This window comes from Nocardioides panacis (assembly GCF_019039255.1).
GTDB classification, from domain to species: Bacteria; Actinomycetota; Actinomycetes; order Propionibacteriales; family Nocardioidaceae; genus Nocardioides_B; species Nocardioides_B panacis.
Map to the genome: position 1 here is coordinate 1,976,683 of NZ_CP077062.1, position 57,671 is coordinate 2,034,353.

At 72.9% G+C, this 57,671-nt stretch carries 52 protein-coding genes and 1 pseudogene (2 of these 53 only partly in view); 22 read left to right on the top strand and 31 right to left on the bottom strand.

What is annotated here, in order from left to right; all coding sequences use genetic code 11:
- Positions 1-384: the start of a magnesium transporter CorA family protein gene (locus KRR39_RS09635; RefSeq protein WP_216941804.1), read on the bottom strand. The gene continues 588 nt to the left of window position 1, outside the view; the window shows 384 of its 972 coding nt (coding positions 1-384); its start codon is at positions 382-384; its stop codon lies off the left edge, out of view.
- 200 nt (positions 385-584) lie between these two features.
- Between KRR39_RS09635 and KRR39_RS09640 the strand changes: the two genes are divergently transcribed.
- Entirely contained in the window at positions 585-1,340 is a 756-nt protein-coding gene (locus KRR39_RS09640; RefSeq protein WP_216941805.1) for an SGNH/GDSL hydrolase family protein, read from the top strand.
- Positions 1,341-1,345: 5 nt separating this feature from the next.
- Here KRR39_RS09640 and KRR39_RS09645 read toward each other — a convergent pair whose 3' ends face one another.
- From KRR39_RS09645 to KRR39_RS09660, 4 genes are all read right to left on the bottom strand, one after another.
- A complete protein-coding gene (locus KRR39_RS09645) occupies positions 1,346-1,489 on the bottom strand; it encodes a hypothetical protein (protein WP_216941806.1) in 144 nt (47 codons plus the stop codon).
- The gene (locus KRR39_RS09650) at positions 1,467-2,291 is read right to left on the bottom strand and encodes an alpha/beta hydrolase (RefSeq protein WP_216941807.1); all 825 of its coding nucleotides are present in this window, start codon (positions 2,289-2,291) and stop codon (positions 1,467-1,469) included. Before KRR39_RS09650 ends, KRR39_RS09645 begins: the two co-directional genes overlap by 23 nt.
- Positions 2,292-2,595: 304 nt before the next feature.
- The gene (locus KRR39_RS09655) at positions 2,596-3,099 is read right to left on the bottom strand and encodes an alpha/beta hydrolase-fold protein (RefSeq protein ID WP_216941808.1); all 504 of its coding nucleotides are present in this window, start codon (positions 3,097-3,099) and stop codon (positions 2,596-2,598) included.
- Positions 3,100-3,984: 885 nt separating this feature from the next.
- Positions 3,985-4,734, bottom strand: a complete 750-nt coding sequence (locus KRR39_RS09660) for a hypothetical protein (protein ID WP_216941809.1) — start codon at positions 4,732-4,734, stop codon at positions 3,985-3,987.
- A 129-nt stretch (positions 4,735-4,863) separates the two neighbouring features.
- Here KRR39_RS09660 and KRR39_RS09665 point away from each other — a divergent pair, with 129 nt between their 5' ends.
- Positions 4,864-5,613 (top strand): phosphatidylglycerol lysyltransferase domain-containing protein, encoded by a 750-nt coding sequence (locus KRR39_RS09665; protein WP_216941810.1) that lies wholly within the window; start codon positions 4,864-4,866, stop codon positions 5,611-5,613.
- Positions 5,614-5,629: 16 nt separating this feature from the next.
- Positions 5,630-6,352, top strand: coding sequence for a rhomboid-like protein (locus KRR39_RS09670; RefSeq protein WP_216941811.1), 723 nt, complete (start codon positions 5,630-5,632; stop codon positions 6,350-6,352).
- Here KRR39_RS09670 and KRR39_RS09675 read toward each other — a convergent pair.
- Positions 6,260-7,564 (bottom strand): HAMP domain-containing sensor histidine kinase, encoded by a 1,305-nt coding sequence (locus KRR39_RS09675; protein ID WP_216941812.1) that lies wholly within the window; start codon positions 7,562-7,564, stop codon positions 6,260-6,262. The two genes, KRR39_RS09670 and KRR39_RS09675, sit on opposite strands and share 93 nt — an antisense overlap.
- Positions 7,565-7,630: 66 nt before the next feature.
- Positions 7,631-8,293, bottom strand: a complete 663-nt coding sequence (locus KRR39_RS09680) for a response regulator transcription factor (protein WP_216941813.1) — start codon at positions 8,291-8,293, stop codon at positions 7,631-7,633.
- Between the two features lie 205 nt (positions 8,294-8,498).
- Here KRR39_RS09680 and KRR39_RS09685 point away from each other — a divergent pair, with 205 nt between their 5' ends.
- From KRR39_RS09685 to KRR39_RS09700, 4 genes are all read left to right on the top strand, one after another.
- Entirely contained in the window at positions 8,499-8,951 is a 453-nt protein-coding gene (locus KRR39_RS09685; RefSeq protein WP_216941814.1) for a response regulator, read from the top strand.
- A 195-nt stretch (positions 8,952-9,146) separates the two neighbouring features.
- Positions 9,147-10,376: a glycosyltransferase gene (locus tag KRR39_RS09690; protein WP_216941815.1), complete on the top strand. Its 1,230-nt coding sequence runs from the start codon at positions 9,147-9,149 to the stop codon at positions 10,374-10,376.
- Positions 10,363-11,919, top strand: a complete 1,557-nt coding sequence (locus tag KRR39_RS09695) for a right-handed parallel beta-helix repeat-containing protein (protein ID WP_216941816.1) — start codon at positions 10,363-10,365, stop codon at positions 11,917-11,919. Before KRR39_RS09690 ends, KRR39_RS09695 begins: the two co-directional genes overlap by 14 nt.
- Positions 11,916-12,959, top strand: a complete 1,044-nt coding sequence (locus KRR39_RS09700; protein ID WP_216941817.1) for a right-handed parallel beta-helix repeat-containing protein — start codon at positions 11,916-11,918, stop codon at positions 12,957-12,959. Before KRR39_RS09695 ends, KRR39_RS09700 begins: the two co-directional genes overlap by 4 nt.
- Before the next feature lie 32 nt (positions 12,960-12,991).
- Here KRR39_RS09700 and KRR39_RS09705 read toward each other — a convergent pair whose 3' ends face one another.
- The 5 genes from KRR39_RS09705 to KRR39_RS09725 form a co-directional block, all read right to left on the bottom strand.
- Positions 12,992-14,392, bottom strand: a complete 1,401-nt coding sequence (locus tag KRR39_RS09705; protein WP_216941818.1) for a sensor histidine kinase — start codon at positions 14,390-14,392, stop codon at positions 12,992-12,994.
- Positions 14,393-14,453: 61 nt separating this feature from the next.
- Positions 14,454-15,128, bottom strand: coding sequence for a response regulator transcription factor (locus tag KRR39_RS09710; RefSeq protein WP_216941819.1), 675 nt, complete (start codon positions 15,126-15,128; stop codon positions 14,454-14,456).
- A 43-nt stretch (positions 15,129-15,171) separates the two neighbouring features.
- Positions 15,172-15,723, bottom strand: coding sequence for a GtrA family protein (locus KRR39_RS09715; protein WP_216941820.1), 552 nt, complete (start codon positions 15,721-15,723; stop codon positions 15,172-15,174).
- On the bottom strand, positions 15,710-16,552 hold the full coding sequence (locus tag KRR39_RS09720) for a polyprenol monophosphomannose synthase (RefSeq protein ID WP_216941821.1): 843 nt from the start codon (positions 16,550-16,552) through the stop codon (positions 15,710-15,712). Before KRR39_RS09720 ends, KRR39_RS09715 begins: the two co-directional genes overlap by 14 nt.
- An 80-nt stretch (positions 16,553-16,632) precedes the next feature.
- Positions 16,633-18,297, bottom strand: a complete 1,665-nt coding sequence (locus KRR39_RS09725) for a glycosyltransferase family protein (RefSeq protein ID WP_216941822.1) — start codon at positions 18,295-18,297, stop codon at positions 16,633-16,635.
- Positions 18,298-18,457: 160 nt separating this feature from the next.
- Between KRR39_RS09725 and KRR39_RS09730 the strand changes: the two genes are divergently transcribed.
- Positions 18,458-19,150 carry an MFS transporter gene (locus KRR39_RS09730; RefSeq protein WP_216941823.1) on the top strand — a complete coding sequence of 231 codons (693 nt, stop codon included), beginning with the start codon at positions 18,458-18,460 and terminating at the stop codon, positions 19,148-19,150.
- A 92-nt stretch (positions 19,151-19,242) separates the two neighbouring features.
- On the opposite strand, the gene KRR39_RS09735 is transcribed toward KRR39_RS09730, so the two are convergent.
- Positions 19,243-19,446 carry a cold-shock protein gene (locus KRR39_RS09735; protein WP_216941824.1) on the bottom strand — a complete coding sequence of 68 codons (204 nt, stop codon included), beginning with the start codon at positions 19,444-19,446 and terminating at the stop codon, positions 19,243-19,245.
- Positions 19,447-19,678: 232 nt separating this feature from the next.
- Entirely contained in the window at positions 19,679-22,471 is a 2,793-nt protein-coding gene (locus KRR39_RS09740) for a helix-turn-helix transcriptional regulator (protein WP_216941825.1), read from the bottom strand.
- A 152-nt stretch (positions 22,472-22,623) separates the two neighbouring features.
- Between KRR39_RS09740 and KRR39_RS09745 the strand changes: the two genes are divergently transcribed.
- Positions 22,624-24,087, top strand: coding sequence for a DJ-1/PfpI family protein (locus KRR39_RS09745; protein WP_216941826.1), 1,464 nt, complete (start codon positions 22,624-22,626; stop codon positions 24,085-24,087).
- A gap of 4 nt (positions 24,088-24,091) precedes the next feature.
- Here KRR39_RS09745 and KRR39_RS09750 read toward each other — a convergent pair whose 3' ends face one another.
- Positions 24,092-24,877 (bottom strand): LLM class flavin-dependent oxidoreductase, encoded by a 786-nt coding sequence (locus KRR39_RS09750; RefSeq protein WP_216941827.1) that lies wholly within the window; start codon positions 24,875-24,877, stop codon positions 24,092-24,094.
- 450 nt (positions 24,878-25,327) lie between these two features.
- Here KRR39_RS09750 and KRR39_RS09755 point away from each other — a divergent pair, with 450 nt between their 5' ends.
- The 3 genes from KRR39_RS09755 to KRR39_RS09765 all read left to right on the top strand — a co-directional run bounded on the left by KRR39_RS09755 (position 25,328) and on the right by KRR39_RS09765 (position 27,733).
- The gene (locus KRR39_RS09755; RefSeq protein WP_302053586.1) at positions 25,328-26,206 is read left to right on the top strand and encodes a TIGR03118 family protein; all 879 of its coding nucleotides are present in this window, start codon (positions 25,328-25,330) and stop codon (positions 26,204-26,206) included.
- Positions 26,207-26,306: 100 nt separating this feature from the next.
- Positions 26,307-27,167 carry a hypothetical protein gene (locus KRR39_RS09760; RefSeq protein WP_216941829.1) on the top strand — a complete coding sequence of 287 codons (861 nt, stop codon included), beginning with the start codon at positions 26,307-26,309 and terminating at the stop codon, positions 27,165-27,167.
- Entirely contained in the window at positions 27,164-27,733 is a 570-nt protein-coding gene (locus KRR39_RS09765; protein WP_216941830.1) for a SigE family RNA polymerase sigma factor, read from the top strand. The genes KRR39_RS09760 and KRR39_RS09765 overlap by 4 nt, the downstream gene beginning before the upstream one ends.
- 46 nt (positions 27,734-27,779) lie before the next feature.
- On the opposite strand, the gene KRR39_RS09770 is transcribed toward KRR39_RS09765, so the two are convergent.
- The 10 genes from KRR39_RS09770 to KRR39_RS24665 form a co-directional block, all read right to left on the bottom strand.
- The gene (locus KRR39_RS09770; protein WP_216941831.1) at positions 27,780-29,528 is read right to left on the bottom strand and encodes a hypothetical protein; all 1,749 of its coding nucleotides are present in this window, start codon (positions 29,526-29,528) and stop codon (positions 27,780-27,782) included.
- A 509-nt stretch (positions 29,529-30,037) separates the two neighbouring features.
- Entirely contained in the window at positions 30,038-31,117 is a 1,080-nt protein-coding gene (locus tag KRR39_RS09775) for a phosphatase PAP2 family protein (RefSeq protein WP_254185641.1), read from the bottom strand.
- A 22-nt stretch (positions 31,118-31,139) separates the two neighbouring features.
- On the bottom strand, positions 31,140-31,880 hold the full coding sequence (locus tag KRR39_RS09780; protein WP_216941833.1) for a hypothetical protein: 741 nt from the start codon (positions 31,878-31,880) through the stop codon (positions 31,140-31,142).
- Positions 31,877-32,719, bottom strand: coding sequence for a PIG-L deacetylase family protein (locus KRR39_RS09785; protein WP_216941834.1), 843 nt, complete (start codon positions 32,717-32,719; stop codon positions 31,877-31,879). The genes KRR39_RS09780 and KRR39_RS09785 overlap by 4 nt, the downstream gene beginning before the upstream one ends.
- Positions 32,716-33,813, bottom strand: coding sequence for a glycosyltransferase family 4 protein (locus tag KRR39_RS09790; protein ID WP_216941835.1), 1,098 nt, complete (start codon positions 33,811-33,813; stop codon positions 32,716-32,718). The genes KRR39_RS09785 and KRR39_RS09790 overlap by 4 nt, the downstream gene beginning before the upstream one ends.
- On the bottom strand, positions 33,810-34,820 hold the full coding sequence (locus KRR39_RS09795; protein WP_216941836.1) for a lysylphosphatidylglycerol synthase transmembrane domain-containing protein: 1,011 nt from the start codon (positions 34,818-34,820) through the stop codon (positions 33,810-33,812). The genes KRR39_RS09790 and KRR39_RS09795 overlap by 4 nt, the downstream gene beginning before the upstream one ends.
- 179 nt (positions 34,821-34,999) lie before the next feature.
- Positions 35,000-36,292 (bottom strand): RNA polymerase sigma factor, encoded by a 1,293-nt coding sequence (locus KRR39_RS09800; RefSeq protein WP_216941837.1) that lies wholly within the window; start codon positions 36,290-36,292, stop codon positions 35,000-35,002.
- A gap of 23 nt (positions 36,293-36,315) precedes the next feature.
- Positions 36,316-36,678, bottom strand: coding sequence for a YciI family protein (locus KRR39_RS09805; protein WP_254185642.1), 363 nt, complete (start codon positions 36,676-36,678; stop codon positions 36,316-36,318).
- A gap of 119 nt (positions 36,679-36,797) precedes the next feature.
- On the bottom strand, positions 36,798-37,172 hold the full coding sequence (locus KRR39_RS09810) for a PaaI family thioesterase (protein ID WP_216941839.1): 375 nt from the start codon (positions 37,170-37,172) through the stop codon (positions 36,798-36,800).
- Between the two features lie 41 nt (positions 37,173-37,213).
- Positions 37,214-37,816 carry a fatty acid desaturase gene (locus KRR39_RS24665; RefSeq protein ID WP_254185643.1) on the bottom strand — a complete coding sequence of 201 codons (603 nt, stop codon included), beginning with the start codon at positions 37,814-37,816 and terminating at the stop codon, positions 37,214-37,216.
- Between the two features lie 64 nt (positions 37,817-37,880).
- Here KRR39_RS24665 and KRR39_RS24670 point away from each other — a divergent pair, with 64 nt between their 5' ends.
- From KRR39_RS24670 to KRR39_RS09845, 7 genes are all read left to right on the top strand, one after another.
- Positions 37,881-38,516: a hypothetical protein gene (locus KRR39_RS24670; RefSeq protein WP_254185644.1), complete on the top strand. Its 636-nt coding sequence runs from the start codon at positions 37,881-37,883 to the stop codon at positions 38,514-38,516.
- A gap of 278 nt (positions 38,517-38,794) precedes the next feature.
- On the top strand, positions 38,795-39,265 hold the full coding sequence (locus tag KRR39_RS09820; protein ID WP_216941840.1) for a DUF4383 domain-containing protein: 471 nt from the start codon (positions 38,795-38,797) through the stop codon (positions 39,263-39,265).
- A gap of 217 nt (positions 39,266-39,482) precedes the next feature.
- Positions 39,483-41,189, top strand: coding sequence for an NAD(P)/FAD-dependent oxidoreductase (locus KRR39_RS09825; protein WP_254185645.1), 1,707 nt, complete (start codon positions 39,483-39,485; stop codon positions 41,187-41,189).
- Positions 41,190-41,242: 53 nt separating this feature from the next.
- Positions 41,243-42,556 carry an FUSC family protein gene (locus KRR39_RS09830; protein WP_216941841.1) on the top strand — a complete coding sequence of 438 codons (1,314 nt, stop codon included), beginning with the start codon at positions 41,243-41,245 and terminating at the stop codon, positions 42,554-42,556.
- A gap of 65 nt (positions 42,557-42,621) precedes the next feature.
- On the top strand, positions 42,622-44,103 hold the full coding sequence (locus KRR39_RS09835) for an MFS transporter (RefSeq protein WP_216941842.1): 1,482 nt from the start codon (positions 42,622-42,624) through the stop codon (positions 44,101-44,103).
- Positions 44,104-44,299: 196 nt separating this feature from the next.
- Positions 44,300-45,589, top strand: coding sequence for a hypothetical protein (locus KRR39_RS09840; protein WP_216941843.1), 1,290 nt, complete (start codon positions 44,300-44,302; stop codon positions 45,587-45,589).
- 119 nt (positions 45,590-45,708) lie between these two features.
- The gene (locus KRR39_RS09845) at positions 45,709-48,525 is read left to right on the top strand and encodes an FtsW/RodA/SpoVE family cell cycle protein (RefSeq protein WP_216941844.1); all 2,817 of its coding nucleotides are present in this window, start codon (positions 45,709-45,711) and stop codon (positions 48,523-48,525) included.
- 36 nt (positions 48,526-48,561) lie between these two features.
- Here KRR39_RS09845 and KRR39_RS09850 read toward each other — a convergent pair whose 3' ends face one another.
- From KRR39_RS09850 to KRR39_RS09870, 6 genes and pseudogenes are all read right to left on the bottom strand, one after another.
- The gene (locus tag KRR39_RS09850) at positions 48,562-49,578 is read right to left on the bottom strand and encodes a rod shape-determining protein (protein WP_216941845.1); all 1,017 of its coding nucleotides are present in this window, start codon (positions 49,576-49,578) and stop codon (positions 48,562-48,564) included.
- Positions 49,579-49,698: 120 nt separating this feature from the next.
- Positions 49,699-50,244, bottom strand: coding sequence for a N,N-dimethylformamidase beta subunit family domain-containing protein (locus KRR39_RS09855; RefSeq protein WP_367303733.1), 546 nt, complete (start codon positions 50,242-50,244; stop codon positions 49,699-49,701).
- Positions 50,240-51,196: pseudogene (locus tag KRR39_RS26070) on the bottom strand (N,N-dimethylformamidase beta subunit family domain-containing protein); the annotation flags it as partial. The pseudogene KRR39_RS26070 and the gene KRR39_RS09855, both read right to left, overlap by 5 nt.
- A gap of 86 nt (positions 51,197-51,282) precedes the next feature.
- On the bottom strand, positions 51,283-52,461 hold the full coding sequence (locus tag KRR39_RS09860; RefSeq protein WP_216941847.1) for a WD40/YVTN/BNR-like repeat-containing protein: 1,179 nt from the start codon (positions 52,459-52,461) through the stop codon (positions 51,283-51,285).
- The gene (locus KRR39_RS09865; protein WP_216941848.1) at positions 52,454-52,948 is read right to left on the bottom strand and encodes an RNA polymerase sigma factor; all 495 of its coding nucleotides are present in this window, start codon (positions 52,946-52,948) and stop codon (positions 52,454-52,456) included. Before KRR39_RS09865 ends, KRR39_RS09860 begins: the two co-directional genes overlap by 8 nt.
- A 25-nt stretch (positions 52,949-52,973) precedes the next feature.
- A complete protein-coding gene (locus tag KRR39_RS09870) occupies positions 52,974-54,281 on the bottom strand; it encodes a hypothetical protein (RefSeq protein WP_216941849.1) in 1,308 nt (435 codons plus the stop codon).
- Positions 54,282-54,475: 194 nt separating this feature from the next.
- On the opposite strand from KRR39_RS09870, the gene KRR39_RS09875 reads away from it, so the two are divergent.
- The 3 genes in view from KRR39_RS09875 to fdhF are tightly spaced (each overlapping or abutting the next) and all read left to right on the top strand, a layout consistent with a single transcriptional unit that may run on beyond the window.
- Positions 54,476-54,931 (top strand): NAD(P)H-dependent oxidoreductase subunit E, encoded by a 456-nt coding sequence (locus KRR39_RS09875; protein WP_216941850.1) that lies wholly within the window; start codon positions 54,476-54,478, stop codon positions 54,929-54,931.
- Positions 54,928-56,445: an NADH-ubiquinone oxidoreductase-F iron-sulfur binding region domain-containing protein gene (locus KRR39_RS09880; RefSeq protein WP_216941851.1), complete on the top strand. Its 1,518-nt coding sequence runs from the start codon at positions 54,928-54,930 to the stop codon at positions 56,443-56,445. Before KRR39_RS09875 ends, KRR39_RS09880 begins: the two co-directional genes overlap by 4 nt.
- Positions 56,442-57,671, top strand: the 5' end (the start) of a protein-coding gene (gene fdhF, locus KRR39_RS09885) for a formate dehydrogenase subunit alpha (protein ID WP_216941852.1). It continues 1,608 nt past the right edge of the window; the window shows 1,230 of its 2,838 coding nt (coding positions 1-1,230); it begins with the start codon at positions 56,442-56,444; its stop codon lies off the right edge, out of view. The genes KRR39_RS09880 and fdhF overlap by 4 nt, the downstream gene beginning before the upstream one ends.

The following is a 57,671-nucleotide window of genomic DNA, read 5'->3' on the forward strand; positions in this document are numbered from 1 at the left end:
GTCGTCCCACCGGGTCAGCAGCGCGTCGATGGAGAACGTCTCGTCGCGCCGTACCGTGACGAGGGCCGCCGGCGTGATGAACGCGGCGATCTCCCCCGTGACCAGCCGGCCGGTGACCACGTCGAGCTGCACCGAGTAGCCGCTGAAGAAGTCGTGTCCCGAGTAGCGGTCGAACTTGGGTCGCTGACGTCCCTGCGCGGCGTCCTCGACAGCGAGCCGGTGCAGACCCAGCTCGTCCGCCACCAGCTGCAGGTCCGCGAGGTCCGGCGCGCACAGATCCACCCACACGACGGCCGTCGGGTCCGTCAGGTGCTCAGCCACCTGGTCGATCGGGAAGTCCTCGTCCGTCAGGGCTCCCCCGCGGTAGCAGCGCGTGCGTGGCATGGGCCGACTATCCCTCACGTGGCCGGGAATCCGCGGGGACGCGGCACTGTCCGCGGCGGACGCGCCGGACGGCTGCGCACAAAGCGGACGCGTACAGTCTTCCCCCATGTCGCCCGCTCCCCCCGCAGACCGCACCAGGCACCGGCGCTCCGAGCAGACGTCGGATCGTCCGGGGAACGGTCGGGACCCTCCTGGTGGCCGTGGTGCTGTTCGCCCTGGTGGGCGCGGCGCCTGTGCGCGACGCCGAGGCGGCCGGGCAGCGGGGGCGTCCCACGCCCCACGTGGTCCTGGCCCTCGGCGACTCGGTTCCGGCAGGGACGGCCTGCGGCTGCCGCGCGTTCCCCCGGGAGTACGGCGCCCTGCTGGGCCGGCACACGGGTGCGTCCGTGACCGTCGACAACGCGGCGGTCAGCGGACTGGGCACCAACGGCCTGCTCGCTCAGCTCCGGCAACCTCGCGTCGTCGCCGCCGCCCGCCGGACCGACGTGTTCCTGCTGACGATCGGAGCGAACGACTTCGGTGCTCAGCACGACCGCGTCGTCCACGGTGCCTGCGCCGTGAACACGGCGTCCGACTGCGTCCGCGACCGGCTCGCCTCCATGCGAGCACACCTGGCCACGATCCTGGCCCAGATCCGCACTCTCCGCGCAGGACACCCCACCACCGTGCTGGTCACCGGGTACTGGAACGTCTTCGAGGACGGCACGGTCGCCCAGCACGCCGCCGGTGCCGCTGGGCTGCGGGCCTCGATCGGGCTGACCCGCCGCGTCAACCGCACGATCAGCTCGGTCTCGCGTTCGGCCGGCGCTCGCTACGTGGACATCTTCGCGCCGTTCCAGCGCCACGGCGTCGACATCGACTCGCTGCTCGCCCCCGACGGGGACCACCCGGATGCCGCCGGGCACCGGCTGATCGCCGCGGAGCTGCTGCGCGCGGGTCTCCCGCGGCTGCGCTGACCGCATCACGGTCCCGGCTGGGCGGGCCAGCCGGCGGCGCTCCAGACCAGGGCGGGCGCGAGGTACGAGGCGTAGTTGCGGTAGTTGTGCCCTCCCCGCGGGAACGAGATATGGGCGACGGCAGGGTCACCCGCGGTGGTCCGGATCATCCTCGCCGTCGACCTCCACGTGTCCCGGTCCTGACGCCCGGACACCACCAGCAGCCGCGCCCCGCGCAACCCCCGTGGTGCAGGTAGAGCCATTCGGGCGAGTTGTGCAGCGCCAGGCGCTTCCTGCCACCGAACAGGCTGCCCGTCGTCCCGTCCTGCAGGGGCTGGTAGTAGCCACCGAGGCTGACCGCCGACCCGAAGACGTCCGGGTGCGACAGCACCAGCTTGGCCGAGCAGAAGCCCCCCCCGTGCTCCAGCCCATCGTCGTCCAGGCCGGTCCGGGACCCGCGACGCGGAAGTGCTGCTGGATGAACCTGGGCACTTCATTGGCCAGCCAGGTCTCGGCGCGTGGTCCTCCTGGGACGTTCGTGCACTCGGTGTCCCGCGGCGGGCTGATCATCAGGGTCGGGAACACGCCGACGAACGGCTGGGTGCGGTGGGTGTCGATCAGTCGCATCGCCGTACTGGCGAACTTGAAGCGGGCGAAGGCCGTCTGCGGGGTGCTGGGCTGCCCGGTCAGGAACGTCACGACCGGGAAGCGCTGGTTCCGGTAGGCGGCGAGGTCGTACTGGGGCGGAAGCCAGACGAGGACCTGGTGCTGGCTGCCGGTGTCGTGGGAGGGCACCGTCATCACCCGTAGGTGCCCCTGCCCGTGCCTCACCAGGCCCCCGGTCTCGATGGGGGACTTCTGGCTGACGTGTCCGGTCAGGTCCGCCCAGCTGGTGTAGAAGAGGTAGTCGTCGTTGACCTTCAGCGCGAGGGCGGCCATCGCGAAGAACTGTCCGCAGAGCACCAGGGCCACGGCAGGGAGCACGCGTCTGGCCAGCGGCCTGTCCCGCGGCGCCGGGTTGGCCCCCCACACCAGCCACGCGATGCCGAGCAGGGGGAAGGCACGCCGCCGCGACGCAGGCGACGAGGAGAGTGCTGCTCGTCAGACCGAGCACCGTCATCCGCCTCCTCCTCCTGGAGTGCCGGCATCCCCCCTGTGTCGACCGTCTCCCCTGTCGACGCCCGTGGTCAACGGTGCGCTCCGAACGTCCCGGGATCCAGCGAGCCCGAGGCGAACGGCGCACCTGGTCAGGTGGTTGGCAGGCTTCCCGAGCAGCTCACGGGTGGAACCCGTGGACGTTGGAGCCGAGCCACCGCAAGGCGCTCGGCAGCAGGGCTGTCCAGACCGAGTCCCGGTGGCCGGCGTTCTGCAGGACCACGGCGTGCACGGCGGTCGGGGCCCGGGTGACGTGCAGGAACCTCGCGCTGGACGTGTAGGACAGCGGGTCGGCGTGCGAGGTCTCCACCCACAGCGACACCGGTGGTCGTCGGTGGGCCGCGACGCGCGGCAGGTCGTAGTACCTGCCCAGCGGGCTCGTGCTGGTGAACGGCTCGTAGAAGGGGCCGAACTCGGGTCTGAAGTATCCCCCCAGCACGATGCCGGCGCCGTACTGCGCCGGGTGCAGGACCGTCGCCATGGCCGCGACGAAGCCGCCCGCCGAGTACCCGATCGTGGCCCACGAGGCGCGGTTCGCGACCACCCGGAAGTGCTGGCCGACCCAGTCCGGGACGTCTCGCGTCAGCCAGGTCTCGACCTGGGGCTGGCCCGGGCCCCCGTTCACCCCCTCGGTGTCGAGGCCGCGGGGGGATCTCGACCTGCGGCATCACCACCAGGGTCGGGTGCAGCTGGTGAGCCCGCACCCGCGCCTCGACCGCCTGGCCGAGGTGGAAGATCCGCACCCAGTTCAACGGCTCGCTCGGGTAGCCGTGGAAGGCCTCGAGCACCGGGTAGCGCCGGGTCGAGGCCGCGGCGGAGGTGTAGCCGACAGGCAGCTGCACGAGGACCTTCCCGGTCAGACCACTGGCCGCCCCGTGCACCGTGTAGCCGAGCAGCCCGCCGGGTCCCACCCGTCGTCCCAGTGCCGGCACGTGCGCCGCCGCTGCGGCCGAGTGTCCCCGCACCACGATGTTCGGCGCCTGCTTCTCCGCGCCGCCGCGGTGCAGCGAGGTCTGGACCTGGTGCCCGGTGATCGCTCCGCGCAGGTCGCCCCACCCCGCGAAGAACAGGTACGCCGCGTTGAGCTGGGTGGCCGCGGTCAGCAGCACGAGCACGTTGACCAGGACCAGGGCGACGACCCGCCCGGCGACGTGCCAGGGGGTGCCTGCCGTGAGCCGCGGCCAGACCACGACGACGCCGAGGAACGCCACAAGCGTCAGCCCGATGATCCCGTCGAGCAGGAACGGACCGGTGAGCGACATGGGCGACCTCCTGGATGCCCGGACTGCGGCGCGACGGCTGGGGTCACTGGCACTCCCATGACACCGCAGGACCCCTGCCATCAGCCTGAATACCGAGGCGCGACGTCTCCCGGGACGCGAGTCAGGCCGGGCCGCGTCCCTCCGGCATCGCGGTGCTCACCTCGCCGAACCTCGACAGGAGCACCGCAGCAGCCACCGCGACGGTGAACCCGGTCACGGCCGCAGGCCCCCATCCCGGTCGTGCATGGTCACCCAGCAGGGCCAGACCGACGAGCGCGGGCAGCACGGTCTCCCCCCACGACCAGCGGCGCCGTCGCCTGGACCACGCTGCCGCGCTGGAGCGCGGTCGCGTACGTCGCCAGGGCCAGCGGCGCGGCGACCAGCAGGGCGTACGTCGCCGGAGACCCCGCCCACACGTGCACGGGAGGGACCAGGTCGCCGGCGGCCGCCGACGAGAGCAGGGCACGGGCAGCCACGGCGACCACGCCGAAGGCCAGTCCCGCCACGCCGCCCAGCGCCCAGGCACCGCGTGGCCCGCTCAGCCTTCCCAGCGGGACCGCGAGCAGGGTGAGCGCCACCGCGGCTGCGAGGACGAGCCACTCCACACGAGTCCCCGGTGCACGCACCGAGTCCGCTGCCGCCGACAGGCTGACCAGGGCCAGTCCCAGGACCACCGCAGCCAGCGCGACCCCCTCGAGCACGCGGACGCGGGTGCCGAGGAAGACGGCTCCGACCACTGCGGTGACGGCGAGGAAGCTCGCCACGACGGCCTGGACGACGTACAGCGGCAGCGATCGCAGCGCGACCAGCGAGAGCACGAACCCCGCGCCGTCCAGCGCCAGTCCCAGGAGGTAGGGCCAGGCCTTGAGCAGCCTGAGCAGCAGGCGGGGGTCCAGGTGGCCGGCGCGGTCCGCGTCCGCGGCCGCGACGGCCTGGAGCACCGAACCGATCCCGTAGCAGAGCGACGCCCCCACCGCGCACCCCAGTCCCACGAGCATTGGTCGACCGTACCGAGCCGGCTGGACCACCTCGGGTCGCGGTCCGGCACAGTCAGGTGGGTGTCACGTGTCAGGGCGCATGCTGGGGCCGTCACTCCTCGACCAGACCACCCTGCCGAAGGAGAGCCGATGGACGGGCGCCGCGAGCGGACCGCAGCGTGGCGGGAGGCGGGCGTCCCCACCGAGCGGCCCGGTCGGGTCGCCAACCCCTCCGCGGCACCGCGGGGCCGACACCCTTCTGGGGCCGCCGCGTGCCTCGCAGCACGGGGAGCCCGCCGCTCCGACTCGCTGTCGTGGTTCGCGCTCCGGCACGACCGTACCGTGATCTTCTCGCCCAGCCGCAAGGCCGCGGTCAGCCACCGCATCGTCGGCGGCGTCTCGCTGGCCGCGGGGGATCCCGTGGGGGACCCGGAGGCCTGGCCCGGCGCGATCTCCGCGTGGGTGGAGGAAGCGGAGGCGCACGGCTGGCTGCCCGGGGTCCTCGGCACCAGCGAGCAGGGAGCCCAGGCCCACCACCGCGCCGGCCTCGACGCGCTGGAGCTCGGCGACGAGGCCATCCTCCGGACGGCCGACTTCACCACCGAGGGCCGTCGGATGCGTGTGGTCCGGCAGGCCGTCTCGCGGTGCCGTCGCGCCGGGCTGAGGACCACGTGCTGCCGGGTCCGCGACCTCGACGAAGCCACCCGCGCCACCGTCGTCCGCAGCGCCGAGGCGTGGCGCGACGGGGCGCTGGGCGTGGCTCGCGTCTCGCTCAACTTCGCCGTGTTCCGCAGCGTCTTCACCCGCGGTGAGCGCCTCGGCGCGGGTCCCGTGCTGCGCCTCTGGCGCTTCGTGCTGCCAGAAGCGCGAGCCCTCCAGGACCGTGCGCCGGTCAGGTGACCGTGCCCTCCGTGCGGTGGGCGGGTTCGTCGGTTCCGCACCCCTGACGTTCACCTGTACGACGGTGCTGCTCGCCACGACCACGGCGCTCCGGTGGGCGCCGCCACCCGTGCAGAGCCGGCTGTTGACCGCCTCGAGCACCGACGTCGCGCATCTGGGCGAGGACCCCCTCACGGTGCTCGTGCTCTCGGCCGTGTGGCTCCCCGGACGCTCCTGGCTGCCCTACGCCGTGGTGCTGCTCATGGTCGTGGCCCCGCTCGAACGACGGATCGGCACCCTCCGTACGGCCGCCGTGTTCTGGTCCGCGCACGTCCTGGCCACGCTGCTGACCGAGCTCCCGACAGCGGCTGCGATCTCCCTCGGCTGGATGCCGCCGGCAGCGGCGCACCGGCTGGATGTCGGCGCGTCGTACGGGACCCTGGCCCTGGCGGCCGCGTTCGTGGGAAGCCTGCCGCTCCTCCGAGGGCTGGCGGTGCTCGCCCTGGCGGCGGTGCTCGTCGCAGGAGTCCCGGACCAGGCGCCGGACCTGACGATGTACGGGCACGCGCTGTCCCTGCTCATCGGCGTCTGCTGGTGGCCGGCGCTCCACGATCGTTGGGCGTGGCGCCGACGACTCCCCCCGGACCGGCGTGCCGCCGGTCGCCGCTCACGCCGTGGGCAGCCGGACCTGGACGACCGTGGGATCCCGGTAGGAGACGACCTGGACCGAGCCCCCGAGGCCGGCGGCGACCCGCCGTGACAGCGGCAGTCCGAGACCCGCCCCGCGTGTCGTGGGATCCCCCACCCCGGCGAGGAACACGTCGTCCTCGAACGTCGAGTCGATGCCCGGCCCGTCGTCGCAGACCTGGACCAGCACGTCGCCCCCCGACCGCCGGACCTCGATCCGCACCGCGGACGTGGCGTAGCGCACGGCGTTGTCCAGGACCGGCGCGAGGACACGCTCCACGAGCTCGGCGTCACCGTGGATCCGGAGGGACCCGGCCTCGGGCCGGGGGACGTAGCTGACGGTGACGGGCGCGGCCGCTCCGTTCGCCCCGGCCAGGGGCTCCACGAGTCCGGAGAGGACGGCGCCGAGGTCGGCGGTCCGGGCAGCCCCGTGCTGGTGCCGGGCCAGCGCCAGGAGGGTCGTGATGGTGCGGTCCAGCCGGTCGACCTGTGCCATGACCCGGTGCAGACGGTCCCTCGTGGCGTCGTCGACGTCGCTGAGGGTGCCGAGCTCGGCCTCCGCCCGGATCGTCGTCAACGGAGTGCGCAGCTCGTGCGCCAGCTCCGCGGTCAGCTGCTGCTCGTTGCGCAGTGCCTCGGCGACCCTGTCGAGCAGCGCGTCGAGGGTGTTGCCGAGCTGCGAGAACTCGTCGGTGCCGGCACCGAGCCGGAACCGGGAGTCGAGGTCCTGGTCGTTCCACTCGGCGGCCAGCTCGGTCATGCGCTGGACCGGCCTCAGCGTCCGGCGCACGGTCCAGGCGGTGATCGTGGCCGTCACGCCCGACACCAGGACCCCCAGGACGACCAGGCCTCCGACCAGGACCGTCTGGGTGTCCTCGTACGGCCTCGTCGACTGCTCGGCGACCGCCACCCCGGACGCTCGCCGTTCACCCCGCAGGCGGATGGGCTCGGCGACGTACACCCGGTCGCGGAGCTCGACCCTGGTCGTCCGGGTCACCCCGGACAAGCTCTCCACGGTGGACTGGACGCGGCTGCCGGCCCGCGGACCGCTCACCTGGGTGCCGTCGGAGTCGAAGACCCACACCGAGTCGATGACCTCGTTGGCCGCCGTGCCGGTCACCCGGAGGCCGCCGTCGCCCGTGCGCGTGGTGGCTGCCTTGGTGGCCGCGATGCGGTCCCTCAAGGAGGCGTCGACCCGGCCCTGGGTGACACGGGTGACGACGAGGATCACCGCCAGGATCATCGCGGCCATCGCGGCCACCGTGACCAGCGCGGTGATCCACACGATGCGGGTGCGGATGCTCGAGCCGCGGACCGGGCGCTGGTCGGTCTCCCCCCGGTGTGCGGCTCCTCATTGCAGCACGAAACCGACACCGCGCACGGTGTCGACGTGGACGGGCGACTCGACCGCCGCGAGCTTGGCCCGGACGCGCCGCACGTAGGAGTCGAGGGTGTTCTCCGAGACCATGGCACCGTCCGGCCACCCCGCCGCCACGACCGCGCGGCGGCGGACGACCACTCCCGGCTGGGCAGCGAGAGCGGCGAGGATCCGGAACTCCGTGGGCGTGAGCTTCGCCTCGAGGCCGGCGGTGCGCACCGAGAACCTCTCCGGGTCCAGCCGCATGCCGTCGACGGGCCGGGGTTCGGGCCGGGTGCGCCTGAGCAGGGCGTCGAGGCGCACGCGCACCTCGCCGACCGAGAACGGCTTGCCGACGTAGTCGTCCCCGCCGGCGTTGAACCCGCTGATGCGGTCGTGCACCCGGTCGAGCGCGGTGAGGAAGAGCACGGGGGCGTGCTGGCCCCCGGCCCGCAGCGCCGCGCACACGTCCCGGCCGTCGGCATCCGGCAGACCGATGTCGATCACCAGGGCGTCCACGCTGCCCGGTGCGGAGAACGACTCCAGCGCCTCGTGCCCGGTGCGCGCCGTCACCACCTGGTGGTCCACGGCGGTCAGCATCTCCACGAGCACGCGCTTGACGGCGGCGTCGTCCTCACAGATCCCGATCCGGGCCATGGGTAGATCGTGCCTCGCCGCCCAACGATTGTCGTGCACCTGCCACCCCGCACCGCCCCGGCTGCTCGCGCCGGCGTCGCACAACCTGCCGCTCACCTGACCGTGGAGCGTGGTCAGCGCGGTTTCGCTCGACGCCCTTCCGCCGCCCGCGCACGATGGCAGGAGCGGCTGTCGCCGCCGCGTCGAGAGGAACGAGCTGGTCGCGATGCAGGTGCTGCTGGTCGAGGATGAACCCTTCCTGGCCGACACCCTCGAGCGTGGACTCTCGGACCACGGCTACTCCGTGGACGTCGCGCGCACGGGTGACCAGGGCCTCGCGTTGGCACTCGGGCGTCCGTACCGAGGCATCCTGCTCGACGTCATGTTGCCCGGCATGCGCGGGGACGAGGTCCTGCACGAGCTGCGGGCCCGGGAGATCCGGACCCCGGTCATCCTGCTCACCGCCGAGGACGGGGAGTACGACCGGGCGCGGGCCCTCCACGAGGGGGCGGACGACTTCTTGGCGAAGCCGTTCAGCTTCGTGGCGCTGCTCGACCGGCTCGGGGTCCTGACCGCGGGTGGGGGCGACATCCAGAAAAGCCGCCGCAAAGGTGACACACCGATTATGGAAAACAAGCGGAATTCTCAGGCTTCTGGTGAATCGCGGGATTCGCCTTGACAGCCCACAGAGGGCGATGTTGAGGTCTTAACGATCGTGGAGGTGGGATCACCGCTCCGAAGGGACACACGAGGCAAGCGAGGGTCGTCGGGGCGAGTTCGTGAGGATCGGGCCCAACGGAACGCAGGGGCGAAACGGTGCCTTAATCTCTTTCAGTGAGGTTTCCGAATGCTGACATCTTCTTGGATCAGCTGGGTGCCGATCGGAATCGTCGGCCTCACGTCGTGGCTCGTGTGGCTGACTCGTCGCAGCCTCTCTCATCGGTACCGGCCCACCGTGAACGACCACCGGGAGACGGTCTCCGTCGTGGTGCCGGTCTACCGCGAGGACCCCGACGTGCTCGAACGGTGCCTGCGGACGTGGGTCTCGCAGCAGCCCTTCGAAGTGATCCTGGTCGTCGACGATCGCGACGACCAGGTTCTCGAGCGCCTGCGGGCTCTTGATCTCGCCGGTGTCTGTGTCCTTCCCTGGAGACATACCGGAAAGCGAGGAGCACTCGGGGCGGGAATTCGTGCGGCGCGCGGCGACATCGTCGTCCTCGCCGATTCCGACACGTCCTGGAGACCCGGTTTGCTGAACGCCGTACAAATGCCTTTCTCGGACCCTCGGGTAGGTGGCGTCGGAACTCGTCAATATGTGTACGCCCGCGAAAGCAACCTCGTGCGCCGGATAGCGCACTGGCTCTTGAACACCCGTTATCTCGACTACGTTCCGGCCCTGTCGCGGACCGGCTCGGTCCCGTGCCTCTCCGGGCGCACAGCCGCTTATCGGAGGGACATCATCCGGCCCCGCCTTGCCTGGCTGGAGCGCGAGGTATTCCTTGGTCGGGAATGTGTTTCCGGCGACGACGGTCGGCTCACCTGGTTGGTGCTCGCGGCCGGCTACCGCGCTGTCCACCAGGACTCCGCACGAGCGGACTCGATGTTCCCCGACTCCGTGAGGGCCTTCGTCAGGCAGCGGGTGCGCTGGAGCCGGAACTCCTACCGGTGCTATCTGACCGCCATCGGGCACGGGTGGCTGTGGCGCCAACCTCTCCTCACCCAGGTCACCGTGCTGCAGATCCTGCTGACTCCGTTCACGATGGCGTCAGCAGTCTGGTACGGAGCGCAGTGGATGCGCCGCGGAGGGGCTGTCGGGATAGCTCTCGTGCTGGCGTGGGCCTGCCTGGCGCGAGCGGTTCGCGGCCTCTCTCACCTTCGGGAGCACCCGGCCGACCTGTGGATCGCCCCGGTGATGGTCGCCGTCGTCCTGTTCATCGCCCTTCCCGTCAAGACCTGGGCGTTCCTCTCTATGAACCGTCAGGGCTGGCTCACCCGCACGGACGCGCGACGCGTCCAGGGTCAGGCAGAGATCGTGGGCCGCGGCCAGGTCGACGCCCCGTTCCGTCCGCCCGCTCTCGCGGAGGGCCGGCATGGCGACGACTGAGGAGACCAAGGAGATCACTCCGCTGGGGCTCGGCGACTTCGCGCGCGGCCTCGGACTCCTCCTGGTCGTCCCCTCGCTCGTCCTGGGTCTGGTCATCGCGGCCCACGCCGCCCAGGCCTCCGCACCCCTCCGACCAGGTGCCCCGCCGTGGATGGTCGACGCGGACACCACGCCGCAGCGGCTGGCCATCCAACAGGCTGCCCTCGACACGATGGTCAGGGCGGCGAGGCGCGAGAGCCGGGCAGCGCACAGCACGGTCGTCACCGTCGCTCACCGGGCGGTCCTCGTCCTCACGCCGCGGCCCCACCCGTACGGCGTCCGAGCGCTCCGGCGGGTCCCCCGGGCTGCCACGATGCTGAGCGGCCACAGACTGCTCGTGCGTGTCCCGATCGTGGTGGCCCGTGGAGCACGACTCGTCCTCGGTTCCTGGCACGTCCGGCAGCTGCTCCTGGAGAGCTCGTCCCTGGGAGGTGCCAGCATCATGGGCATGCGCGGCACGATCCGCCTGACGGGCACCGCCCAGCAGCCGCTGCGGATCACGTCGGTCCAACCCGGGACCCACGTCCCGGACACCACCATCGACGACGGCAGGCCCTTCCTCCTGGAGCGGAGCGGCTCGATGAGGCTGCGCTACGTGCACGCCGACGACCTGGGCTTCGGCGAGGGGACCAGCTCGGGGGTCGCCTGGGTCGGAAGGGCCGGTGCACCCGCCCTCGGCGTGGTCACGCACTCGACCTTCACCCATGACCGCTTCGGGGCCTACACCTATCGCGCTCGGCACATGACGTGGGCCTACGACACGTTCGACGACAACCAGGCCTATGGCTTCGACCCCCACGACTTCAGTGACGATTTCGTGGTGCACGACGATCTCGCCATGCGCAACGGACGGCACGGGATCATCTTCTCCCGCGGCTGCGAGGGCAACGTCATCGAGCGCAACACGGCCGCGTTCAACCGCGGCCACGGCTTCATGATCGACGACGGCCGCAGCGGCGTCACCTCGGGACCGCGCCGCATGGTGGGGTCGTCGCACAACCTGCTCAGCCAGAACCGTGCTGTCGGCAACGGACATTCGGGCTTCGAGGTCGAAGGTGGCCAGGGCAACGAGGTCCGGCTCAACCAGTCGGTTGCGAACTACACCGGTATCCGGTTCCGCTCCCAGGCGTCCGGGGACATCGAGTCGAACGACATCCGTCGGAGCCGTCTCTACGGTGTCGACATCGAGGCGAGCGCCGGCCGGGTCCGGGTCCGCAACAACCTGGGTACCGGCTCCTGGTCCGACTTCACCGCGGACCGGACCGTGCGAGCGGTCGCCAACCACTTCGACGTCGTCCAGGCGAGGAGCTCCGCACACGGCCGGCGCGAGCTCACCGGGCTCCTCACACGGTCGGCCGCCTTCCTGGAGTTCCGCCCCGGCGCGACCATCTGGCTGGTCGTGCTCCTGGTGCCGCTGGGTGCCGTGGCTGTGAAGCTGCCCCGCTCGTGCCGAGCCAGCGGCGACGACGCTAGATCTCTGCCTCGGGGTCGGGAGGACCCATGAAGACACGGGAGCGACGGGCCGTCCGGCCGGGCGTCTTCACGGTCGCGTGCCTGCTCGCGCTCTCGGTGGTCTCGGGCTGCAACGGATCGTCGAGCGACCGCGCCGGCGGCGGACCCTACCGCGGTCCCTCGGCCTGCGGACGATCGACGCGGGTGGTCAGGGTCTCCGACAGCTCGGAGCTCCGCAGGGCGCTCGATGACGCGCACCCCGGGGACGTCATCTGGTTGGGCTCGGCGGCGTACAAGGGCGCCTTCACCGCAACCCGCTCCGGGACGAGACGCAGCCACATCACCTTGTGCGGTACGTCGAGCGCCGTGCTCGACAGCGGAAGCGTCAACCATCACTACACCCTCCACCTCGACGGAGCCGACTACACCGACGTGCGCGGACTGACGATCGAGCGGGGCCTCAAGGGCATCATGGCCGACGGGTGGAGCCACGGCACGATCGACCACGTCACCGTGCGTGACATCGGGGAGGAGGGCATCCACCTGCGGCGATCGTCATCGAACGACACGATCAGCAACTGCCGGATCAGCGACACCGGGAGCGCCGACCTGCACGATGCACATCACAGCGGCGAGGGCATCTACATCGGTTCGTCGTACAACAACTGGGATCGCTACACCGGCGGCCACCCCGACAGCTCCGACAACGTGCGGATCACGCACAACACCTTCTCCCGGACGGCGGCGGAGAACGTGGACGTGAAGGAGGGAACCGTCGGAGGCCTGATCAGCCGCAACACGTTCGACGGCTCAGGGATGGATCCGAAGGCAGCCGACTCCTGGGTCGACATCAAGGGCAACCACTACACGGTCAGCAGGAACCGCGGATTCTCGGCGCCGGTCGACGGCTTCCAGACCCATGTGCAGCTCCCCGGCTGGGGGGTGGGCAACGTCTTCACCGCCAACGTCGTGCACGTCGACGCGGGCGGCTACGGGTTCGACATCGACAAGGCGGGGGCCGCCAACGTCGTGCGCTGCAACAACGTCGTCACCTCGGCGGCCAGCGGACGCTCGGACGTGCGCTGCCGCTAGCTCCCCGAGGTGCACCGAACGGTCGGCGCCGGCTAGGCCCCCGGAGCGGCCCGCTCGGTCGTACGCACGGACTCGCCCGCCGTCGTCGGACGGGAGCGAGCGGGCCGTGCGGCCTCCTCGACGGGGAGGGAGCCGGGCAGCGTCAGCGTGACGGTGGACCTGCCGGTGATGGCGGCGGTCCCGTGGTGGGCCTCGGCGACGGCCTGGACCAGGCTGAGGCCGAGGCCCGTGCCTCCGGTCGTGCGACTCGTCTCGGCGCGGGAGAACCGGTCGAAGGCCTTGCCGACGAACTGTGCCGGGAAGCCGGCGCCCTCGTCGGTGACGGACAGTCGGGTGCGTCGGTCGGTGTGGTCCGCGGCCATGGTGATGTCGCCGGCGCCGTACCGCAGCGCGTTCGAGACGAGGTTCCCGAGCGCGAGGTCGAGCCAGTGCGGGTGTCCCTCGATGGTGACCCCGGTCGGTGGCGGCGTGTGGATGCGCCGACCGGTGGCTGCAGCCTCTGGTCGGTAGCGGGCGCTGACCTCGGCGAGGAGCCCGTCGACGTCGACCGGTTCGAGGGTCGCGGTGCCCGAGGCCCGCAGCTCCTCCAGGTCGAGGAGCGCGTTGGACAAGGTGATGAGGCGTTCGACCTGGCCGCGCAGCGACTCGAACGTGGTCCTGGTCTCGGTCTCGCTGCGCGGCCGGAGGGTGGCGACCTCCAGCTCGGTGCGCATGAGCGCGAGCGGTGAGCGCAGCTCGTGGGAGGCGTCGGCGAGGAACTGGCGCTCGCGTTCGTTCGCTTGGCCGATCCGGTCCAGGAGGGCGTTGAACGTGTGGCCGAGGCGGGTCACCTCGTCGTCCTTGCCGAGCTCCACGGGCAGCGTGGGTGCGCTGCCCGCCCCCTCGGCCGCGCGCCGATATCGCTCGACCGGGTTGAGGGCGGCCCGAGCGGTGCCGTAGCCGACGAGGGAGGCAGCGGCCAGGGTGGCGAGGTCGGCGATGGCGAGCTGGAGGAGGAGCTCGCGCAGCGCCTCGTCGTGCTTGCGCTTGCTGATGGCGGAGGCGACCACGACGGTCCCGCGTGCGGTCTCGACCCGGGCGGTGACGACGCGGTACGGATGGTCGGCGGGCGGGTAGAGGTGGCCGACGTCCTCGCTGGTCGGGGTCCCCGCGGCCGCCGCGGCGACGGTGGCCGGATCGACGAGCCGGGTGGCGTGGCTGTTCCCGCCGAGGACGTGACCGGTGCGGTCGTAGATCTGGTAGCTCTGGCCGGGGGTGTCGGCCGGCGGGGTGGTGCCGTGGGCCACGGCTCCTTCGACGACTTCCTGGTAGGCCTTGAGGTCCTGGTCCACCTGCCGGTTCAGGGCGTATCCCACGCGCCAGAACACGAAGCCGCCGGCCAGGACGAGGACGACCGTCATCGTGCCGGCGACGGCGAGGACGAGGCGGGTCACGATCGGTCGGTCACCGACGAGGCGCCGCCACATCCTCGCGGGCGCGGTCACCGTGTCGCCCTCATGGTCTGGTCTGCTCGAGCCGGTACCCGACGCCACGCAGGGTGGTGATGGTGACGCGTTCGGAAGCCTCGAGCCGCGTCCGGAGCCGGGACATGTGCACGTCGATGGAGTTGCTGCGGATGTCGGTCTCGTCGTCCCACACGTCGTCGTAGATGCGTTGGCGGCTGACCACGTGCCCGCGGTTCTCCATCAGCGAGGCGAGCATCGCGAACTCGCGCCGGGACAGGGTGACCTCGTCGTCGTTGACCCAGACGCGTTGCTGGAGCGGGTCGAGCCGGATGTCGCCGAACACCAGTCGGTTGTCGGCGTCCGGGTCGAGGCGTCGCCTGATGGCCCGCAGACGCGCGAGAAGCTCCTCAAGCGCGAACGGCTTGACGAGGTAGTCGTCGGCGCCGGCCTCGAGACCGGCGACGCGTTCGGGGACGGCTCCGCGGGCCGTCAGCATGAGGACGGGGACGTCGTTGCCTTCGCGGCGCAGCTGCTTGCACACGTCGGTGCCGCTCAGTCCGGGCAGCATCAGGTCCAGGACGACCGCGTCGACGTCGGGCTGCCGGGCGGCTGCCAGCCCACGGGGTCCGTCGTGGGCGGGGGTCGTGCGGACGTCGTGGTCGGCGAGGTAGCTGGCGATGAGCTCGACCATCCGCTCCTCGTCGTCGACCACCACCACGTGCATGACGCCACTGTACGGAGGGTGGGAGCTGTCCCCCGCGGACGCGTCACGCAATGCGCACCTCCTCCTCGTCCGCGGGGACGGGTGCCGTGCCGGGCGTCGTGCTGGGTGCAGCGAACACGAACCGCTTGTAGGTGACGTAGCGGAAGACGGTCCCGAGTGCGAGGCCGACGACGTTCGCGGAGATGTTGTCCGCCAGCCTGCTGGTCAGGCCCAGCAGGTCGTGGGAGACGGTCAACGTCAGGACGGAGAACCCGAACCCGATGATGTTGAACACGACGAACAGGGCTACTTCACGACGCCGGTCCTGGGAGGGCCGGTTGCGCCAGGTGAACGTCCGGTTGCCGGCATACGTGACGCACATCGCCGCCACCACCGCGAGGGTGCGGGCCACCGACGGGTCGAGGGTCGCGAACGGCTGCGTCGAGCGGAGCAGGTTGAACGCGGCGACGTCGACGACGTAGCCGGTGCCGCCGACGGCCAGGAACGTGAGGACCTCGCGGGAGAGGAACCGGCCGGCCCACCTCTGGACCAGGCGTTCGACCGGCCCGCCGGCGGTGAGACCGACGGCCGGCAGGACGTGGTCAGGCCGTGGCACGGTGACCCCCGACGGACGGGGCGGGGCGTGCCCGGTGCGTCAGCTCCTGCCAGCGCCACACGAGCACCCGGGCGAGCGCCTCGGTGACGATCGGACCCGACATCTTCGAGGTGCCGACGGTGCGGTCGGTGAACGTGATGGGGACCTCCCTTACCGTCAGGCCGAGGCGGACGGCGCGCCAGGTGTTCTCGACCTGGAAGCAGTAGCCGTTCGACGCGGACGTGGCCGCGCCGATGCGTTCGAGTGCGTCCCGACGGAACCCCTTGAACCCGGCGGTGGTGTCGTGCACCGGGAGCCCGAGGACGAGGCGCACGTAGAGGTTCCCGCACCGGGAGATGAGCCGCCGGCTCACCGACCAGTTGCTCACCCCACCCCCGTCGACGTACCGGGACCCGACCGCGACGTCGGCGCTGCCCAGCGCGTCGAGCAGGGCAGGCACCCGGTCGGCGGGGTGGGAGAGGTCGGCGTCCATCTGCACGACCGCGTCGTAGCCGTGGGTCAGCGCCCACGCGAAACCGGCCCGGTAGGCGGCACCGAGTCCGTCCTTGACGTCGCGGGACAGCAGGAACACCTGCCCGGCCCCGCAGGTGCCCGTGCCGTCCCTCGTCGGGCCCGCGTCCGGTCCGGAGCTGGAGCCCAGGTGGGCCGGGTGGTGGGTGACCAGCCGGGCGGTCCCGTCGGGGCTGCTGTCGTCGACGACGAGGATGTCGACTCCGGGCACGGCGTCCCTGACCCGGTCCAGGACGGTGGTCACGTTCCCCGCCTCGTTGTAGGTCGGGATGACGACGAGTGTGCGTGCGGCCGGCACGGCGCGGTCGGCGGGCTCCATGGGTGGCTCCTCGGCGGGGTGGTGGACGGGGCGGGACTCGAGGCGGAGTGCTGCGAGGGCCGGCGGCGGGTGCTGCCACATCACTGGTCACCCGCGCCGCACGCGGAGGCCGGAGGGGTCGCGCTCACGTGACGGTGGAGGCCGTCGTGCAGCCACACGGTGTGCCCGCACACGTCCGCGACGGCCCGGTAGTGGGTGTGCAGCGCGGCGTCGACGCGGTTGTGCGGGTCCAGGCCCCACGGGTGCGGCTCGTCCCACCGGACCACCCACGTCGGCGCGGAGACGCCGCTCGGCCCGTTGCTCCGGCTGCGGTGCGGGCGGGCATCCAGGACGTGGGTGAGCAGGGTCAGTCGAGGGTCCAGGGTGCGCACCGGCAGGCTCCACGCGTACGGGTAGCCGGGGGTCAGGCCGGAGGCGTTGATGACATTGGCGTGCGTGAACGGCACCACGAGGGTGTCGCCCGGTTCGGAGGCCCGGGCGATCCAACGACCGGTCGTGTACGCCTGGCTCGACCCGTGGGCCGCGTTGACGGCCGCGACCGGGCTGGCGACCGCTGTGGCCGCCACGGCCAGGAAGACCAGACGACGGGTCCAGCGAGCGCCGGGGGCGCGGCTGTTCACGCTCAGGCCGGCGGCCAGCGCGACCATCGGGATGAGGGCAATGAGGTAGTGCGACCAGAAGTTCCCGCCCGCGAGGACCCCGACCACCTCGACGCCGCAGGTCGCGGCGACCGCCCACGGCAACGGGTCCAGCCGCAGCAGACGACGGCGGTGGCTGACCGCGAGGTGCCCGCCCAGGAGCAGCAGCCCGGACAGCCAGGCGAGCACGGTCAACGTGCCCAGGCGACGCAGCGGAGCGGTGAACGACGAGGCGGCGATGACGGCGGAGGCGTCCGACCTGAACCCGACCACGGCGTACGCGAGCTGGCCGACTCCGCCGTGCTGCGTGGCCCACGCGACGGCCGCAGCGGCCGGGACCAGCGCGCCGACGACCCAGGCGACCCCCACGAGCAGGACCTGGGTCGGCCGGTACGTCAGCCGGTTGACGCGGGTCGCGAGACCGACGCCTGCCAGGACGACGGCGAAGACGAACCCGTCGACGAAGTTCTGCTTCATCAGGACGGCGGACGTCGCGGCCGCACCCGCGAGCATCCCGAGCAGAACCGTCCTGCTCCTGCTGCGAGACACGCGCACGGCCCGCAGCGTCGCTCCGACGGAGACGGTGACGAACGCGGCGGCGGCGAGCTCCCCGTTCAGCCGCTGCGCCTCCAGCAGGACGGACGAGGCGAACGCGAATCCGGCCCAGGCCGCCCACTTCGCGGCCGGGCGGCCGCCGACAGCCTCCGCGGTCCACGCGAGCGCCGCCACGAGACCGACCGCGAGCAGGGTCGCGCCGAGCCGGACGCCGTACGGACCGAGCTGCTCGACGGTCGCGAACAGCGCGATGAGACCCGGGGGCCGGTCGACCCACTGCGGCCCGTACAGATAGCCGCCCCCCTGCTGCCAGTGCCGGGCGACCATCGCGAAACCGCCCTCGTCCGACCCGAGCCGGCGGGTGAGGGACAGCAGGTGCACGACCAGGGTCGCGCCCAGGGCGAGCAGGAGGGCGTGCCGCTGCGCCCAGCCACTGACGCGCGGCCAGGTCCCGTCGCTCCGCGTGGGGGGTGCGACCGGACGGTGCGGGAGAACGGCGCCGGTGGCTGGGCGGGGGCCGACGGGGAGGTCCGTGGCGGGTGCGCGGTCCACCGCCGCAGCCCCGGCAGCTCCAAGGTCCTCTGCGTCGCGAAGGTCAGGTTGCCCGCTCATCGTCTCGGACGCTACGCAGGCCACATGACGGGAGCATGAAGCCTGGAGGGCGGACCGGGCGGTCGGTGCGGGCCGCGGCGTGGCGTGCACACTCGTCGTCATGGACACCGGGGCGAGGCCCCGCGAGACCGAGCCCTCGGACGGTTCGCAGATGTCGGCGTGGCGGTTCGTGGTCTGGTTCGGCATCGTGGCGATGCTCGCCGACATCGTCTACGAGGGCGCGAGGTCCATCACCGGGCCGTTGCTGGCGTCCCTGGGCGCCACCTCGTTGGTCGTGGGGGTCGTCACCGGCGTCGGCGAGTCGGCGTCGTTGATGCTGCGGCTGGTCTCCGGGCCGCTGACCGACCGAACCGGGCGGTTCTGGGCGTGGACGTTGGCCGGCTACGGCCTGACGGTGGTCAGCGTCCCGTTGCTCGGCCTGGCCTCTGTGTTGTGGGTGGCGTCCGGGCTGGTCATCGCCGAACGGGTCGGGAAGGCCGTTCGCTCCCCCGCCAAGGCGGCGGTCGGCGCGCTCGCGTGGGGTGTTGCGCTCGGGGTGCAGGAGTCGACCTTGCGGGCCACGGTCGCGGACCTGGTCGGGCCCGGCCGCCGAGCGACGGCGTACGGCATCTTCGGCGCCGTCCTCGGGGTGTCGGCGGCGGCGGGTGGGGCGCTGTCCGGTGGCCTGTACGAGGTCTCGGTCCGGTTGCTGGTCGCGGTCACCGCGCTCGGACAGGTGCTGGCCCTCGTCGTGCTCGCGGTAACGCTCCGGCGCGCCCGCGACCTGCGCCGGACAGCTTCACGCGGCGTCTAGAGGGTGCGGCGACCGCACCGGCCGCGTCGTGCGTCGGGACCCGACGCACGAAGAGCCCCGACCGCGTGTGCGGTCGGGGCTCTTCGGTGAGGTCAGGAGACGCGAACGTTCTCGGCCTGCGGGCCCTTGGGGCCGGCGGTGACGTCGAACTCGACCTTCTGGTTCTCATCGAGCGACTTGTAGCCGCCGGACTGGATGGCGGAGTAGTGGACGAAGACGTCCTCGCCGCCGCCGTCCTGGGCAATGAAGCCGAAGCCCTTCTCGGCGTTGAACCACTTGACGGTTCCTGAAGTCATGTTGTTTCCCTTGTTCGTGCCGAGAGCACAGCGCCCTCGAGCTGCTGAAGACATCCACCTGTACTGATGTCCAGCGAACCGAAGACCAGGAGTACGAGACACAAGCCGCGACATCGTGCGCGGCCAGGACGGCTTGCAGAGCCATCCCTTCAACAGGACCCACGATAGGGCATCGGATGCGTGTTCGGGGCATCGGCGAACCGCGCGCCGACCGAGTCGCGTCCCGCGCGGGCTACGCGGGCACCGGTGCGGGGTCGTCGAGGCCGAGGTGGACGAGCTCGCCCCGGGAGGTGACGCCGGTCTTGGTGAACACGTTGCGCAGGTGGAACGCGACCGTGCGCGGCGACACCCAGCACTGGGCGGCGACGTCCTTGTTCGACAGGCCCTGGCTGACCAGTGCGGCCACCTTCAGCTCCATCGGGGTGAGGTCGAGAAGGGTGGAGGGGTCGCGCCTGCGGGCCGACTCCCCGGACGCGCGCAGCTCCTGGGCCGCACGTTCGACGAGCGCTTCGACGTGCAGGTCCTCGAACGTGTCCAGTGCCGCCCGGAGCTGGATGCGGGCGTCGACCCGCCGCTGGCTGCGACGCAGGTACTGGCCGTAGCCCAGCTGGACGCGGGCGCGGTCGTAGGGACGGTGGGCGGCGGCATGGTGGGCGAGCGAGGTCTCGAACAGCTCGGGAACCCGGTCTCCCCCGCTCGCGTCACCGTGCTCGGACGTCCTGGCGCGACCGAACGCGGTGGCAGCGTGCACCCACGGGAGATCGGTGCCGGCGGCGAGCACCTCGAGGTCCGCCACCCAGGCCGCTGCCTGGGTGTGGTCGTCAGCGCCGACGGCGGCGTCGACACGGTCCTGGGCGGACATCAACATCAGGGCGGGCAGCTGCATCGGCCGCGAGGCCGCCGCCATCCGGCGGAAGTGGTGCAGGGCCCCGGCAGCGTCCCCCGCGAGCAAAGCCCGGACGGCCTTCGCCCACCGGGTCAGGTCCTCGACCGGCTGGGCGAGGATGCCGACCGGCGGGTGCGCGGCCACCAGGTCCTCCAGGACCGCGAGCCGTTCGTCGTAGTCGGGGCGGCCCTCGAGCGCGGCGAGCAGCGTCAGCCACGCCCGTGGCGCCGCCGTGGCTGCCACCTGCCCGACGCTGAGAGCGAGCGTGACGGCCTCCTCGGAGGAGTTCCGCAGAGCCGCCCACTGTCCGCCCACGTACTGGCTGAACGGGACGCGCTGGAGGGCGTACAGGACGGCCATCCCGTCGCCGTTCTCCCGGGCCGTGGACAGCATCAGGGCGTAGAACCGACGGTGCGACTCGTCGTCACCGAGGTGCAGGGCAGCGTTCGCGAGGTTCCCGAGCAGGTCGAGGTCGGCGAGGGTGTCGCCGGCACCGAGAGCCGTCTGCTGTGCGATGCGCAGCTCTCTCAGGGCGGCGGCCCGGTCCCCGGCGATGTCGAGCCGGGTGCTCACCAGGAGCTGCTTGAGACATCTGGTGCGTGGCGTGTCGTGCGGCGAGACACCGACGTCGATGGTCTCCGCGCCCAACCTCGCCCCGCTGTCGATGCCGTGGCTGTGCGCGATCGCGGCAGCCACGGCCATCTCCAGGGCGCGGACCGGGTCGTGGGCAGCCACCTGCTCGGCGGCCCGGGTGAAGATCCGGTGCGCGTCGGCCGCCGACCCGAGGTTGACGGCGATGCGGCCGCGCAGCCGGTCGACGTCCGCGAGCAGCAGCGGGTCGTCGGCGCGCTCGCGAGCCGCCCCCAGCAGCGTGGAGGCCCGGGCGGTCTGGCCCGACGCCCACGCGTTGCGGGCGGCGGCAAGCTGGCGACCGGCCTTGGCGTGCGGGTCGACGGTCAGGTCGGCGGCCCGTTCGTGCGCGTCGGCGGCTGCCCGGTAGCCGCCACGTCGCCCGGCGCGTGCGCCGACCTGGTCGAGGGCGGCCACCAGGTTCTCGTCCGGTCCGTCGGCGGCCGCCGCGCGGTGCCAGGTCGCCCGGTCGGAGTCCCCCACGCCGTCCAGGGCGTCCGCCAACGCGCGGTGTGCCCGACGACGCTCGAGGCCGGTGGCGGCCTGGTAGACAGCGGACCGGACGAGCGGGTGCCGGACCGTGACGGTGTCACCGCTGAGGACCAGCAACCCGGACCGCTCGGCCTCCGCGACCGCGTCCGGGCCGACGCCGAGGGCGGCCGCGGCGACCTGGACGTCGATCAGCCGGCCGGTGTCGTCGGCGACCGCGACCAGCATCACCGTCTGGGCGGGGTCGCTGAGCCGACGGCACCGGTCCAGGAATACCCGTTCGACCCCAGAGGTGAGCAGCAGCTGCGGGGGGAGCGCGGCAGATCCGTCGAGCTGGGCCTCGCTCAGGACGGTCGGGAGCTCGACGAGCGCGAGCGGGTTCCCGCCGGTCTCCGCGACGAGGCGGTCGCTGACCTGGATCGGCACCGCGACCGGGACGTTCTCGGCCAGCAGCGCGCGCACCGACGCCGCGTCGAGGCCCGACAGCCGCACGGACGGGACCCCGTCCGGCGCGAACGTCCGGGCGTCGCTGTCGCGGGCCGCGAACACCACCGCGACCGGGTCGGCGTCCAGGCGTCTGGTCGCGAACAGCAACGCGTCGGCGGAGGCGGAGTCGAGCCAGTGCGCGTCGTCCACGACGCAGACCACCGGCTGATCCTCGGCCGCCTCGGTGAGCATCGACAGGGTCGCCACCCCCACCAGGAACGGCTCGGCGGTGCCGGTCTCCTGCCCGAACGCGACCCGCAGCGCGTGCGCCTGCGGAGCCGGGAGCCTCGCGACCAGGTCGAGAACGGGTCGCAGCAGACGGTGGAGCGCCGCGAACGCCAGCGGAGACTCCGACTCCAGCCCCTGGGTCCGCAGCACCCGTACGTCGTCCGCGCTCGACAACGCCTCCCTCAGGAGGGCGGACTTCCCCGCGCCCGGTTCCCCGTGCACCACGACACTGCCGGCCGTGCCGTGCCGTGCGTCGTCGACGAGCGCCGCCAGGCGCGCCAGCTCGACGTCTCGCCCATGCAGCACGTCGCGACCGTACCGTGCCCTGCCGCGCCGACGCCTGCGTACGCCCTGCGCGGCATCCCGGCACTTTGACCGGGTCGACCACCCGGCGGCCCGGCCAGAGTGGACCCGATCCCCGTTCCACTGAACGGCCCCACCCGTCCCGAAGGAGCACCGTGAACCCCTGGCCCCGTCGTGTCCTGACGACGATCCTGACTCTCACCGTGGCGCTCGCGACCCTGGCCGGCGTCGCCGTCGCCGGGGCAGTCGTCACCACGCGAAGCATGCACCAGCCCGTCCCCACCCGGTCGCATCCCGCTGCCTCGACGGCGGTCCCGTCCACCGGGCCGGGCAGCCTCGCGGGCGACGTGAGCGGGCAGAACGGCCGACGGCTGGTGGTCGCGTTCGTCGTCGGTACCGGCGGCACCATCGCCAGCGACCTGCTCGCGCCGTACGACATCTTCTCCAGCTCCCCCGCCTTCCGGACCTACGTCGCCGCGGCCGACGCCGGCCCCGCCCCGCTGGAGGGCGGTCCGGCCGTCCTGCCGACCTACACGTTCGCCGACGTCGACGCGAACCCTGCACTGACCCCCGACCTGGTCGTCGTGCCCGCCCTCACCCGACCGAGCGGCAGCAGCGAGGCACCCCTGCGGACGTGGGTGACCCGCCAGCACGACGACGGCGCGCGAGTCCTCGGGGTGTGCACCGGGTCGCTCGTCCTCGCCGCCACCGGGATGCTCGACGGGCTCCACGCCACCAGCCACTGGTCCCGGATCCACGCCCTCGAGGCCGACCATCCCCGCGTGCACTGGGTGCGCGGTCGCCGGTACGTCGAGGACGGGTCCGTCACCACCTCCGCTGCCGTCACCTCCGGCGTGCCCGCCGCTCTGCACCTCGTTGCCGAGCTCGCCGGACCCGCCGAGGCGCAACGCGTCGCGGACCTGCACCCGGAGCTCCGATGGACCCCGACCGAGACGACCTCCATCGCCGCGGACCACTTCACCGGCTCCGACTGGCCCGTCGGGCTCGACTACGTGATGCCGTGGTTCCGGCCGACTGTCGGTGTCGCCCTGCGTGACGGCGTCGGGGAGCTGGACGCGACGGCCGCGTTCGAGGTGTACAGCCAGTCCGCCGCGGCACGCACCGTCGCTCTCGGCCCCGGCGACACCGTCCGCACCCAGCACGGCCTCGTCCTGCTCACCACCCGCCTCGTGCACGCCCCCCACCTGACGCGTGTGCTCGTCCCCGGAACACGCACATCCGGCGCGTTCGACGCACGACTGCGTGCGTGGGCCGACAACCGGCACCTCGCCGTCGAACGGCTCGCCGACCGCTCCGGTCCGGACGGGCCCGGCGGGGGTGGGTTCGCCGCCGCCCTCCAGGACCTGGCGGACCACACCGACGGCGCCACCGCCCTCACGACCGCCAAGATGGTCGGCTACCCGGCCGGCGGCCTCCACCTCGGCAGCCGGCACCGGTCCTGGCGGACGGTCCTGCTCGGCATCCTCGGCCTCGCGCTCGCCGTTCTCGTCGGGCGCGCCCCGGTCGCGCTGGCTCGGCGGCGGCGGCCCATGAGGAGGGCCGAGGACAGCCGGGAAGGCTCGGTGTCACCCGCCTCGCAGACGCGTGGATCGGCCTGACCGGTCAGGGGCCCGCTTCGACGATCCGCCGGACCTCCTCGAGGTCGAGGTCGAACGGGCCGATCCGGGTCAGCACCCACGAGGCGCCACGGTCCAGCCACGGTGCGGGGTCCTGCTCAGGCCGTACGTCGACCACCACCTCGAAGCCCGGTGCCGGGGAGTGCTCGCTCAGGCCGCCGACCACGTCGTCCAGGTCCTCGGGCCGGTCCAGGCCGATGACGAAGAAGCCCTGATGCCGCGCGGCCCGGCGCAGCGGCGCCCGGTTGCCGAACCGCCCGGCCAGCCAGATCGGCACGTCCGGTGCGGGGCGGAAGCGGACCTCGCGGACGGCGTAGTGAGCTCCGTCGTGGTCCACCGGCCGGCCGGCCAGGAGGCCGGTGAGGACCTCGAGCCCCTCGTCGAGCATCCGGCCGCGGGCTCTCGGGTCCGGCTCGTCCCCGAAGGCGCTGAACTCCCCCACCCAGTCGTCGCCCAGCCCCAGGCCGAGCACGAACCGGCCACCTGACAGCACCGCCAGGCTCGCTGCCTGCCGGGCCAGGACCTGTGGCCGGCGCCGCGCCAGCGGGGTGACCATCGGCCCGAACTGCAGCTTCTCGGTCCGCATCGCGATCGCCGCGCAACAGGTCCACACGTCGGCGATCGCGGTGACCCGCTCGCCGTACTGGAGGTGGTCCCAGACGAAGAAGCCCTCCCAGCCGGACGCCTCGGCGGTGGCCGCCAGATCGGCGATCACCCGCGGGTCGGCCAGGGCATCGAAAGGGGCGACGAAGAGCCCGCGACGCGTGGTCATGGCCACGATCATGCCCACGCGGCGACGGCCGGGCACGGTCGGGGTCGGTGCGCACCGGGCCGGCAACACGTTGTGCCCCGGGATCGACGAAGCACCTGTTCGCAGGGGCGGACGGCCGACCGCCCGGTTGAACCCTCCCGGCGCCGGGACCGTGAGTCCAGAGTGGCCCGCAACGCGTCACACGGGTGCGCTGCCGAGGCCCTGGAGGATGCATGTCCAGTCACTCCCGCCCACGATCGTCGACCCTGCTCGTCGGTGTCGGTGTCGGAGTCGCCGCCGTCGCGGCGGTCGCCTCGTTCACCGCCGTCCCGGCGGCCCCGGGGGCCGTGCGTGCCGGCTCGCACCCCTTCCACGTCGTGACGATGGTGTCCGACCAGGCGGGCCGGGCGCCGGTCACCGACCCCTCGCTGGTCAATTCCTGGGGCCTCGCGCTCGCGCCGACGAGCCCCCCTGTGGGTGTCCGACAACGGGACGAACACCTCCACGCTGTACTCCGGAGCGACGGCTCCCGGCAGCCCGCCGGCCAAGGTCCCGCTGACGGTCAGCATCCCCGGGGGTGGAGCACCGACCGGTGTCGTGTACAACCCCGCGAGCCGGTTCGTGCTGTCCACCCACGGCAAGACCGGACCGGCGCTGTTCATCTTCGCGGGCGAGCACGGCTCGCTGACCGCCTGGAACAAGACCGGAACCCTCACCCAGGCAGTGCCGGTGGCGCACACCGGGAACACCGTCTACAAGGGGCTGGCGATGGTGACGATGAAGGGCAGGCCCTTCCTGCTCGCCGCCAACTTCGGTCGTGACCGGATCGACGTGTTCAACAGCCACTTCGCCCGGGTGCGCATGTCCTCGGCCTTCCGGAACCACGGCATCCCGGCCGGCTACGCGCCGTTCAACGTGGCCAGTCTCGGCAACCGCGTGTACGTGTCCTACGCCAAGCAGGATCCGGCCAAGCAGGACGACGTGCCCGGGCGCGGCCACGGGTTCGTCGACGTGTTCACCGACAACGGCCACTTCCAGCGTTCGCTGCTCCGGCGCGGCGTGCTCGACTCGCCGTGGGGGATGGCGGTCGCACCGACCGGGTTCGGCGGGTTCGCGGGCAGGCTTCTGGTCGGCAACTTCGGCAACGGCAGGATCCACGTCGTGAACCAGCGCACCGGACGCGTGCTCGCGACGCTGCGCAACGCGGCGGGCAGCCCGCTCACCATCGACGGGCTGTGGGGTCTGTTGCCCGGCAACGGCACCGCGGGCGGCACCTCGGACGTCCTGTTCAGCGCCGGTCCCGGTGGTGAGTCCCACGGTCTCGTCGGGCTGCTGCGCGCCGGCGGCTGAGCGACGGAGAGGCAACGCTCCTGGGCCGGGCGGGCCGGCCTGACAACCGATCACCGGGCCGCTGCGTATCCCGATGAGAGGCTGGACTCCAGGAGGCGCGATGGGCACGTTGCAGGAGGAGCTCGACCGGTCGTTCGGCGACGGTCCCCCTCTCCCACCCGTCCGGAGGCACGTCGCGGGCGGCCGCCGCGCCCTGGTACGACGCCGGGTGGCCGTCGGGGGCGCCGGGCTCGCGGCGGCCGTGGTGCTGGTCACGAGTGCGTACGCTGTCCTGCCCAGCTCCCCGACCGGCTCCGACCGGGTGGCCGGGAAGCCGGTCCTCGCGGCAACCCCGAGCGTCTCGCCGGCCACGAACGACCCCTCCCGGCCCCCCGCCGAGACGCCCTGGCCGCGCGGAGAGCTGGTCCGCTACGTCGACGGCACGCTCGAGGTCCGGCCGAAGGTGATCGTCCACGAGCACATCCGCAATCCCTACGGGTTCGAGCCGCCGGCGCTCTCCGACGCGCTCGACGTCACCTGGAGGGGCCGGCGGCAGTGGCTGATCCTGGAGAAGCACCCGATGCCCCAGGGCATCACCGTGTCCTCCTCGACCCCCAGCAACGGTTGGGCAAGCTTCGCCGCCTACGTCGCCGACCAGGTCGCCGCGGACGGAGGCAGCGGCTGGCCGGACACCTTCCGGCTCGATGACCGGGGAGAGGTCGTCCCGACCACGGGCACCCGGGTCCTCAACCGCACCGACGACCCGCGGCTCGGCCCCGACTTCGCCCCGCGGGGAGCCACGACGGGCGCGGCTGTCATCTCGGTCGCCGGCGAGAAGGGCAGCTACTTCGTGGTGTGGAGAGTGATCGACGGGACGCTCGACGTGATCACCACTCCTCCCGACGACATCGTGGGCGCCACCTTCGCAGAGCTCCTGTCCGGCGCACGCGCCCGGTACGCCTCGGGCACGGGACTGCGATGAGCCGGGCTTCGAGGGACGACGAGTTCAGCACCTTCGTGGCGGCCCGACAGGTCCATCTCCGACGTATCGCCTACGCGGTGTGCGGCGACTGGCACCTCGCCGACGACCTGCTGCAGACCTCGCTGGTCAAGCTGTACGTCGCCTGGCCGCGGCTGCACCAGGACGGTCGTGAGGAGGCCTACGTCCGGCAGATCATCGTGCGGGCCAACATCGACGAGAGCCGACGACCCTGGCGGCGGGAGCGGTCGGGACTCGACGGGCACGACCCGGTCGCGCGGCGGGAGCTGCCGACCGAGGAGCGGTCGGCGCTGTTCGAGGCACTGCAGGACCTGCCCCTCATGCAACGTCGGGTGGTCGTGCTGCGGCACTGGCTGGGCTTGTCGGTCGACGAGACCGCCCGCGAGCTCGGCATCGCGACCGGCACCGTCAAGAGCCACTCGTCACGGGGCATCGAGAAGCTGAAGACGGCGCTCGCTCCGGCGGACGCGGTCGACCCGGGCCGAGCGGGTGAGGACGCACGGCCGCAGACCGCTCGGGCGCCCTCGGAGGCGTCCGAGCTCTCCTGACCGCGCTCGGCCGGTGCCGGGCACGCGAGCTGCGGCGACCTCGGGCCTAGGGGAACGTCGACCGCAGGAGCGCCACGGACCCCACCACCCCGAGCAGCACGATCGTGGCGGCAAGGAGCAGGACAGCCACCCGGAACAGGGTCTCCCAGGTCGCCAGCGGGTCGCGGGAGAGCCGTTTGGCGTCCGGTGCCAGGTCGGTCACCTGTGAGGTCCGGCCGGTGGTCAGGTCATGGGTGAGCTGGCGGGCGCGCTCGGTTGCGCCGCCGGTGACCACGGCTCCCGTCGCGACATCCAGCAGTGCCCACGCTGCGGTCACCCCGCCGAGGTACGACACCCGCGCCGAGGAGCCCAGGACCGAGCGGCGCGTGATCACGTCGGCCCCGGCCTGAGCGGTCTGCACGTACAGCACGTGCGTGATCGCACCGATCCCGTGCAGCGCCTCCCGCGCGCAGGCGCGGGCGACCGGGGACAGGCCGGTCGCGTCGGGGGTGGACGCCGCGGTCAGGTCGGTGCGTGCGACGGCAGCGGCCGCCAGGGCATGGTCCAGCACGGCGCGAGCGGGCCCGACGGCCCGCTCGCGGGAGGCGATCTCCCCGGTGAGCATGTCCACGTCGGCCTTGAGCGCGCTCGCCCCCGGGTCGGGCACCCGGGGGTCGGTGAGGGTGTTCGCCCAGTCCTGCCGGGCCTTGTCGAGCTGTGCACGACGGTCGGCGAGATCGGCTGCGACCGGTGCGAGCTTCTTGCGCAGCTCCAGGGTGGCCGCGTCGAGCTCGTCCAGCTTCGCCGCCAGGACGCTCACCAGGGTGAACGTGGAGCTGTGCTCGGCGATCGCCGCGAACGAGTCCAGCTTCACCTGGATCTTTTCCGCCCTGGACGTCACCTGCGCGCGCGCGGCGTGCTGCGCCTGGTTGAACGCCCTTCTCGCGGCCTGCTGCACCCGCCCCGGGGCGACATCCGGCTTCGCTGCCGCCTGCGCGAAGGAGTCCGTCACCGCACGGATGACAGCCTGGGAGGCCGGGTCGAACGTCTCCCGGACCAGGAGCCCTCCGGGGCTCAGCGCACCGGTGGCGAGGACCGCGAGCAGCGAGGTCTCCACGGGCACCTCGGTGGCGAGGACGGTGAAGTCGGTGGCGACCAGGCCGACCACGTCTGCGGCCGCCTGCACCGGTCCCGCGGCCGTTCCGGTCGGCGTCCCCGTCTCCCGCGGTTCCGTGCTCCCCCCGGCTCCGTTGTCGGCGACGGACGGTCGCACGACGTCGAGCTCGACCGGTCGGTCACCCGAGCGGCTGCCGTGACCGTCGTTGCTCTCGGCGCGGGCGTAGCGGGACACGGCCCGGTCGAGCTCGGTCGCGGCCTGCTTGGTGGCGCTCAGGAGGTGACCGAGCTCCGCCTTCCTCCTGGTGAGGGCGTCGCGCACGGACCGGGCCTGGACGTCGCTGCTCAAGACGTTCATGTCGCCGGTGACCAGCACCCGCCACTCGGTCTGGTCCTGCGGATGCGCAGCGCGGACTGCGAGGGCGATCTGCTCCGCGGTGTCGGCGAGGACCTGGTGGGTCAGCCACGACGCCAGGGATCCGGCCCGGGCGCCCAGGGTTACCTCGCCTCGAGGCGCGTCCCCGCCCGGACCCGGCGCGAACGCGGCACGACCCGGCTGCTGGGCTGCCTGGACCTTCGCGCGCGCCTCGACCTTCTGAGCCTCGAGCAGCAACCGCTCGAGCGTGCCGTCGCTGCCCGGGGCACCGGACGGCGCAGGGTCGGTGGAATGCACCGGCTGGGTGGTTCGGGCGGACTGCATGAGATTGACCATCGTGACTTCCCCGTTCCCCGTGAACGGCGCGACCTCTGCGCTACGACGCCGGAGCAGGACTGCTGGCACGTCGCGTGCTTCGCGCTCTCCTGCTCCCGATCCTGCCCGTTCCGCCGCGTCACCGGAAGCCCTCGCAGGTCCGGCATCCGCCCAGAGCCGCCCCCAAGGAGGGCAAGGATCCGGAATCCGGGAGACGCGCCCAGTGTGGGGATATATCAGGAAATGTCGTCCCAGACCCGGCGGCCCTGCAGCCATCCGTCTCGGAACCCGGGGAGCACACATGAGCCATGCACGAGCAGCGTCGAGCGCGACGGGGCGCCGTGCGTCGGAGGGTCTCGGGTACGCCCGGTGACGTCTGCGCCGGACCGCGGCCTCACGCGTGCCGTCGAGGTGGGCGTGCTGGCGCCCCTCATGGTGGGGATCTCAGGGAAGCCCGGGGAGAAGGAGCGCTGTTCCCCGCCTTGCTCCCCCGCAGCTGAAGAGTGCCTGACCGTGTGTCACCGGGGCCGCTCCCGCCGGCCGCGACCCCCGGCGGGAGGGCCGTCGGACCGGGCGGGTCGGAAGACTCTCGGCCAGGTCCCGTCGAGCGGCACGATCCGCAGGGCGGCGGCCACGCTCACCAGGGCGATGCCGAGTCCGACGAGGTCGTCCACGAAGAAGTGCCAGCCCAGGTACACCGTGGCCACGATCGTGCCGCACAAGAACACGGTGAGGACGGCGGCGAGCCGGCGCAGGCCCAGCCGCCAGGCCATCAGCACGATCACGGTCGTCACGCCGACGTGCAGGCTCGCGAACGCGGAGACCTGGGCGAACGCGTCGTGCGCCGACGGGTCGGCCAGGAGCCGGGTCCGCTGAGCGAGGTACAGGGTCTGGGTGTCCTGCACCAGGGTGTGCGGGAGACCCGCGAACTCGCCCGGCGCCGAGTGGAAGGGGCCGAGGGACGGGATCGCGTAGTAGGAGGCGACCCCCAGGATCCACACGCACACGAACGAGGTGATGAACGCATACCCGTCGCGGATCCGGTCGGGCAGGACGACTGCGGCGACGAACGAGACCGACACCAGGGTCGAGAAGGACTCGTAGACGCCGACCAGGACGTAGGTCGCCACGCCCTGGCCGAGCAGGTCGTGCAGCAGGACGGCGGGACTGTGCCCGAGGAACAGCCAGCGGTCCCACCCCAGCAGCAGCCGGTCGCGCGGCCGGTTCAGCACGTCCCAGCTCTTCAGGTTGTGGTAGCAGAAGTAGACGACGTGGTAGGCCCCGAGGGCGCCCGCGGCGAGCAGCAGGCGTCGTGCACCCCACCGGTGACGGAGGGTCAGCAGGACGGCGCGCGCCCGGGTGCGCGAGCCGGCCGGAGCACGTCGTACCGCGTCCACCGCGAGCAGCACGACGAAGATGCCGAGGGTCAGCAGGACCCGCCGCGCGAGGATCGCGCCGTTCGGGTCGCGCAGCGGGATGCCGGTCTGCAGCGAGCGGACCAGGGTGACCAGGACGAAGGCGGCCACCAGCGACCACAGTCGTACGACGGACGCACGGCCCGGGCCTCCGGCGTCGACGTCGGAGCGAGGGACGGGCACGGGAGAGGGCTCCTCGACGTGGTCAGGCAGCATCGGTGGTGCCCGGGGATCGGTGTCGCAGGAACTTCTCCGGTCCACCAGAAGCACGGGCACCGCTTGCGAGCCACGCGTGCAGCGCCCGCGCGTCCCGCCGTTCGATCTCGTCGAGGCAGCGTTGCCGCCAGGCGACGATCTCGAGGCGCCCGGTCGCCGTGCTCTCGCCGGTCAGGTCCCAGAACGACTGCCGCCACAGACGGCACAGCGTCCCGTCGTCGAGGCCCCGCGGCTGCGGTCGGTGCGACGACGGTGCCTGGGGCGGGGCCCCGGTCCGGCCCGGGGTGGGCGGTGGCTCGGCCGCGGCCCGGGGCCCCGGGCGGCGCACGGCTCGTGGGGCGGCCCCGGCGGGGCGGACGGCGGCGCCTCCCCCGGTCGTCGGGCCGCGACCGCGCAGTCGGCGCACGAGGCGCCAGGCCACCGGGGAGGTGACAAGGACGAGCGTCAGGAGCAGCAGGGCGAGGGCCGGAGCGAGGCGGGCGACCGCCCAGTAGCCGACGACCGCGGCGGCGGCTGCCAGGCCGGGCCGCAGCACCGCGCGGGGGTCGCCGTCCGGGGCGGCCCGGGTGCCCCGCAGGCTTCTCGTGGCCAGCACGACGGCGGTGGCCACGACGGTCACGGCGGCCAGGCAGCCGAGGGCGACTCCGGGGCCCCACTCGAGCATTCCGAGGCCGATGCCGCACGTCGCGACCAGCGACCACGTCGCCCGCCACTTCGAGGCGCCGTTCACGGGCGTGCCGACGGGGTGCGCGCCCGCAGCGACGCGAAGACGTCGCCGACCCGGTCGGGCGCCGGGCGGCCCTGCTCGACGTACCACTCGTGACCGAGCAACGCGGCGAACACCGGCAGGGGCAGCGCGGCGAGGTGGTCGATCAGCCGCCGGGGGCCGGGGCCCCGGCGCTGCGAGGAGTGCGCTGCCATGGCCGCACGCTTGTCCCGGGCCACGGCGCCCACGCGCACCCGGTGGGTGATCGTGTGCGGGTCGGCGAAGACGCCTGCGGTGCCGTAGGGCGCGGACCGGCCCAGCGGATGACCCACCAGGTGCAGCGCCCGCAGCAGCCCCCGGAAGCCCCGGCCGGGCAGCGTGGCCTCCAGCACGACCGGGGTGCCGGCGAGTCCCGCCGCCCGCGTGCCGGCGCGGTGCACCTGGACATGGTCGGGATGCCCGTAGCCGCCCTGGGCGTCGTAGATGGTGAGCACGTCGGCGTGCTCCTCGTCCAGCACCTGGACGAGCAGGGCGGCGACGTCCTCGACGTCACGGTGGGCGAAGCAGTCGGTGTCCGCCGGGTCGGGGTGCAGCCCGGAGTCCGGCAGCCCGAACCGGACGACGCGGTGGACGCCGAGCGCACGTGCCGCGGCGTCGAGCTCGTCGCCACGGGTGCTGGCAAGGGCCGGACCCGCACCGTCGGCGGCACCGGCCAACCCGCGCTCGCCGTCGGTGGCCGTGACGAGGACGACGCGGTGCCCGTCGCGGGCCGCCCGCGCCAGGAGGCCGCCGGTGAGCAGCGTCTCGTCGTCGGGGTGGGCGTGGAACGACACGAGGGTGAAGGTCCGCGGGTCGGGGCTCATGGTGCGACCACCTCGCGGAGCGTCCGGGGGCGTGCCTCGACGGCGGTCTCGTAGGTCCGGTCGTGGAGATGCAGCGCGCGGGGCCAGGTGTGGGTGCTCGGGACCGTGCGGTTGTGCTCGCTGATCCGGGTCCGCAGCGCCGGTTCGCGGACCAGGCGGGCCACCGCGTCCCGCAGTCCCCGGTCGTCGTGGGCCAGCAGCCCCTCCACGCCGTCGCGGACGAACTCGGTCAGACCGGTCGTCGCGAGCCCGACCACCGGGAGGCCGACGGCGCGCGCCTCGAGGGCCGCGAGCCCGAAGGACTCGAGCCGCGCTGGTGCGACGTACACGTCGCTCTCGGCCAGGATCCTCCGCACGGTCGGGTTGTCGACGCCCCCCCGCAGCGTGACGAGGTGACCGAGGCCGCGTCGGCGTACCTCGTGCTCCACCCGGGGCCGCAGAGGGCCGTCGCCGACCAGGACCAGCTCGACCGGCAGGGCGGCCGAGGCCTGCAGCCGGTCGAAGATCCGGAGCAGCTCGAGCGGGCGCTTGCGAGCGGCCAGCCGCAGGGTGCTGACGATCCGGACGCTGTCGTGGACCGGGGGCGTGCTCGCGCGAGGTGCCGCGTCCACTGCGTTCGGGAGGACCTGGACCGACGTACCGGCGCGCAACCGGGGGGCCACCTGCCCGGCGGCGAGCCGGCTCACCGCGCTCCACGTGACCGGAGCGCTGCGCAGCCCGGCCAGCGCGGCCGCCCAGGTCGGCAGCGGACCGAGACCGTTCCACAGCGAGTGGACCGTGACGACCGTCGGGACGCCGCGCCGGGCGAGGGCAGCCGCCACCGGTGCGGTGAACGGCGCCACCACCGAGACATGGGCATGGACGACGTCCACGTCGCTCGTCCCGGTCCGCCAGCCCTCCGACAGTGATCGCGCACGAAGCACCTCGACCGGCCCGGAGTCGTCGGACCACCGGCCCTCCGCACGGGACGGCGTGGACGTGAGCACGCGCACGGTGTGGCCGGCCGCCTCCTGACGCGCGGCCAGGTCGGCGACGTGCAGCTCGATGCCACCGGTGACCGGTGGGTAGTGGTCGGTGACGTGCAGGATCCTCATGCACCCACCTCCGCGAGGCCCGCCGCGCGCTGGCGCTGGCGCCAGGCCCAGCCACCCAGGAGCGCTCCGCCCACCGGGATCTCCATGACGACGAGGAACACCCGGTAGAGGACGACGCCGGCGACCACGGAGGCAGGGTCCAACCCCGTCGCCACCAGCCACGCGATCACGCCGATCTCCGCCACGCCGGCACCGCCCGGCGTGACCGGCAGCAGGGTGCCCAGCCGCTCGAGGGCGGCGGCCACGAGCACGACGGACAGCGCCGGACGCAGACCCACCGTGCGCAGGCTGAGGTCGAGCAGCAGGACCTGCGAGGCGATGTACGCCGTGCTGCCGACCAGCATCCGTGGCCACCCGTCGTTCAGCGCCCTCCGGATCAGCGACGCGGAGTCACGCAGCGGGCGACCCAGCCGTGCGCGCAGCCGGCGCCCGCCGGTCGGCGGCCCGGTCCTGAGCGCCAGGACACCCGCCCCGCCGAGAGTGGACGCGGCGATCCCGCACGCCAGCGAGATCGTCCACAACGTCCGAGGGACGTCGCCGGGCTGCAGGACCAGGACCCCCACTGCCACGAGGGGCAGCGCGAGCTTGGTCAGGACGTCCAGCGCATTGGTGAGCACGCAGTACGCCACGAAGGAGGCGTTGGTGTGCCCCCACCGGGTGACCATCCGCCAGTTCAGCGCGGTGCCGACGGCACCGCCCAGCGGCACCACGTTGGACACCGCGCTGCCGGTGAGGTTGAGCAGCAGGCCTCTCCGGACGCCGAGGCCGGGCAGGGCCGCCGACAGCACCACCGCGTAGATCGTGAGTCCGGACAACCAGACCAGGGCGAGAAGGCCGAGGCGTCCTCCGGAGACCTGCCCGAGCTGGTGGGCCACCTGGCCCCACGTGACGCCGGCGACGTGCCGGGTCGCGGTCCAGAGACCGGCGGCGACCACGGTCGCGACCAGTGCGGCGCGCCACCCGTAGCCGATCCGCCGGGACGCCCGGGACCTAACTGTGACGGGCACGGGGCACCGTCCTGGGGGGCGGCAGAGGCCCGCGGCCGTCTCCGGTCAGCACCCGGCACAGCGCCCCGGCGTGTGTCGGGACCACCTCGACGGCCGCCGGTGCCTCGATCGCCATCACGTCTACGACGCTAGGTCGCGGACCTGAACGCAACATGACGCCGTTCGGCTCGGCGCGGGCCTCACCCGGACTTCGGCACCCGCGCCAGGTTCAGCTCGCCCCGACGACGCAGGACGGCCCGCTCGCTCTCGTTCCTGGTGCGCGCGGCCGCCTCGGTGAACGCCTCGCTCGCCTGCGCGTGCCGCCCGGCCCGTTCGAGGAGGTCTCCACGCACACTCGGCACGAGCGGCGAGTCGCCGAGGGCCCCCGCGTCCAGCTCCTGGAGCACGGCCAGCCCCGCGTCGGGGCCGAACGCCCGCCCGTAGGCGACCGCCCGGTTCACCTCGACGACCGGTCCCGGCGCGGCATCGGCCAGCACGTCGTACAGAGCCGCGATGCGACGCCAGCTCGTGTCCTCGGCGCGCCCGGCGCGGGCGTGCTGGGCGGCGATCGAGGCCTGCAGGAAGTACTTCCCGACCGGCTTCCCGCGCGCGGCGAGCCGCTCCGCCTGCTGCAGGGCGGCCAACCCGCGCCGGATCAGCAGCTGGTCCCACCGGGTCCGGTCCTGCGCCTCCAGCAGGACCGGTGCGCCGTGCTCGTCGAGCCGGGCGACCATCCGCGAGCCCTGGATCTCCAGCAACGCCTGCAGCCCGAGCACCTCGGGCTCGTCGGGAGCCAGTGCGGCCAGCATGCGCGCGAGCCTCGTCGCCTCGCTCGCCAGGTCGGGACGCATCCAGTCGTCGCCGGCGGTCGCCGTGTAGCCCTCGTTGAAGATCAGGTAGATCACGGCCATCACGTCGTCGAGACGCCTGGTCCGCTCCGGCCCCGTGGGCAGCTCGAACTCGGCGTGCGCCGCGGCGAGCGTCTTCTTGGCCCGCGAGATGCGCTGGCCCATCGTGGACTCGGTGGCCAAGAACCCGCGGGCGATCTCGGCGGTGGTCAGGCCGCCGACCAGGCGCAGCGTCAGCGCGGCCCGGGACTCGGCCGACAGGGAGGGGTGGCAGGACAAGAAGATGAGCCGGAGGACGTCGTCCTCGATGTGGTCGACCTGGCCGTCGAGGTCGGGCATCTCCTCCTCCTCTCCCCCGCGGGCGTGCTCGAGCTCCGCGAGCTTGCGGCGAAGGACGTCGGCGCGCCGGAAGTGGTCGATGCCGCGCCGTTTCGCGATGGTCATCAGCCACGCGACCGGGTTCTGCGGCACGCCGGACGTGGGCCACTGCTCGAGCGCGGCCACGAGTGCGTCCTGCGCCAGGTCCTCGGCGAGCTCCACGTCCCGGGTCATCCGGGTGAGAGCGCCCACGAGGCGGGCCGACTCGGCCCGCCACGCGGCGAAGATGGCCTCGGTCGGGTCATCCGCGTTGGTCTCTGCCGGCACGCTGCCAGCGTAGTGAGTCCTGGTCAGTCGCCGGGCGCCTCGGGGCCCGTGGAGATCTGGCGCAGGGTCGAGATCACGGTGACCTCGGGCCAGTACTTCGCGTGCAGCTCGGCGAACTCCCGCTGGTCGGCCACGGCATCCTCGAGGGTGTCGTACTGCATGATCGCCCAGCCGCCGACGACCTCCTTGGCCTCGGCGTACGGCCCGTCGACCCGGCTGACCTCGCCCTGGCGGACCACGAAGTTCACGGCGTCCTCGGTCCCGTACAGACCGCCGCCGTCGAGGAACACCCCCTTCTCGGCCTGCTCACCGATGTAGGCGTCCATGGCCTCGAACAGCGCCTGAGGTGGCGTGCCGACGCCCTCTTCCATCCTCACGAATCCCATGAATCGCGGCATCTTGATCACTCCTAGTGGTTGCCGGGGAGTTGCTTCTCGCCCGTACGTCGAACGACCGTCACGCTCTTCGACACCGACCCTAGAAGTTTTCGGCGCGCGTGCAGGGATCAGCTCGCGACGAGGGCGAAGGTCGCCAGGGCGTGCACCAGGGACGTGCCGTCCTGCGCCACGTCGGCCTCGCAGATCGTGAGGCTCTCGCCGCGCTTCCGCACCGACGCCGTGACCACCAGCCTCCCGGGCTTGCCGGGGCGGAGATAGGTGACGGAGAGCTGGCTGGTCGCCGCCGCCTCACCGTCGGCCACGCTGCGCACCGCGGCTCCCATGGTCATGTCGACCAGGGTGGCGAGCATGCCGCCGTGCACGGCGCCGGCGGCGTTGAGGTGCCGTTCGTCGACATCCACCTCGAGGCTGGCCTCGCCGTCCCCGGCCGTGGGAGCCTCCGCACCGATGAGGGCGATGAATCCGGAATCGCTGTAGGTCACGCGCGGAGGCTACCGCCTGCCGGTGCCGTGCCGGGTCTCCGCTACACGGCCTGGGGCAGACCGAGAGCCGGACGCACCGCACGCGGCTGGCCGGGAGCCGCGAGGGCCGGCGTCCCCTGCTCGACGGACGGTCTGCGGAGCAGCCGGACGATCCGGCCCGGGGCGGTGCGGAGCGTGGTCTGCTCGAGCCAGCCGTTGGGCAGCGAGAGGCGGAGCACCTTGTGCCAGGCACTGGCGACCTGCTTGGGCAGCGGTGCGGCGTGGTAGGTCAGCCCGTGGCGCTGGAAGAGGTCACGGACCTTGGGGGCGATCTCCCGGTAGCGGTTGCTCGGCAGGTCGGGGAAGAGGTGGTGCTCGATCTGGTGGGACAGGTTGCCGCTCATGAGATGCATCGCCCTGCTGCCCGAGATGTTGGCGGATCCGAGCATCTGCCGGAGGTACCACTGGGCCTTGGTCTCGCGCTCGTCGAGAGCCCGCTGCTCGAACGTCTCGACCCCTTCGGGGAAGTGGCCACACATGATCACCGAGTGGCTCCACAGGTTGCGGGCCAGGTTCGCGGTCAGGTTGGCGGCGAGGGTACGGCGCCAGGACCGCCCGGACAGTGCCGGGAAGACCACGTAGTCCTTGGCCACCTGCAGGGCCATCTTCCGGCCGGTCTGCTTCAGCCGCGAGCGGAGCTCGGGGGGTGACGCCCCGCTTCTCCCGCAGGTGCTCCCCTATCTCGATGTCGTACATCGCGATGCCGTACTCGAAGATGCAGGCGTTGACGAAGTTCCACAGCGGCTGCGCCAGGTGCCGCGGCTGCCACGGCTGGTCCTCGTCGACGCGCATGATCCCGTAGCCGAGGTCGTTGTCCTTGCCCAGGATGTTCGTGTGGGAGTGGTGCTGCACGTTGTGCGCGCGCTTCCACTGCTCGGGCGGGGACGCGTGGTCCCAGTCCCAGGTCGTGGAGTGGATCTTCGGGTCTCTCATCCAGTCCCACTGCCCGTGCAGGACGTTGTGGCCGATCTCCATGTTGTCGAGCGCCTTGGCCACCGCCAAGCACGCCGTCCCCAGGAGCCAGGCCGGCGTGAGGCCGCTGCGCAGCAGCAGCGCCCGACCGCTCAGCTCGCAGATCCGCTGCGCCTTGATGACCCGGCGGATGTACGCCGCGTCGCGCTCGCCCCGGGCTTCGAGGACGGTCTGACGGATGTCGTCGAGCTCGCGGCCGATGGCCTCGACGTCCGCATCGGACAGGTGGGCCACCTGGTTGTCAGGCTTTCTCTGGAGAGCAGTCACTGGAGGGTTGTTCCCCGTCACGGCAACCGCACTCCGGCAGGGACACCGCCGATTTCTCCGGCCTAGACGTACTGATCGGGCATGTCCGTCGCGGCTCGCGAAAGCGGCGCGGCTCGGCGACGCCGGCCCCGGGTGAGCGGGACGCATGGGACGGATGGGACCGGGTAGTGGACGGGAGCGTCGAGATCGCGGCGTCAGTCGCCCCACAGATCTCGTTCGACCACGGTCCCGCACGGCCGGACCCGTCACGCCTCTCTCGCAAGTCGATGACGTCCGTCACACCACCCCCTGAACCCGGTACACGACGTGCCGCGCCCCCTCACCTCCCCCCTGAAGGACATCTGATGACCACCAGCGACACCCGCTCCACCCCGTCCACCTCGTCCCGCACGCCTCTGCAGCTCGCCGCGGCCGTGGTCGGCGGCGTCTTCCTGCTCGTCGGGGTCCTCGGCTTCGTTCCCGGCATCACCACGCACTACGGCGCCATGGCGTTCGCCGGTCACGGCTCTGGCGCACTCCTCCTGGGAGTCTTCATGGTGTCGGTCCTGCACAACGTCGTGCACCTGCTGTTCGGAGTGGTCGGCCTGGCCCTGTCCCGCAGCTGGAGCGGCGCCCGCAGCTACCTGGTCGCCGGTGGCGCGGTGTACCTCGTCCTCTGGGTCTACGGCCTGGTCACCGACGACATGAGCCAGTCCAACTTCGTGCCCCTCAACACCGCCGACGACTGGCTGCACCTGGTGCTCGGCCTCGGCATGATCGGGCTCGGCATCGTCCTGGGTCGCAGCCACGACCGCCGTACGACGACCGCCGGCTGACCCGCACCGTCCCCCGCGACGTCGGCACCCGCAGGCGCGCCGGCACCCGTCCATGGGGTGCGAAGGCGAACACGGGAGCACGGCGTCCGGGGCGAGGTTGCCGCTGCACGGGGGTCTTGATCATCGGCACCGTTCTCGACAGGATCGACAGGGTGTTCCGTCCGGGTTCCGGCGGTCCGCGGACGGCACCGTCGCCCGAGAGCTGAGGAGGGACATCGTGGTGGACCCGGCCATCATCCTGGTCTCGGAGCACCACGCCGACGTGCTCCTCGACGAGTTCCGGAGCAGGTACCAGCGCGACTACGAGCTGCGCACGGCGACGAACACCGCGCAGGCCGAGGAGGTCGCCCGCGAGATCGGCGACGCCGGCGGCCAGGTAGCGATGTTCGTCACCGACTCGAGGCTGCCCGACGTCGACCACATCTTCGCGGCGATCCATCGCTGGCGCGTCGTCGTGCCCACGGCCCGCCGGGTCATCGCGGCGCACTGGGACTACTTCCTCGCCGACGGCCCGAGCCTCCGGATCGGCCTGGCCAAGGGCAAGTACGACGCCTACCTGCTGATGCCGCGGGGCAAGCGCGACGAGGAGTTCCACCACGCGATCACCGACCTGCTCTCCGACTGGACGTCCACCGTCCCTCAGCCCGAGGTCGTGACCGCCAAGATCGTCTCCCCGGCCCGCGACTCCCTGACGATGGCGATCCGCGACTTCCTCGATCGGATGGGGATGCAGAACCGGGTCTGGCACCCGGACGCTCCCGAGCTCCAGGACTACCTGGCTGGGATCCGCGAGCAGCTGGGCGTCGAGGAGCTGCGCTGGCCCCTCGTCGTAGCAGCCAACCGAGTGCCGATCCAGGCCACGAGCGTTCGAGACGTGGCGATCTCGATCAACGGCCGGCCCGGTGACCTCAAGATCGACGAGGTCGTCGACCTCGCCATCGTCGGCGGCGGGCCGTCCGGGCTGGCGGCGGCGGTGTACGGCGCCTCCGAAGGACTCTCGGTCGTCGTCCTGGACGCCGAGGCGATCGGAGGCCAGGCCGGGACCAGCTCGATGATCCGCAACTACCTCGGTTTCCCCCGCGGCATCTCCGGGATGCGGCTGGCACAACGGGCCCGCAACCAGGCGCTCCGCTTCGGCACGCAGTTCTTCACCGGATGGGAGGTCACTGCCCTGGAGCCCGGCGGGGAGGGCAGCCCCCACCTGCTTCGCTGCGACGGTGGCGAGATCCGGGCCCGGACCATCCTCATCTCGAGCGGTGTCACCTACCGCAAGCTCGGCGTACCCGCGCTCGAGGACCTGGTCGGGGCCGGCGTCAACTACGGCGCCGCCATGACCGCGGCCCGCGAGATGGAGGACTACGACGTCGTGGTGGTGGGCGGCGGCAACTCCGCCGGGCAGGCCGCCCTGCACCTGGCCCGGTTCGCGCGCACGGTGACCATCGTGGTCCGGCGGCCCAGGATCGAGGAGACGATGTCGCAGTACCTCGTCGACGAGATCAGCTACAACGAGCGGATCGAGGTGCGGCCCTGCACCCGCGTGGTCGACGGAGGCGGTGCGGGTCAGCTCGAGTGGCTGTGCCTCGAGGACACCGTCACGGGTGAACGCACCACCGCGCAGGCACGGGGACTGTTCCTGCTGCTCGGCGCCGAACCGCGCTGCGACTGGCTCCCCCAGGAGCTGGCCCGTGACAAGAACAGCTTCGTCCTCACCGGCCGCGACGTCCCGCGTGACCAATGGGTCGACGGGCTTCCCCCGGCCAACCTGGCCACGACGGTGCCCGGGATCTTCGCGGCCGGCGACGTCCGCTCGGGCTCCATGAAGCGGGTGGCCGCGGCCAGCGGGGAGGGGGCGTCCGTGGTCCCGCTGGTGCACGCCTACCTCGCCCCGACGCCCGAGGACGAGGTCACCACCCCGGTCTCCTAGCGGACGGCCGGCAACCGTCCTGCGAACTCCCCGCGCAACGGGCAGAATGAAGCGTGCACGAATGGTGGCGCAGAGGACTCTCCCGCGAGCTGTCGCGGCTGCGCGGCGGTGGTCGCGCGGCAGTGCTGTGGTCGCTGCGGATCACGGTCGCCGCCGTCGCGAGCTACGTGGTGGCGACCTGGTTCTTCCCGGGCACGCAGCCGCTGCTCGCACCGCTGACCTCCATGCTGGTCGTGCAGGTCACGCCGGTCTCCTTGCTCGCCAGTGGCGTCGACCGGGTCGTGGCGGTCGTGGCCGGCGTGTCCGTAGCGGTGGCCTTCGCCACCGTCGTACCGCTGGAGTGGTGGAGCCTGGGCCTGCTCATCCTCGTCTCGATCACGATCGGCCAGGCACTGCACCTGCGCGCGAACCTCGTCGAGGTGGCGATCAGCGGCATGCTCGTGCTCGGCGTCGGCTCGTTCGGCGCGGATGCCGCCGCCTGGCAACGCCTCGCCGAGACGCTGGTGGGCGCCGCCGTCGGGATCGCGGCCACCCTGGTGTTCCCGCGCAAGGTCGCCAGTGCCGACGCCGGCCGAGCCATCGACGGGCTGGCCGACGCGCTCAGCGAGCTGCTGCACCGCGCAGCGGCGGAGGTGTCCGACGTGGTGCGCGACGGTCGGGAGCTGGCGCCGTACGCCCGGAGCTGGCTGGACGAGGCACGCCGCATCACCCACGAGGACATCCCCCGGGTCGGCGCCGCGCTGCTCCTCGCGGAGCAGGGGCGTCGGTTCAACGTCCGCGCCGTCGGCACGGCCGACGCGGGACCGGGGCTGCGTCAGGGTCTGGAGGCGCTCGAGCACTCCGCTGTCTCGATCCGGGGGATGTTCCGTGCACTGGTGGACGCCGCCCCTGCCGACGCCGCCTGGCTCGACGACGAGTCCGCCGAGGACGTGCTCCTGGCGCTCGCGCAGACGTTCCGGGAGATGGGCGCGGGCGTCGACGCGTTCGGGCAGCTGGTCCGGGACGAGGCCGACGACACCAAGCGCATGACCTCCGCTCACGTGCACACGCTGCGTCAGGCACTCGACGGCCTGCACGAGGCGAGCGCGCGGCTCGACGACATGCTCACGTCCGCGGCGGACCCCGACCTGATCGAGCTGGTCGCGGCCGTGCGGTCGGCCGTCAAGCGCCTGTTGGGCGAGATGGATCTCGGCGAACGGATCAGGCGGCAGGTGCGGCTGGTCCGGCGGACCCGCACCCGTCTGCCGACGCCGGGGCGACCCGCGCCCGAGGGGCGGCCGCCCGCCACGGAGGAGCCCTCGGACGACGCCGAGACCCACGTGCTGCCGGCGGTGCACGACGACCGCCGGGACAGGCGCCGGAGGTGACTCCCCCCGCGGCGACCCCGCAGCCGTGCGCAGAGGAGGCCCGACCGGCACCGGCCGGGCCGAGCATGAGTGCCGACGACCGAGGCGCGAACGGCCCGACCGACCCCGGCAGCCCCGCACGGGAAGCGCTCGGGCCGCCGGGTCAGGTGTCCCGTGGGCTGGCCCTGCTCGTCGCGGGGACCCTCTTCATGGAGATCCTGGACGCGACGGTGATCGCGCCGGCCGCTCCGCACATCGGCGACGACTTCGGGGTGCCGGCCGTGTCGCTGAACATCGCGATCAGCGCCTACGTGCTGACGCTCGCGGTGATGATCCCCCTCAGCGGGTGGCTCGCGGACCGGGTCGGGGCGCGGAGGGTGTTCGTCCTCGCCGTTTGGATCTTCACGCTCGCCTCGATCGGCTGCGCCTTCGCCACCGACCTCCGGATGCTCACGGCCATGCGCGTCCTGCAGGGCCTGGGCGGAGCGATGATGGTCCCGGTGGGCCGGCTGGTGGTGCTCCGCACGACGGCCAAGACCGAGCTCGTCAGGGCGATCGCGTACCTGACCTGGCCGGCGCTGCTCGCGCCGGTGATCGCTCCCGCGGTCGGGGGGCTGCTGAGCACGTACGCGTCGTGGCGGTTGATCTTCCTCGTCAACGTCCCCCTCGGGATCGTCGGCGTCGTGCTCGCCAGGCGGTTGATGCCCGACGTCCGGGGCCCGGCGACCACCGCCCTCGACTGGCGCGGTTTCACGCTCACCGCCGTCGGCGTGGCCGCGCTCGTCGTGGGGCTCGAGGGCATCGGCACGGGGCACGCCGATCCCGTGCTGGTGGTCGGCTCCCTGAGCGTCTCCCTGCTCGCCCTCGTGGCCGCGGTGCGGTACCTGCTGCGCACGGCGACCCCGCTCCTCGACCTGCGCGTGCTGCTGATCCCCACCTACCGCGTCACCGCGGGGGGAGGGTCGGTCTTCCGGGCGGTGATCACCGCCACTCCCTTCCTCATGGCGCTGTTCCTCCAGGTGGGCCTCGGGTGGAGCGCCGCGCAGGCGGGGACGATCCTGATCGCGTTGTTCGTCGGGAACGTCGCGGTGAAGCCGGCCACCACCCCGCTCATGCGCCGGTGCGGCATCAGGACCGTGATGCTGACGGCGGTCGTCGCGTCCGCCGTCTGCCTGCTGGCCATGGCGACCCTCCGGGGCTCCACCCCGGTCCCCGTCGTGATCGGCGTCCTGTTCCTCAGCGGGATCTTCCGATCGATCGGTTTCACCGCCTACAACAGCGTCGCGTTCGCCGACGTCCCACCGAGCAACATGACTCACGCCAACACCCTGATGTCGACGCTCCAGGAGCTCGGTGCGGGACTCGGCGTCGCCGTCGGGGCACTCCTCGTACGCCTGGGCGGGCCTCTCGCGGACGACCTCGGCCTGGGCAGCGGACCCGACCAGGCCTTCCGGCTGGCGTTCGCGATGCTCGCCGTGCTCCTGGTGGGCCCAGCACTCGAGGCCCTCCGGCTCGACCCCGCGGCCGGCACGACGGTCACCGGGCACCGGCTGCGCCGCCGGGCGTGACCACCAGCGCGGACCCTGGCGCAGATCCGGTTGCCGCTCTGCTCGTCGCGCTGCCCACGTCAGGGTCTTAGGACCCTGGAACCGGGGTCGACCGGGGTCGCAGACTGGAACTCGCGGTTCAGTCGTCAGACGGGGGGGCCGCCGGGGGCCGCCGGGGGCCGCCACCACCACTTGGCGTGAAACGACTGGTGATCGTATGACTCACGAGACCGCAGCCACGACCGCACCCGCCCTTCCCGAGCAGCGCGTCGGCGACCAGGAGCACGCCCCGGCGGCACCGCCTTCGCCGCGCACTGCGTCGGGCCAGCCGGTGCCGTTCGAGCAGCTGCTCGCGGTGGCGACCCTGACCCCCGGGCAGGCCCTGCTCGTGGCCGCGCGGCTGCTCCGCGCGGGCGCCGCGGCCGGGACGGCGGCTGCAGGGAGCGCCGTCGGCTGTCGTCTCGGACCGGTGAGCTTCACGCCCACGGGCGACCTCGACGTCGCGGTGACCTCCGCGGAGGAGGAGAAGCCCGTCACCGAGCTGCTGCGGCAGCTGCTCCAGAACGCCCGCCGGCTGCCGGCGCATCCCAAGCCCGAGCAGCACCTGCTGCTGCACCTGCTCGAGGAGGCCACGGCTCCCGCGCCGGACCCGGACGCCCGGGCGGACGGCCTGGAGGAGGCGCTGACCGCTACCTCGGGCTCCGGTGCCCGGCAGCGCCTCTCGGCGCAGCTCGCCGCGCTCGTCCAGGCGGCCACCCGCGTCGTACCGCCCGTCCCGGCACCCGCCGAGGACGGCCCCTCGCAGGCTGGGGTACGGCCGACGACGCGACGCACGCGGACCCAGGGCGTGGCTCCTGCTGCCACCGACCCCTCCCGCCCCGCGCCGAGGCGAGCCGTACCGGCGACCGCCGGGGCGAGCCGGACAGCCCGCCGTGCGCACCTGTCCTCCCACACCCGGCGTCGGCGGGTGGCGCTCGTCGTCGCCGTCCTGGTGGCCGCGCTCGCGGCCAGCGCCTACGTCGGGCTCCTCCAACGAGGCGCCGGGATGGTCGCGTCCGTGGGCCGGGACGACCAGCCGAGCGCGCCCGCCACCCACGCGCCCGCCCGACACACGCCGAAGCCGGCACAGCCCGCGCGGGCGCACCGCTCGCGGGCGGTCCCCACGCTCGCCGCCCGGCACGCCGGGCCCGTCGCAGGTGTCCTGGTGCAGAAGTCCGGCAGCTGTCGTCCGGGCTCGCCGTGCCCGGTGAAGGTGACGGTGCACCTGGGCACCGGCTCGACCGGACAGCCGGTGCGGTGGAGGGTGGGGGCCTCGCGTGCGTGCCACGGCGGCATGGCCTGGTCCGCCCCGACCACGGTGACCCCGCAGCCGGGCTGGCGCACGGTCTTCGCCAGCTCGTCGGTCCGTGTGCCGCGGGGGTCGCTCGCGCTCGTCGCCCTCACGACCGCACCGGCCCGGGTCCAGTCCGCCCCGGTGCGGCTCCCCGGGTCCGCCCCGCACTGCTAGCGCGGCCATGCTGAGCGTCGAACGGGGCCGGCTGGGCGCCGGTCGACCGGGCCCTCGGCCGGGCAGACCCACGCAGGTCCCCCCTCGCGCCAAGGTTCGACCCCCTGGCGATCGCGTCGGTGGCGGTCCTGGTCGGCCTCGGCCTGGCCAACCTCGCGGCCCTCGGCGACCGCGCGATGGTCCAGCACCAGCTGGTCGTCGACGCGGCCGGGGTGGCTCTCTTCCTGGTGCTGCTGCGATGGCGCTCTGACGGTCTGCGGTGGCTCGGGTGGGCCTGCTACGTGGTGAGCCTGGTGCTCCTGATGACGGTCGACGTGCTCGGGTCGACCGTCAACGGCGCTCGCCGATGGCTCGATGTGGGCTCGTTCACCATGCAGCCCTCCGAGCTCGCCAAGCTCGGTCTGCTGCTGGTCCTGGCACAGGTGCTCGGCAGCGACCGCCCCTGGCCACGCCGGCTCGCCGCGGCCGTGGTGGTGGCGGCACTGCCGATCGCTCTCGTGGTCACCGAGCCGGACCTGTCGACCTCCGCGGTCCTGTGCGCGGTGACCGCCAGCATGCTGGTGCTCGGCCGGATCCCGCTCAAGGCGCTGGCAGTCTTCCTGGGGGCCGCCCTGCTGGTGCTGCCGTTCGGCGAGCACCTGCTGCACCCCTACCAGCAGGAACGGCTGCACTCCTTCCTCAGCGGCTCGACGAGCGTGAACGGGTCGGGCTGGGCGATCCTGCAGATGCACGTCGCGCTGGCTTGGGGCGGCCTGACCGGCGGCACGGAGAACCCGTTGCACCGGCTGGTGTCGTTGTACCTGCCCGAGCGGGAGACCGACCTCGCCTTCGCCAGCCTGGTCGAGCAGCACGGGATCCTGGCCGGTTCGCTGGCCGTGCTGGCCGCGGTCGTCCTGGTGTGGCGGATCGTCGGCGCCAGCCGTCGCGCGTGGAGCCGTCCGGCGGGGTTGGCTGCGGCCGGCTTCGCCGCGCTGCTGAGCGTCGAGGTCGCGATCTCGGTCGCGGGCAACCTCGGCCTGGTCCCGACCGCGGGTGTCCCCTTTCCGCTCCTCAGCTACGGCGGTACGGCGGCCGCCGTCCACATCGCCACGGTCGGACTGGTGCTCGCCCTGCGCGCCGACGGGGAGAGCCACCAGCTCTGGACCCTCCCGGACCTGGTCCAGCTGCGCCCGCGCCTGGCCCGCACCACCGCGGTCGCGGTCAGCGCCACCCTCATCTTCCTGGTCGGCTTCGCCTGGCAGCTGCAGAGCACCGGCGGCACCCAGCTGCGTGCGACCGCCCTGCGCCAGATGCTGCGGTGCACGGAGGTCACCGCGGCGCGCGGCGAGATCACCGATCGGCACGGTGTTCCGCTCGCGGTCGACGTCGGCCGCGACCTGGTGTCCACGGTGCCGGCGCTGGTCCGCCCCCGCGACGTGCCGCGGCTCGCCGCGCTCACCGCCAGGCCGGTCAGCGTCCTGAGGCGGTTGCTCCTGCGGCACCGGGCGAGCCTCGACCTCGAGGTCGCCTCCCTTCCCCCGCCGGCCGGTCGACGGGTCCGCCAGGCCCGGATCCCCGGTGTCGTCGTCATCCCCGAGACCCGCCGGCGCTACCCCCGGGGCGGCCAGCTCGGCCCCCTGCTGGGGTGGACGGGCGTGGCCACGGCCGACGACATGGCGCGCTGGCCGGACCTGCGGCTGGGAGCCGTCGTCGGGCGGTCCGGGCTGGAGCGGATCTACGACCCGATCCTGCGCGGCACCGACGGTCGTCGGTGCGTCTACGTCACGCCCGCGGGGAACCCGGCCCGGCTCGGCCCCTACACCCCGCCCCGGCGGGGCAGCACGGTGCGGCTCGCTCTCGACCTGGGACTGCAGCGCCGCCTGACAGGGGCGCTTGCCACCGTGCTGCGCGGGGTGCCGGGACAGCCCCGCGGGGACCTCGGCGGTTCCGTGGTGCTCGATCCGCGCAACGGCGAGGTCCTCGCGATGGCCAGCCTGCCGTCGTACCACAGCCGGGTGTTCGGCCCTCCGGTGCACAACCAGCGCCTGGCCCGACTGGCCCGCCGCCCGGCGAGCCCGATGCTCGAGCACGTGACGCAGGTGGCGGCCCCGCCCGGGTCGACCTTCAAGCTGGTCGTCGCCGCGGCGAACATGCGGCGAGGGCTGGTGTCGCCGTACCGGGTGCTACCCGGCGGCGGCTCCTGGACGTTGGGCAACCACACCTTCGGCAACTGGATGACCCTGCCGGCGCAGAACCTGATGGAGGCGATCGCCTGGTCCAACGACGTCTACTTCTACCAGCTCGCCTGGGCCCTGGGCCCCGGTCCGATCATCCACACCGCCCGCAGCCTGGGCGTCGGCCGGCCGACCGGCATCGACCTGCCCGGCGAGACCGGCGGGTACCTCGGGACCCCCGCCTCGGTCACCCGGGGCGGCGGCACCTGGTACCCCGGCTCCACGGTCATCCTCGGCATCGGCCAGGGCTACCTGACCGTGACGCCGTTGCAGGACGCGCTGTGGACAGGGGCGGTGGCGACCGGAGCCAGGGTGACGCCCCACCTCGGTCTCTCCTACCGCCACGGCGACGGGCCGTCCACCCGTCTGCGGTGGCCGAGGGCGCACCGGCTCCCCTACGCCGGCAAGCTCGGGCCGGTCCGGGCCGGCATGGCCCTCGCGGCGACCTCCGGCACGGCCAGCATCCTGACCGCGCTGCCGGTCCGGTCGGGCGCGAAGACCGGCTCCGCGGAGGACCCGTCCGCCCCCCACGGGGCACCCGACTCGTGGTTCACCGCGGCCGCTCCGTTGCGGCACCCCCGCATGGTGGCGACGTCGTTCGTGCGCGGTGGCGGCCACGGGGTGAGCACCTCAGGAGCGGTGGTGCTGCCGGTGATGCAGTACTTCTTCGCCCACGAGCGGCAGATCCTGGACGTCGGACCGCCGTCGGGGCACCGCCGCTGACGGCGTGGTCCACCGCCGCGGCACCGGGTCCCGGGGTCACATGGCGTCGACGAAGCTGTCCTCGTAGGCGTGCACCACGTCACGGTCACTGAGGCAGCGGGCCGCGCCCTCGGCCACGCAGGTCAACGGCCGCGCCGACATCCGCACCGGGAAGGCGAACGCGGACTCGACCAGCTTGGCGAACCCCCGCAGCTGGGTCGAGCCGCCGAAGAGCATGACCCCGTCGGTGAGGATGTCCTCGGCCGCCTGCGGAGGCAGGTCGTCGAGCGCACCCGCGAGCGCGGCGAGGATCGCGTCGACCGTCGGACGCAGCGCCTCGAGGACCTCCTCGGACTCCAGCGTCACGAGGCGCGGCCGCCCCGTGGCCAGGTCGACGCCCTGCACGACCGAGGACAGCCCCTCGTCGAGGTCCACCCGGCACTTCAGCGCCTCCACGCTCAGCTCGCCGACGAGCAGCTGGTGCTCGGCCCGCAGGTAGCGGTGCAGCGCCAGGGTCAGCTCGTCCCCGGCGATCCGCGACGAGCGGTGGGCCAGCAGACCGCCGTAGCAGAACGCGGTGACCTCCGACGTACCCCCGCCGACGTCCATGACCATGTGCGCCCGCGGCTCGAGCGGGTCCAACCCGCAGCCGACGGCACCGGCGATCGGCTCCGGGATCAGGCTCGGCTTGTGGATGCCGGCCTCCGCGGCCACCTCAAGGAGGGCCCGCCGTTCCAGTGCCGTCGCGCCGGCAGGCACCTCGATCACCGCCCGGGGGCGTACCCGCTGCCATCCGGGCACCGCGACCTTGCTCATCACCCCGACCAGGAAGCCTCGGGCTGCCTCCAGGTCGACGATCACGCCGTCGTGCAACGGCCGCATCGTCGTCAGCCCGACCGGGCAGCGGCCGACCAGGTCGCGGGCGTCGTTGCCCACCAGCAGGGGCCGCACCCGCCGTGAGCGAGCACCGGACGCCGGCACCACCATGACCGACGGCTCGTCCAGGACCACGCCGCGGCGCTGGTGGCACACCACCGTGTTGGCGGTGCCGATGTCGATGCCCAGACCGGCCATGCGGCCCCCTCGAAGACGACCCGATCGCGCCAACGTACGCGCCCCCACGGCCGCCGTCCCGGGCCATTGGTCCTCAACCGCCTCCCAGCGCAGGCTACGAACGAAGAGGGTTCCGCGCCATCAGCTCGCGGGGACGAGGTTCGTCGTCGGCAGGTCGAATTGCCGGACGTTGTCGCGCGCCGGATGCCTTGGTGCCGCCGGGCCGAGGGCGAAGTCGCGCAGCACCGTTGCCGTGACCCGGTTGACGAAGCGCAAGGTCCGGCGGGTCAGCGGGACCGGACAGCGGTCGGCGAGGGCGCACGTCCACCGCAGCGTGCCCACGTCGAGCACCGCAGCTCCCGACGGCGTCGTGTAGTAGACCGCCTGTGCGGAGGTGGGCACGCCGCGGCAGGAGTACGGCGCGTGGGCGAGCACCTGCAACGGCCGAGGCGTGCCCCGCACGGGATAGACGCGGTCTGCCTCCACACCCACGAGGTGGTGCAGCTCCTCGCCGCGCCGGGTGCCCGTGCCCGCGAAGCCCCACCAGCCGGGAGAGGCCACCCGGAACGGCGCGTCCACGGGGAAGCACTCGTAGTCCATCCCGGTCAGCCCGTGCTCGGCGTGTGGTTCGACGCCCTCCCGCCACAGCCCGGTGCGCGTCGAGGGGGGGCCCGGGGTCGAGCGCAGCGTCGCCGCGGTAGCCGACGACGGTCCGTCCGTCTCCCTCCAAGCGGATGCGCCAGTACATCGTGTTCGCTCCCAGGAACACGAGGTTGGTCCCCGTCGCCCGGGCCCGCTCGACCTGCTCGCGCATCTCCTCGGACCAGTACTCGTCGTGGCCGCACGACACGTAGGCCCGCGCTCCGCCCAGGGCACCGGTACGCCGGGCGAGGTCGATGTTCGTGAAGTAGGCCAGGGGGATCCCGAGGCGCTCGGCGGCGACGACGACGGGCACGGCGCCGAACCCCATGTCCGTCGCACCCGGAGCCGGATAGGGACGGTCGAAGCTGACGGCCCAGCTGCGCCGGTCCCCGGCGGGCCCCTCGTACAACGAGTAGCCGCCCCAGTCGTTGTAGGCCTGCCAGGTGGTCACCGGGAACACCAGGGCTACCCGGTCGCGCGCCGTCGGCGACGTCACGACGTAGGGCACCTGCGACTGCCAGCCCGACGAGGCGCTCAGCTTGAACACGTAGAGGCCCGGTGCCCACCCGGTGGTCGCGACGATCGTGTCCGTCCGCCAGCGCGCCACGACCGTGCGTCGCTCGGGGTCCGCGAACGTCGGCGGCGCCTGCACGTGGCCGGGAAGCCGGCTCGCCCCCCACACGAACCGGCCGTCGCCGCCGTCGTACGCCCCGATGCGGTAGGCGTCGACGTCGAAGGACCGGGCGGTCGTCGAGACCCGGAGCGCGACGGGAGCGCCCGGCGCGCCGCTGCTGGTGGTGGCGTACCCCTCGACCTGGTGGTCCCGTGCCGGGTGGCCCATACGCCAGGCTCGCGTCCCGTGCAGCGTGGTTCGCGGGGGGCACCCGTCCGGAGACCACCGGCGCTCCGTGCGACCTGGCGGCGCCGGACGGTCCGGGCGGCTGCGGGCCGCTGCTGCACCCACCCGTCGCGAGGCAGCCCAGGAGAAGGGCCACATGGACCAGCCGAACGTGTGCGCCCATCTCGTGCCTCCTGTGCCGTGCCCGCACAGGGAGCGAGTCACGGACGACCCGCGAGGTTCCCTCAGCGGGCACGGGGAAGTGCCGGCGTGCGCCGCCAGGTCGCTCCGTCGTCGGTGGAGACCAGCCACCGCTCGTCGTCGACGACGTAGACCGCCTCCCCCTGCACCATCGGACTGACCAGCCCGAACGACGTGTGCACGTCCGTCTCGACGAAGCGGGTCCAGGACGGGTCGGTGCTGCGGAACAGGACGTCGCCACGCCCGACGAGCCGGGTGACGCCGAGGAGCACGCCGGACCGGGTGACGGTCCAGTCGACGTCGGCGATCCTCACGCCGCGCAAGGCAGCCGACAGGTCACGGCTGTGCCAGGTCGCCCCCGCGTCGGAGGTGTACTCCACCGAGGTGTTCCCGGCCAGCACTCCCCACGCGCCGGCGGCCGTCGCGCTCACGATCGAGCCGCCAGGCAGCGACGTCGTCCGGCTCCGCCACGACCTCCCGTCGTCCGACCAGGACAGGCGACGCCCGTCGGAGGACCGGGCCCACCGCACCTCCGCCGGCCCGGTCGCGACGGGCTCGGTGCCTCGCGGCAGCGAGATGTCCGGGTCCAGCGAGCCACTGGCCCGCTGCACGTCGAAGCGGCAGCGCGGGTCCGCGGGCTGGGCCGCGCACACGCCCTCGGCGCCGGGCCCCCAGGCGAGGGCGCGTGCCTTGCCGGCGCCGTCCACCAGGTAGGCCCGCGTCTCGGCGGGGGCACCGGAACGGCACGAAGCTGGCACCGAGCCCAGGACGAAACCGTCCACGAGAGGTACGACGGGGCGCCGCCGCTCCAGCCACGAGCGGCTGCCTCCGTCGACCGCGGACCACCGCAGCGCAGTGCCGCCCGGCGCTCCACAGTCATCGCTGCCACCGGGCACCGTGACGACCGCGAGCAGGTCACCGGCGCCGTCCACCTTCGAGGCATCGGCGTCGACCTGTGCGTCCGGGTCGGAGAGCACCCGCGCGGCTCCCGTGCGGTCGATCGTCGGTGCCGGCTGCTGCACCGGCCCCTGGGTCCGCTCGCGGTCGAAGGTCTGGGCGACGCCGACGGTCGCGACCAGCACGGCGGCGGCGACGGCAGCACCCGCGACGACGGCCCGGCGCCGCCGGACCTGTCGGCCCCGTTCGGCGACGACGGCGAAGTCGGGGAGCTCGACGTGCGCCTCGACGTCGCCGCGCATCGAGCGCAGCCTCGACTCATCCACGGTCGGCCTCCACGGTGGTCTGCAGCAGCTTCGCGAGCGCCGTACGCCCGCGGTTCAGCCGGGACTTCACGGTCCCGTCGGCGACGCCCAGCGTGGCGGCGATCTCCTGCACGGACAGGTCTCCTAGGTAGAACAGCGAGACGGTCTCGCGCTGCTGGAACGGCAGCGCCCGCAGCGCCTCCATCACGGCCACGTGGTCCTCCGAGATCCCGGGTACGTCGGACGGGGAAGCGATCCTCGGACTGAGCACGCGGAACATCTGCGCCCGGCGCCAGCGCCGTCGCAGCACGTTGAGGGCTACCGTCCGCAGCCAGGCCTCGGGGTTGTCGACGCGCCGGAACCGCTCGCCCGCCGCCACGGCTCGCGCGAACGCCTCCTGCACCGCGTCCTCCGCCTCGACGCGGTCCCCGGCGACGGCGTACGCCTGCGCCACGAGCCGCCGGTACGACGCCTCGTAGACCTCGCGGACGTAGCCGCTGTCCGCCACTCGACCACCTCCCGCAGAGGACGAGTCAGCAGGAGGCATCCGGGTTCCCTCGACGACCGATCCTCTTCCATCCTGCCGGTGACGCCGGCCGGTCGCCATCGCCACATCGGGCCATCGGGGGAAGGTCGGGCGACGGGACCCGTCCCGCTGACCTCGTCGTACGGCTCCGTGCCGCCACGGCGACCAGCAGCGCGGGCACACCCAGGTAGAGGTAGTGCAGACCCTCCCAGGCAGCCGGGTCGAATCCCTTGCGCTCCAGGTCCCACACTGCGACAGCGGCCATCGGAGCCGTCACGGCGAGCAGGTGCACCCACTCGTGATGCCGGCGCAGCACGCCCACCGCGCCGTGCCGCAGGACGACGACGGCCGACGCGCCCAGGGCGAGGACCGCCACGGCCACCAGCCCGGTGAGCTGGTCCTGTCCGAGGTCGTGGAGGACGCGGACCGACTTGCCCGCCAGGTGCCCGGGTCGGAACGACGCAGGGGCGACCGCCCAGGTGCCGACGTACAGCGTCGTCGCCCCCAGAAGCACCGGCGCGACGACCCACCAGCCCCGGGCGCCGAACACGCCGAGCAGCACCACCCCCGACGCAGCGGTCACCGCCAGCAGCGGCAGCCGACTCGTGGCGAACAGGAGGTACGCCGTGCCGCCCGTCACCATCAGCACCGTGTCGTGTCGCCGCAGGCCCAGCGTCGATGCGGTGGTCGCGACGGCGAACAGCCAGCCGATCACCACCATGTCCGAGCCCGTCGCCGCCATCTCGAGGAACAGCCAGCAGGGGAACTGGGTCAGGCTCAGCAACACCGCCGTGCTCTGGTCGGTGAGCAGCCTCAGCACGCGGTAGCCGAGCAGGACAGCCATGCCCGGCACCACGACGAGGTAGCCGTCCCACAGCGCGAGCGGGAGGTAGGGCACGAGCTCCCCCGGCCCCGTCGAGCACGGGTCCCCGAAGTAGCCGACCCCGTACGGCGCACGGAGCGCCAGCACGTTGCCGACGAGCTCCCGGACGCAGTCGTCCTGGTCGGAGCCGCGGCCCACCGAGCGCAGGGCATCGGCCCGGGGGTAGGCAACCGCCACCATCGCGAGCAGCACGACGAGCGCGAGGCCGAGCACCCGGCCGCGGCAGAGCCATCGGAGGAGCCACGGACGCCGCAGGACGACGCCCCAGACCAGGAGACCGGCCACCACGTACGCCGCGTAGGCCGGCCCGGGCAGCGGTCCGCCGTACTTGAAGAAGAAGCGGACCGACAGCAGCAGCTGGACCGCGACGACGACAGTGAGCAGTCCGCCGGCGCGACCGGTCCCGACAACGGGTGGGCGGGTGGGTCGCATGTGGGAGACGAGTCACCACCGACCCGCTGCGTTCCCACCACGCCCGCGCGCCCGTCGCCCCAGGCCGACGACACGAACCGCGTGATCCCACGCAAGACTGGTGGCAGCCCAGCGTTTGGTGGATGCCGGTGGAGCTCGAAGCCGAGCGCCCCGCAGTATCATGGTGTGACGACCGCCACTCCCGGAGCCGCTTGATGACGACCGCGTCCACGACCGACAGGGCCGCGTTGGTGAGTGCCATCGCCTCGGCGCACCTCTCCGACCGAGGTCCCCTGATGCCGGTGCTCCACGAGGTGATGGAGGAGCTCGGCTACGTCGCCCGTGAGGACGTCGAGACGATCGCCGCCGTGCTGAACCTCTCGGTCGCGGAGGTGCACGGGGTGGTCAGCTTCTACCACGACTTCCGCACCGAACCGCCGGCCGCGCACACCGTCACCCTGTGCCGCGGCGAGGCCTGCCAGGCGGTCGGGGCCCAAGCGCTGTACGACGCCACGCGAGCCCGCGCGGGCACGCTGGGCGACGGCGTCGAGGTCGCGCAGGTCTTCTGCCTCGGCAACTGCGCGCTCGGACCGTCCGGCACCCTGGACGGCCGCCTCCACGGCCGGCTGTCGGCGGACCGGCTGGACGCGCTGACGGAGGGGTGGCGGTGAGGGCCCCGACCCGCCGGGTGTTCGTCCCGACTGACGCCGCCGCGGTCTCGGTGGGCGCCGACGACGTGGCCGCCGCGTTCGAGGCGGCCGGGGCACAGGTCGTCCGCAACGGGTCGCGCGGCATGCTCTGGCTGGAGCCGCTGGTCGAGCTCGACACCGCGGCGGGGCGGGTCGGCTACGCCAACGTGACCCCCGACGGCGTCGCCGCCGTGCTCGCGGGCGAGGCAGCCGACATCGGAGTGGTCGACGAGCACCCGTGGCTGACCTCGCAGCAGCGGCTGAGCTTCGCCCGGGTCGGGGTGGTCGACCCGGCCTCGATCGCCGACTACGAGGCGCACGGCGGCTGGGCCGGGCTCCGCCGGGCGCTCTCGCTCTCCCCCGCCGAGGTGGTCCAGGAGGTGACCGCATCCGGGCTCCGGGGCCGCGGCGGCGCCGGCTTCCCGGCCGGCATCAAGTGGCAGACCGTCCTGGACGCGCCCTCCGACCTCAAGTTCGTGGCCTGCAACTTCGACGAGGGCGACTCCGGGACGTTCGCGGACCGGATGGTCGTCGAGGGTGACCCGTTCACCCTCGTCGAGGGCATGACCATCGCCGCCCGTGCCGTCGGGGCGAGCGAGGGCTACGTCTACATCCGCTCCGAGTACCCGCACGCCGTGGCCGCCCTGCGGCGCGCGATCGACGCGGCGTACACCCACGGCTACCTCGGCCAGGACGTGCTCGGCTCCGGCCTCGCCTTCGACCTGCACGTCCGCGTCGGAGCGGGCGCCTACATCTGCGGCGAGGAGTCCTCGATGCTCGAGAGCCTCGAGGGCCGCCGTGGCGAGGTGCGTGCCAAGCCGCCGATCCCCGCCGTCAAAGGCCTGTGGGGCCGGCCGACCGCGGTCAACAACGTGCTGACGCTCTGCGCGGTGCCGATGGTCCTGGCCGACGGGGGCGCGGCGTACGCGTCCCTCGGCACCGGCCGTTCCCGCGGCACCCAGGTGTTCCAGCTCGCCGGCAACGTCCGGCAGGGCGGCATCGTCGAGCTGCCCTTCGGGGTGACGCTGCGTGAGCTCGTCGAGGACTACGGCGGCGGGACCCTGTCCGGCCGCCCGGTGCGCGCGGCGCAGGTGGGTGGCCCGCTCGGCGCGTACGTGCCGGCGTCCGGCTTCGACGTACCCATGGACTACGAGGCCCTGGCCGAGTCCGGCGCGATGCTCGGGCACGGCGGCGTCGTGGTCTTCGACGAGACCGTCGACATGGCCCGGATGGCGCGCTTCGCGATGGAGTTCTGCGCGATCGAGTCGTGCGGCAAGTGCACGCCGTGCCGCATCGGGTCCACCCGCGGCGTGGAGACCATCGACCGGATCATCGCCGGGCAGGCCGTAGGCGCCAACCTGGTCCTGCTCGACGACCTCTGCGAGACCATGACCAAGGGGTCGCTGTGCGCGATGGGCGGGCTGACGCCGATGCCCGTGCAGAGCGCGCTGCGGCACTTCCCCGAGGACTTCGAACGGGAGGGAGCACCCGTATGAGCCAGAGCATCCGCGACCCCGAGGTCGATCTCGGCACCCCGGCTGTCCGGGACGCCGCACCCGTGACGGTCACCATCGACGGACGCCCGGTCGACGTCCCCGCCGGTACGTCGATCCTGCGCGCCGCCACCGAGGCCGGCGTACCCATCCCCAAGCTGTGCGCGACCGACTCCCTCAAGGCCTTCGGCTCCTGCCGGATGTGCCTGGTCGAGGTCGACGGGGTCAAGGGCGTGCCGGCCTCCTGCACCACGCCCTGCACCGACGGCATGGTCGTCAGCACGCACACCGAGACGGTGCGCGACCTGCGTCGCAACGTCATGGAGCTCTACCTCTCCGACCACCCCGAGGACTGCGACGGCTGCGCCCGCGGCAACTGCGAGATCCAGGAGATGGCCGCCACGGTCGGCTCCGCCGAGGTCCGCTACGGCCGACCCGGCTCCCGCGACCAGGTCGCCCACCCGCACCCGGTCGACGTGAGCAACCCCTACTTCGCCTTCGACCCGTCCTCGTGCATCGTCTGCTCCCGGTGCGTGCGGGCCTGCGCCGAGACCCAGGGCACGTTCGCGCTCACCGTCGAGGGCCGCGGCTTCGACTCCGCGATCAGCGCCGGCGGCACGGACTTCCTCACCTCCGAGTGCGTCTCGTGCGGCGCCTGCGTCCAGGCCTGCCCGACCTCCGCGCTGCAGGAGCGCTCCGTGGTCGAGCTCGGCATGCCGACCCGCTCGGTGGAGACCACCTGCGCCTACTGCGGGGTGGGGTGCTCGTTCCGGGCCGAGGTCAAGGGCGAGGGGGCCGACACCCAGGTCGTGCGGATGATGCCGTCGAAGAACGGCGGCGCCAACGAGGGCCACAGCTGCGTCAAGGGCCGGTTCGCCTACGGCTACACCTCCCACAAGGACCGGCAGCTCTCCCCGATGGTTCGCGACACGATCGACGACGAGTGGCGCCAGGTCTCGTGGGACGAGGCCATCGGCCGGGTCGCCGAGGGGTTCAAGGCCATCCAGACCGAGCACGGCGTGGCCGCCATCGGCGGCATCTCGTCGAGCCGGTGCACCAACGAAGAGGTCTACGTCGTCCAGAAGATGGTGCGCGCGGCGTTCGGCAACAACAACATCGACACCTGTGCACGGGTGTGCCACTCCCCCACCGGCTACGGCCTGAAGCAGACCTTCGGCACCTCCGCCGGGACCCAGGACTTCCGGTCGGTGGAGAAGGCCGACGTGATC

Bases quoted from the DNA above. Each gene is read 5' to 3' on its own strand.
- KRR39_RS09645 (WP_216941806.1), bottom strand. From the start codon at position 1,489: ATGATCCGGACCACCGCGGGTGACCCTGCCGTCGCCCATATCTCGTTC.
- KRR39_RS09660 (WP_216941809.1), bottom strand. From the start codon at position 4,734: ATGCTCGTGGGACTGGGGTGCGCGGTGGGGGCGTCGCTCTGCTACGGG.
- KRR39_RS09665 (WP_216941810.1), top strand. From the start codon at position 4,864: ATGGACGGGCGCCGCGAGCGGACCGCAGCGTGGCGGGAGGCGGGCGTC.
- KRR39_RS09680 (WP_216941813.1), bottom strand. From the start codon at position 8,293: ATGGCCCGGATCGGGATCTGTGAGGACGACGCCGCCGTCAAGCGCGTG.
- KRR39_RS09685 (WP_216941814.1), top strand. From the start codon at position 8,499: ATGCAGGTGCTGCTGGTCGAGGATGAACCCTTCCTGGCCGACACCCTC.
- KRR39_RS09695 (WP_216941816.1), top strand. From the start codon at position 10,363: ATGGCGACGACTGAGGAGACCAAGGAGATCACTCCGCTGGGGCTCGGC.
- KRR39_RS09700 (WP_216941817.1), top strand. From the start codon at position 11,916: ATGAAGACACGGGAGCGACGGGCCGTCCGGCCGGGCGTCTTCACGGTC.
- KRR39_RS09710 (WP_216941819.1), bottom strand. From the start codon at position 15,128: ATGCACGTGGTGGTGGTCGACGACGAGGAGCGGATGGTCGAGCTCATC.
- KRR39_RS09720 (WP_216941821.1), bottom strand. From the start codon at position 16,552: ATGGAGCCCGCCGACCGCGCCGTGCCGGCCGCACGCACACTCGTCGTC.
- KRR39_RS09730 (WP_216941823.1), top strand. From the start codon at position 18,458: ATGGACACCGGGGCGAGGCCCCGCGAGACCGAGCCCTCGGACGGTTCG.
- KRR39_RS09735 (WP_216941824.1), bottom strand. From the start codon at position 19,446: ATGACTTCAGGAACCGTCAAGTGGTTCAACGCCGAGAAGGGCTTCGGC.
- KRR39_RS09750 (WP_216941827.1), bottom strand. From the start codon at position 24,877: ATGACCACGCGTCGCGGGCTCTTCGTCGCCCCTTTCGATGCCCTGGCC.
- KRR39_RS09760 (WP_216941829.1), top strand. From the start codon at position 26,307: ATGGGCACGTTGCAGGAGGAGCTCGACCGGTCGTTCGGCGACGGTCCC.
- KRR39_RS09765 (WP_216941830.1), top strand. From the start codon at position 27,164: ATGAGCCGGGCTTCGAGGGACGACGAGTTCAGCACCTTCGTGGCGGCC.
- KRR39_RS09770 (WP_216941831.1), bottom strand. From the start codon at position 29,528: ATGCAGTCCGCCCGAACCACCCAGCCGGTGCATTCCACCGACCCTGCG.
- KRR39_RS09785 (WP_216941834.1), bottom strand. From the start codon at position 32,719: ATGAGCCCCGACCCGCGGACCTTCACCCTCGTGTCGTTCCACGCCCAC.
- KRR39_RS09790 (WP_216941835.1), bottom strand. From the start codon at position 33,813: ATGAGGATCCTGCACGTCACCGACCACTACCCACCGGTCACCGGTGGC.
- KRR39_RS09805 (WP_254185642.1), bottom strand. From the start codon at position 36,678: ATGGGATTCGTGAGGATGGAAGAGGGCGTCGGCACGCCACCTCAGGCG.
- KRR39_RS24665 (WP_254185643.1), bottom strand. From the start codon at position 37,816: ATGGCCCTGCAGGTGGCCAAGGACTACGTGGTCTTCCCGGCACTGTCC.
- KRR39_RS09820 (WP_216941840.1), top strand. From the start codon at position 38,795: ATGACCACCAGCGACACCCGCTCCACCCCGTCCACCTCGTCCCGCACG.
- KRR39_RS09835 (WP_216941842.1), top strand. From the start codon at position 42,622: ATGAGTGCCGACGACCGAGGCGCGAACGGCCCGACCGACCCCGGCAGC.
- KRR39_RS09840 (WP_216941843.1), top strand. From the start codon at position 44,300: ATGACTCACGAGACCGCAGCCACGACCGCACCCGCCCTTCCCGAGCAG.
- KRR39_RS09850 (WP_216941845.1), bottom strand. From the start codon at position 49,578: ATGGCCGGTCTGGGCATCGACATCGGCACCGCCAACACGGTGGTGTGC.
- KRR39_RS09870 (WP_216941849.1), bottom strand. From the start codon at position 54,281: ATGCGACCCACCCGCCCACCCGTTGTCGGGACCGGTCGCGCCGGCGGA.
- KRR39_RS09875 (WP_216941850.1), top strand. From the start codon at position 54,476: ATGACGACCGCGTCCACGACCGACAGGGCCGCGTTGGTGAGTGCCATC.